This is a genomic window from Oerskovia douganii (genome assembly GCF_015142735.1).
GTDB classification, from domain to species: Bacteria; Actinomycetota; Actinomycetes; order Actinomycetales; family Cellulomonadaceae; genus Oerskovia; species Oerskovia douganii.
In genome coordinates this window covers 94586-151861 of sequence record NZ_JACSPN010000005.1, presented here as the reverse complement: position 1 = coordinate 151861, position 57276 = coordinate 94586, and the positions used below count along the sequence as shown (strand labels likewise).

At 74.0% G+C, this 57276-nt stretch carries 51 protein-coding genes and 2 pseudogenes (2 of these 53 only partly in view); 40 read left to right on the top strand and 13 right to left on the bottom strand.

What is annotated here, in order from left to right:
* Window positions 1-2673, bottom strand: partial view of a helix-turn-helix transcriptional regulator gene (locus H9623_RS06010; protein ID WP_193719145.1) — the 5' portion only. 294 nt of this gene lie to the left of the window's left edge; the window shows 2673 of its 2967 coding nt (coding positions 1-2673); it begins with the start codon at window positions 2671-2673; its stop codon lies off the left edge, out of view.
* A gap of 161 nt (window positions 2674-2834) precedes the next feature.
* Entirely contained in the window at window positions 2835-3005 is a 171-nt protein-coding gene (locus H9623_RS06005; RefSeq protein ID WP_193719144.1) for a hypothetical protein, read from the bottom strand.
* A gap of 250 nt (window positions 3006-3255) precedes the next feature.
* Between H9623_RS06005 and H9623_RS06000 the strand changes: the two genes are divergently transcribed.
* From H9623_RS06000 to H9623_RS05990, 3 genes are read left to right on the top strand one after another with little or no spacing between them, the layout of a single operon-like run.
* Entirely contained in the window at window positions 3256-3984 is a 729-nt protein-coding gene (locus H9623_RS06000) for a GDSL-type esterase/lipase family protein (RefSeq protein WP_227748239.1), read from the top strand.
* Window positions 3981-4670 carry a hypothetical protein gene (locus H9623_RS05995; protein ID WP_321575305.1) on the top strand — a complete coding sequence of 230 codons (690 nt, stop codon included), beginning with the start codon at window positions 3981-3983 and terminating at the stop codon, window positions 4668-4670. Before H9623_RS06000 ends, H9623_RS05995 begins: the two co-directional genes overlap by 4 nt.
* Window positions 4667-5068: a UBP-type zinc finger domain-containing protein gene (locus tag H9623_RS05990; protein ID WP_193719143.1), complete on the top strand. Its 402-nt coding sequence runs from the start codon at window positions 4667-4669 to the stop codon at window positions 5066-5068. The genes H9623_RS05995 and H9623_RS05990 overlap by 4 nt, the downstream gene beginning before the upstream one ends.
* A gap of 49 nt (window positions 5069-5117) precedes the next feature.
* Here the strand turns inward: H9623_RS05990 and H9623_RS05985 are convergent, their stop codons facing one another.
* Window positions 5118-6128 (bottom strand): LLM class flavin-dependent oxidoreductase, encoded by a 1011-nt coding sequence (locus H9623_RS05985; protein WP_321575304.1) that lies wholly within the window; start codon window positions 6126-6128, stop codon window positions 5118-5120.
* Window positions 6129-6165: 37 nt separating this feature from the next.
* Window positions 6166-6579: a hypothetical protein gene (locus H9623_RS05980; protein ID WP_193719142.1), complete on the bottom strand. Its 414-nt coding sequence runs from the start codon at window positions 6577-6579 to the stop codon at window positions 6166-6168.
* 95 nt (window positions 6580-6674) lie between these two features.
* On the opposite strand from H9623_RS05980, the gene H9623_RS05975 reads away from it, so the two are divergent.
* The 6 genes from H9623_RS05975 to H9623_RS05950 all read left to right on the top strand — a co-directional run bounded on the left by H9623_RS05975 (window position 6675) and on the right by H9623_RS05950 (window position 11952).
* Entirely contained in the window at window positions 6675-7835 is a 1161-nt protein-coding gene (locus tag H9623_RS05975) for a serine hydrolase domain-containing protein (protein ID WP_193719141.1), read from the top strand.
* A 114-nt stretch (window positions 7836-7949) separates the two neighbouring features.
* Window positions 7950-8306, top strand: a complete 357-nt coding sequence (locus H9623_RS05970) for an S-adenosylmethionine decarboxylase family protein (RefSeq protein WP_193719140.1) — start codon at window positions 7950-7952, stop codon at window positions 8304-8306.
* Window positions 8306-9043, top strand: a complete 738-nt coding sequence (locus tag H9623_RS05965) for a DUF4178 domain-containing protein (protein WP_193719139.1) — start codon at window positions 8306-8308, stop codon at window positions 9041-9043. Before H9623_RS05970 ends, H9623_RS05965 begins: the two co-directional genes overlap by 1 nt.
* Window positions 9044-9099: 56 nt before the next feature.
* Window positions 9100-9321: a DUF350 domain-containing protein gene (locus H9623_RS05960; protein ID WP_191790103.1), complete on the top strand. Its 222-nt coding sequence runs from the start codon at window positions 9100-9102 to the stop codon at window positions 9319-9321.
* Window positions 9322-9329: 8 nt separating this feature from the next.
* Window positions 9330-10985, top strand: a complete 1656-nt coding sequence (locus tag H9623_RS05955; protein ID WP_321575303.1) for a polyamine aminopropyltransferase — start codon at window positions 9330-9332, stop codon at window positions 10983-10985.
* 130 nt (window positions 10986-11115) lie between these two features.
* A complete protein-coding gene (locus H9623_RS05950) occupies window positions 11116-11952 on the top strand; it encodes a DedA family protein (protein ID WP_193719138.1) in 837 nt (278 codons plus the stop codon).
* Between the two features lie 13 nt (window positions 11953-11965).
* Here the strand turns inward: H9623_RS05950 and H9623_RS05945 are convergent, their stop codons facing one another.
* A complete protein-coding gene (locus tag H9623_RS05945) occupies window positions 11966-12160 on the bottom strand; it encodes a hypothetical protein (RefSeq protein ID WP_193719137.1) in 195 nt (64 codons plus the stop codon).
* A gap of 113 nt (window positions 12161-12273) precedes the next feature.
* Between H9623_RS05945 and H9623_RS05940 the strand changes: the two genes are divergently transcribed.
* Complete coding sequence (locus H9623_RS05940) at window positions 12274-13485, top strand: MalY/PatB family protein (protein WP_193719136.1); 1212 nt, start codon at window positions 12274-12276, stop codon at window positions 13483-13485.
* A gap of 39 nt (window positions 13486-13524) precedes the next feature.
* On the opposite strand, the gene H9623_RS05935 is transcribed toward H9623_RS05940, so the two are convergent.
* On the bottom strand, window positions 13525-14175 hold the full coding sequence (locus H9623_RS05935; RefSeq protein WP_193719135.1) for a TMEM175 family protein: 651 nt from the start codon (window positions 14173-14175) through the stop codon (window positions 13525-13527).
* A 273-nt stretch (window positions 14176-14448) separates the two neighbouring features.
* Between H9623_RS05935 and H9623_RS05930 the strand changes: the two genes are divergently transcribed.
* From H9623_RS05930 to H9623_RS05920, 3 genes are all read left to right on the top strand, one after another.
* Window positions 14449-16497: a penicillin-binding transpeptidase domain-containing protein gene (locus H9623_RS05930; RefSeq protein WP_321575302.1), complete on the top strand. Its 2049-nt coding sequence runs from the start codon at window positions 14449-14451 to the stop codon at window positions 16495-16497.
* 66 nt (window positions 16498-16563) lie between these two features.
* Window positions 16564-16950 (top strand): hypothetical protein, encoded by a 387-nt coding sequence (locus H9623_RS05925; RefSeq protein ID WP_193719134.1) that lies wholly within the window; start codon window positions 16564-16566, stop codon window positions 16948-16950.
* 482 nt (window positions 16951-17432) lie between these two features.
* Window positions 17433-18920 (top strand): dicarboxylate/amino acid:cation symporter, encoded by a 1488-nt coding sequence (locus H9623_RS05920; RefSeq protein WP_193719133.1) that lies wholly within the window; start codon window positions 17433-17435, stop codon window positions 18918-18920.
* Window positions 18921-18993: 73 nt separating this feature from the next.
* Here H9623_RS05920 and H9623_RS05915 read toward each other — a convergent pair whose 3' ends face one another.
* Entirely contained in the window at window positions 18994-19425 is a 432-nt protein-coding gene (locus H9623_RS05915) for an MmcQ/YjbR family DNA-binding protein (RefSeq protein ID WP_193719132.1), read from the bottom strand.
* A 47-nt stretch (window positions 19426-19472) separates the two neighbouring features.
* On the bottom strand, window positions 19473-20399 hold the full coding sequence (locus H9623_RS05910) for a quinone oxidoreductase family protein (RefSeq protein ID WP_193719131.1): 927 nt from the start codon (window positions 20397-20399) through the stop codon (window positions 19473-19475).
* Between the two features lie 514 nt (window positions 20400-20913).
* Between H9623_RS05910 and H9623_RS05905 the strand changes: the two genes are divergently transcribed.
* The 3 genes from H9623_RS05905 (at window position 20914) to H9623_RS05895 (ending at window position 22863) form a co-directional block, all read left to right on the top strand.
* Window positions 20914-21558: a dihydrofolate reductase family protein gene (locus H9623_RS05905; RefSeq protein WP_193719130.1), complete on the top strand. Its 645-nt coding sequence runs from the start codon at window positions 20914-20916 to the stop codon at window positions 21556-21558.
* A gap of 82 nt (window positions 21559-21640) precedes the next feature.
* On the top strand, window positions 21641-22498 hold the full coding sequence (locus H9623_RS05900; protein ID WP_193719129.1) for a DUF3626 domain-containing protein: 858 nt from the start codon (window positions 21641-21643) through the stop codon (window positions 22496-22498).
* Entirely contained in the window at window positions 22495-22863 is a 369-nt protein-coding gene (locus tag H9623_RS05895; RefSeq protein WP_407671848.1) for a TraR/DksA family transcriptional regulator, read from the top strand. The genes H9623_RS05900 and H9623_RS05895 overlap by 4 nt, the downstream gene beginning before the upstream one ends.
* A 52-nt stretch (window positions 22864-22915) precedes the next feature.
* Here the strand turns inward: H9623_RS05895 and H9623_RS05890 are convergent, their stop codons facing one another.
* Together H9623_RS05890 and H9623_RS05885 are read right to left on the bottom strand one after the other, a co-directional pair.
* A complete protein-coding gene (locus H9623_RS05890) occupies window positions 22916-23650 on the bottom strand; it encodes a glucose 1-dehydrogenase (protein ID WP_193719128.1) in 735 nt (244 codons plus the stop codon).
* Between the two features lie 108 nt (window positions 23651-23758).
* Window positions 23759-24394: a TetR/AcrR family transcriptional regulator gene (locus H9623_RS05885; protein ID WP_193719127.1), complete on the bottom strand. Its 636-nt coding sequence runs from the start codon at window positions 24392-24394 to the stop codon at window positions 23759-23761.
* Between the two features lie 252 nt (window positions 24395-24646).
* On the opposite strand from H9623_RS05885, the pseudogene H9623_RS05880 reads away from it, so the two are divergent.
* Window positions 24647-26047, top strand: a pseudogene (locus H9623_RS05880) (glutamate decarboxylase).
* Between the two features lie 112 nt (window positions 26048-26159).
* Here the strand turns inward: H9623_RS05880 and H9623_RS05875 are convergent.
* Window positions 26160-27398, bottom strand: a complete 1239-nt coding sequence (locus H9623_RS05875; RefSeq protein ID WP_193719126.1) for an amidohydrolase — start codon at window positions 27396-27398, stop codon at window positions 26160-26162.
* Window positions 27399-27604: 206 nt separating this feature from the next.
* Here H9623_RS05875 and H9623_RS05870 point away from each other — a divergent pair, with 206 nt between their 5' ends.
* The gene (locus H9623_RS05870) at window positions 27605-28246 is read left to right on the top strand and encodes a hypothetical protein (protein ID WP_193719125.1); all 642 of its coding nucleotides are present in this window, start codon (window positions 27605-27607) and stop codon (window positions 28244-28246) included.
* A gap of 95 nt (window positions 28247-28341) precedes the next feature.
* Entirely contained in the window at window positions 28342-29082 is a 741-nt protein-coding gene (locus tag H9623_RS05865; RefSeq protein WP_193719124.1) for a copper resistance CopC family protein, read from the top strand.
* Between the two features lie 356 nt (window positions 29083-29438).
* Here H9623_RS05865 and H9623_RS05860 read toward each other — a convergent pair whose 3' ends face one another.
* Window positions 29439-30512 carry a LacI family DNA-binding transcriptional regulator gene (locus H9623_RS05860; RefSeq protein ID WP_321575301.1) on the bottom strand — a complete coding sequence of 358 codons (1074 nt, stop codon included), beginning with the start codon at window positions 30510-30512 and terminating at the stop codon, window positions 29439-29441.
* Between the two features lie 316 nt (window positions 30513-30828).
* Between H9623_RS05860 and H9623_RS05855 the strand changes: the two genes are divergently transcribed.
* The 10 genes from H9623_RS05855 to H9623_RS05810 all read left to right on the top strand — a co-directional run bounded on the left by H9623_RS05855 (window position 30829) and on the right by H9623_RS05810 (window position 43769).
* The gene (locus tag H9623_RS05855) at window positions 30829-32139 is read left to right on the top strand and encodes an ABC transporter substrate-binding protein (RefSeq protein WP_193719123.1); all 1311 of its coding nucleotides are present in this window, start codon (window positions 30829-30831) and stop codon (window positions 32137-32139) included.
* Between the two features lie 204 nt (window positions 32140-32343).
* Window positions 32344-33297, top strand: a complete 954-nt coding sequence (locus H9623_RS05850) for a carbohydrate ABC transporter permease (protein WP_193719122.1) — start codon at window positions 32344-32346, stop codon at window positions 33295-33297.
* Window positions 33294-34313 carry a carbohydrate ABC transporter permease gene (locus H9623_RS05845; protein ID WP_321575300.1) on the top strand — a complete coding sequence of 340 codons (1020 nt, stop codon included), beginning with the start codon at window positions 33294-33296 and terminating at the stop codon, window positions 34311-34313. The genes H9623_RS05850 and H9623_RS05845 overlap by 4 nt, the downstream gene beginning before the upstream one ends.
* A gap of 56 nt (window positions 34314-34369) precedes the next feature.
* Entirely contained in the window at window positions 34370-36175 is a 1806-nt protein-coding gene (locus tag H9623_RS05840; protein ID WP_321575299.1) for a glycoside hydrolase family 35 protein, read from the top strand.
* A gap of 385 nt (window positions 36176-36560) precedes the next feature.
* Entirely contained in the window at window positions 36561-36728 is a 168-nt protein-coding gene (rpmG, locus tag H9623_RS05835; protein WP_056761099.1) for a 50S ribosomal protein L33, read from the top strand.
* Window positions 36729-36737: 9 nt separating this feature from the next.
* The gene (gene rpsN, locus H9623_RS05830) at window positions 36738-37043 is read left to right on the top strand and encodes a 30S ribosomal protein S14 (RefSeq protein ID WP_193719121.1); all 306 of its coding nucleotides are present in this window, start codon (window positions 36738-36740) and stop codon (window positions 37041-37043) included.
* A 23-nt stretch (window positions 37044-37066) separates the two neighbouring features.
* Window positions 37067-37366 carry a type B 50S ribosomal protein L31 gene (locus tag H9623_RS05825; RefSeq protein ID WP_193719120.1) on the top strand — a complete coding sequence of 100 codons (300 nt, stop codon included), beginning with the start codon at window positions 37067-37069 and terminating at the stop codon, window positions 37364-37366.
* 320 nt (window positions 37367-37686) lie between these two features.
* Window positions 37687-37968, top strand: a complete 282-nt coding sequence (locus H9623_RS05820) for an HU family DNA-binding protein (RefSeq protein ID WP_030150363.1) — start codon at window positions 37687-37689, stop codon at window positions 37966-37968.
* A 206-nt stretch (window positions 37969-38174) separates the two neighbouring features.
* Window positions 38175-39650: a YibE/F family protein gene (locus H9623_RS05815; protein ID WP_193719119.1), complete on the top strand. Its 1476-nt coding sequence runs from the start codon at window positions 38175-38177 to the stop codon at window positions 39648-39650.
* Between the two features lie 63 nt (window positions 39651-39713).
* Entirely contained in the window at window positions 39714-43769 is a 4056-nt protein-coding gene (locus H9623_RS05810) for an SCO7613 C-terminal domain-containing membrane protein (RefSeq protein ID WP_193719118.1), read from the top strand.
* A gap of 142 nt (window positions 43770-43911) precedes the next feature.
* On the opposite strand, the gene H9623_RS05805 is transcribed toward H9623_RS05810, so the two are convergent.
* Window positions 43912-44385, bottom strand: a complete 474-nt coding sequence (locus H9623_RS05805) for an Lrp/AsnC family transcriptional regulator (RefSeq protein ID WP_193719117.1) — start codon at window positions 44383-44385, stop codon at window positions 43912-43914.
* Between the two features lie 159 nt (window positions 44386-44544).
* Between H9623_RS05805 and pdhA the strand changes: the two genes are divergently transcribed.
* From pdhA to H9623_RS05750, 11 genes and pseudogenes are all read left to right on the top strand, one after another.
* A complete protein-coding gene (gene pdhA, locus H9623_RS05800; RefSeq protein WP_193719116.1) occupies window positions 44545-45753 on the top strand; it encodes a pyruvate dehydrogenase (acetyl-transferring) E1 component subunit alpha in 1209 nt (402 codons plus the stop codon).
* Window positions 45750-46781, top strand: coding sequence for an alpha-ketoacid dehydrogenase subunit beta (locus tag H9623_RS05795; RefSeq protein ID WP_193719115.1), 1032 nt, complete (start codon window positions 45750-45752; stop codon window positions 46779-46781). The genes pdhA and H9623_RS05795 overlap by 4 nt, the downstream gene beginning before the upstream one ends.
* Window positions 46781-48589, top strand: a complete 1809-nt coding sequence (locus H9623_RS05790; RefSeq protein WP_193719114.1) for a dihydrolipoamide acetyltransferase family protein — start codon at window positions 46781-46783, stop codon at window positions 48587-48589. Before H9623_RS05795 ends, H9623_RS05790 begins: the two co-directional genes overlap by 1 nt.
* 44 nt (window positions 48590-48633) lie before the next feature.
* Window positions 48634-50262 (top strand): carboxyl transferase domain-containing protein, encoded by a 1629-nt coding sequence (locus H9623_RS05785; protein ID WP_193719192.1) that lies wholly within the window; start codon window positions 48634-48636, stop codon window positions 50260-50262.
* A 5-nt stretch (window positions 50263-50267) separates the two neighbouring features.
* Window positions 50268-52568, top strand: a complete 2301-nt coding sequence (locus H9623_RS05780; RefSeq protein ID WP_193719113.1) for an acetyl/propionyl/methylcrotonyl-CoA carboxylase subunit alpha — start codon at window positions 50268-50270, stop codon at window positions 52566-52568.
* Complete coding sequence (locus H9623_RS05775; protein ID WP_193719112.1) at window positions 52565-53746, top strand: acyl-CoA dehydrogenase family protein; 1182 nt, start codon at window positions 52565-52567, stop codon at window positions 53744-53746. Before H9623_RS05780 ends, H9623_RS05775 begins: the two co-directional genes overlap by 4 nt.
* A 120-nt stretch (window positions 53747-53866) precedes the next feature.
* Window positions 53867-54355: pseudogene (locus H9623_RS05770) on the top strand (MaoC family dehydratase); the annotation flags it as partial.
* A 245-nt stretch (window positions 54356-54600) separates the two neighbouring features.
* A complete protein-coding gene (locus H9623_RS05765; protein WP_193719111.1) occupies window positions 54601-55473 on the top strand; it encodes an HpcH/HpaI aldolase/citrate lyase family protein in 873 nt (290 codons plus the stop codon).
* Window positions 55474-55592: 119 nt separating this feature from the next.
* The gene (locus H9623_RS05760) at window positions 55593-56270 is read left to right on the top strand and encodes a CoA transferase subunit A (RefSeq protein WP_407671851.1); all 678 of its coding nucleotides are present in this window, start codon (window positions 55593-55595) and stop codon (window positions 56268-56270) included.
* Between the two features lies 1 nt (window position 56271).
* Window positions 56272-56976 carry a 3-oxoacid CoA-transferase subunit B gene (locus H9623_RS05755; RefSeq protein WP_193719109.1) on the top strand — a complete coding sequence of 235 codons (705 nt, stop codon included), beginning with the start codon at window positions 56272-56274 and terminating at the stop codon, window positions 56974-56976.
* Window positions 56973-57276 carry the 5' end (the start) of an acetyl-CoA C-acyltransferase gene (locus tag H9623_RS05750; protein WP_193719108.1) on the top strand. The gene runs 857 nt beyond the window's last position, so 304 of the gene's 1161 nt are visible here — the first part of the coding sequence; it begins with the start codon at window positions 56973-56975; the stop codon falls past the right edge of the window. The genes H9623_RS05755 and H9623_RS05750 overlap by 4 nt, the downstream gene beginning before the upstream one ends.

Below are 57276 nucleotides of genomic sequence, written 5' to 3'. Positions count from 1 at the left end.
CTCCTCGAGCGCCTCGCCCGCCTGGGCCGCCGCCCCGTCGCGGTCGCCGACGGCGAGCAGCGACTGCGCCCAGCGCCACCGGGAGCGGGCGACCTCGTAGCGGTACCCGTAGTCGAAGGCGTTCGTGGCCTCTTCCCAGAGCGACGGGTCGTTGGTGCCCGTGAGGCGGCTGTGCTCGGCACGGGCGCGCACGAGCCACGCGACGCCCTCCGGGCCGAGCGGTCCGCCCCGCGGTCGCCCCCGCAGCGCGGTGGTCTCGGCCTCGGCGAGCAGCGCGTCGCCCTGGGCGACCAGGTCCCCGACGTCCGCGCCGACGAGGCGTCGCTCCTCCGTTGCGTCGGCCAGGGCGGTCAGTGCGAGCGCCGAGATCCAGATCCGGCCCAGGAAGTAGTCGCTCCAGGTGCGGCCCAGGTAGACGATGAGCTCCTGCGCGTAGGTCAGCGCCTCGTCGCGGTGTGCCGACCAGACCAGGGCGTCGACCATGCAACCGCCCGCGATGAGGGCGATCTGCCCGTCGCGCCGCCATTCCGGCCGCAGGGCGCGAGCGCGCTCGACCACGTCCTGGTCCCCGCGCGCGACGGCCGCGTAGAGCTGCGCGGCCGAGAGCGCGGCGACCGCGCTGGGGGGCATCTGGTCGGGCGACGCGGGGGGCGGGCGGAGGTCGCCCGTGGCATAGCGGACGAGCTCGCTGAAGAGGCGGAGCTCGACCCCGTAGCCGTTCCAGCCGAGCCCGGCCGCGACCGCGTGCTCGAGCCCCGTGTGCGCCTCGACGAGGGCCTGGGCCAGGTCGCCCGAGTAGTAGCGGTTGGCCGCGATGTTGTACCAGCAGCGCATCTCCGTGAGGAGGTCGCCCGCGGCCTGGGCGCGCTCGCGCGCGTTCGCGAGGAGGCCGGCCGCGCGGTCCGCGTCGTCGACCTCCAGCCCCGCGAGCGTCGTGAGGGCGTCGGCCTCGACGTCGGGGGCGTCGATCGCCCGGGCGACCGTGATGGCCTCTTCCGCGGTCTCCCGCGCGACGACGTCCATCTCCGCACGGTCGAGGTTCATCGCGGCGCGGGCACGGGTCGCGAGGGTCCAGGCGCGGTCGCGCGAGGGAGGCTCGGCGGGCAGCACCGCGAGCGCCGCGGCCGTGTGCTCGATGACCTCCTCGACCTGCTCGGTGCCCAGGAGGTGCAGGGACAGCACGTGGCGCAGCGACGCCTGGCGCAACGGGTCGTCCGCCGTGAGCTCGACGAGCTTGCGCGCGATCGCGACCGCGCGGTCCGGCTCGCCCGCGCGGCTCGCGGCGGCGGCCGCCGCGACGGCGACGTCGACGCGGTCCTCGCCCAGCAGCTCGGCCGCCTGCGGGACGGCGTCCCACAGCCGGAGGACCTGTTCGAGGTGCCGGAGCTCCTCGGCGGGTGCGAGCACCCTGCCTGCCCGGCGCGCGGCCTCGCGGGAGGCGACGAGCGCCGTCGTCGTCTCGTGCGCGGACAGCGCGTGGTGGGCGCGCTGCGCGGGGGAGCCCAGCGACGGGTCCTCGGTGAGGGCGGCCAGGTACGCGCGGTGCAGCGCGACCTGCTCGCCGGGCAGGAGGTCGGCCGCGATGGCCTCGGCCAGCAGGGCGTGGCGGAACGCGATCTTGCCGCCCTCGACCGTGAGCACGTGGTGGGCCACGGCCTCCCGGAGCGTCGCGTCGAACATCTGGTCGGAGGCCGCGCGGATCAGCGGTGCGCCCGGCGCCCGCAGCCCACCGAGGGAGAAGACGCCGAGGTCCTGCCCGACGACGGCTCGCAGCAGCGGCTCGGCGACGACCCGCCCGGCGAGCGAGGCGATGCGGGCGAGCTGCTGGACGTCGGGCTCGAGCTGTTCGAGTCGCGCGTGCAGGACGTCGGCGAGCGACCAGGGCAGCGCGTCGGCCTGCGGCCCGGCCTCGACGAGCTCCTCCGCGAAGTACGCGTTGCCCTCCGAGCGCTTCATGACCCGCTCGAAGTCGTTCTTGGGCAGCGACCGCCCCGCGACCGCGGCGGTGAACTGCTTGAGCTCGGCCGGGGTGAACGGGGCCAGGGCGAGGTGGTCGACGCGCGGGTGCCGCCGGAGCTCGGCGAGCACGGGGCGCAACGGGTGCCGGCGGTGGAGGTCGTCGGTGCGGTAGCTCGCGACGACGAGCAGGTGGTCGGCGCGCAGACGGGCGACGAGGAAGCGCAGGACGTCGCGGGTGGACGCGTCGGCCCAGTGGAGGTCCTCGATGACGAGGACGAGCGGGGCGCCGGGACGCCCGGGGGCCGTGAGCGCGGCGGTGATGCTCTCGAAGAGCTGGAGCCGGCCGGCCTGGTCCTCGCCGTTGCCGTCGAGGGCCGAGGGCCCGGCGTCGAGGAGCCGCCCCAGGGCGGGCCGGGCGTCGACGGTCTGGTCGACGACCTCGTGCGTGGAGCGGAGCTCGGAGAGGGCCTCGGTGAAGGGGAGGTAGGGCAGGCCGACGTCGCCGAGGTCCACGCAGTGGCTCACGACGACGGTCGCGCCCATGTCGCGCGCGAGCTCGCCGGCCCGGACCAGGAGGCGTGACTTGCCGACCCCGGCGTCGGCGCCGAGGAGGATCGCGCCGGGCTGCCCGGCCGCGGCGCGGCCCACCGCTGCGGCGATCACGTCGAGCTGGTGCTGTCGTGCGACGAAGTGGGCCTGGGAGGGGCGCGGCATGGTGCCCATCCTCGCAGCGGGGTGTGACGCCTGCCACGAAGTTTCCTGATACTCGCCGCCCGGTGTGACGAACCCCTCCTCCGGTCCGGCCGGGAACCGGGGTCCAGGTGGTGCCGAGGGCGGTGTGCGTCCTCGGCTCACCCGACCGGAGGAGGGTCCGGTCATCCGCTCTGACCGGTGCTGCGCGCGTGGGGACTGCGGGTCCTGTGCCCCATGCGGTGGCTCCGGATCCAGTGCATCAGGACGCCCTCGTGGTGGTCGAACTCGCTGCTGAGCTGCTGCTGGCGGTAGGCCATCTCGGCCTCGAACCCCAGCACGTACGTCTCGTTCATGGTCGTCCTCGCTGTCGCGTCGTCGTCGCGGACCTGGTGCCCGCTGTGATCCTCACTCTCGTGCTGAGCGGGCCGGTCGTGCATCGGTCGAGCGGGTAGTTTCTGGGCCTCCACCACCTCAGGCCCGACGGCGTATCCCGCCTGAGATGGTCTGAGGCGCCTTAGGGGTGAAGCCGCCCGGCGACGGGCCCCGGGGAGGGACGACGGGCGGGCCCTGCGTGCGGTGCGGGACAGCCCTACGATCGGCGACATGTCGATGCCAGGGCCGGACGTCCGGACGTGCTTCGTGGGGGACTCGTTCGTCGCGGGGACCGGTGACCCGACGGCCCTGGGGTGGGTCGGGCGCGTCACGGCGGCCGCGGTCGCGCGTGGGCATCGCCTGACGGCGTACAACCTGGGCGTCCGGGGGGACACGTCCGTGGACGTCGGCGACCGGCTGGCGCGCGAGCTGGCGCCACGGTTGCCGTCCGGGGTGCGCTCCGGGGTGGTGCTGTCGTTCGGGGTCAACGACACGGTCCTGGTGGAGGGACGGGTGCGCGTGACGCCCTCCGGGACCGTCGGTGCGTTCGACCGGTCGTGCGAGGCGGCCGGCGCGGCGTCGGTCCTGCTCGTCGGCCCGCCCGCGGTCGACGACGACGCGCAGAACCTGCGCCTGCTCGGCACGAGCGAGGCGTTGCGGGAGGCGGCGGAGCGACGGGGCGTCCCGTTCGTCGACACGTTCTCGGCCACCGTGCGGAGCCAGGTCTGGCGCCACGAGGTGCGGGACGGCGACGGGTACCACCCCGGTGCGGCGGGCTACGAGGTGCTGGCGGCGGTCGTCGTCGAGCCCTTCCTCGCGTGGCTGGACGAGCGGTTCCGCGACGCCCCGCCACCGGCCCGGCCCGGGCCTGCGGACGGTCGGCGTCCCACCCGTTGCCAACCTGGGGTGCCGGTCGCAGACTGGAATGGACCGGACCCCTTGATGGAGGTGCCCTCGTGACATCGACGTACGACGTGCTACCCATGCTAGGACGCGGCAAGCACCGCAACCCGAAGAAGGGCGCGTGCTTCATGGAGCTCGCGTCGTACCTGGCCGGCGAGCGCTGGAGCGATCATCCCCAGTGCACGCACCCGCTCGTCGCGATGCTCGCGCGGGCGGTCAACGACCTCACGAGCGATGCAGCCCGGCCGCGCCTGGCGATCCTCATCCCGTCCGTGATCGGGCTGCGGTCCGACGACCCGCGCTGGAGCGTGTGGATCTCGCTGCGCGCCGCGCAGACGGCGCTGCCCGTGTCGCCGAGCGACCGGCAGGACGTCCTCGCGGTCGCGATCATCGCGGGCGAGCGCATGCTCGACCAGCTCGAGGGGCGCGAGCCCGGCACCCGCACCCCGGCGTCGCAGGAGGCACTGGACAAGGTGCCGCGGACCGCGGCCTGGGCCGAGTCGTTCTGCAAGGGCTCGCGCCTGCGCCCGGCCCGGTTCGCCCGTGACGCTGCCCCGAGCATCGTCGCCGCCGCGGTCCAGGGGATCTCGGAGGCCGGTTCCCGGGACGCCGACGACGCGCTCCACGAGCTGCTCTCGTCGACGATCGAGGCAGCCCGCGGCTGGGCCGCTGCCGAGCCGGCCGAGCCGCTCGACCCGGCGGACTGGGAGCCGGTCGTGCGGAGCGTCGGGGCACAGGTTTGACGGCGGCCGACGACGGCGGCGCCCCCGGCCTCGAGGAGTCCCTCGACCTGGCGGTGCCGCCGAGCGGTCCCGGCTGCGCCGAGTGCGAGGTGTCCGAGGGCTGGTGGGTGCATCTGCGCAGGTGCGCGCAGTGCGGGCACGTGGGGTGCTGCGACACGTCGCCCTCCCAGCACGCCACGGCGCACTTCCGGGAGACCGGCCACCGGCTCATGCGCACCTACGAGCCGGGCGAGGACTGGTACTGGGACTACGTCTCGGAGCAGTCGTTCGAGGGGCCGGACCTCGCGCCGCCGATCGCGCACCCCGAGGACCAGACGACGCCCGGTCCCGCGCAGCGGGTCCCCCGAGAACTGGCGAGAGCTCATCCACTGAGGACGGCGCGGGCGAGCCGGGCCTGACGTCATCGCGACCGGCCCGGCCCCGTCCCCCGCGGGACGGGGCATCGGCTCATCGCGCAGCGGGGAGCACGACGCGGGCGAGCGCGTCGAGCGCCGCGAACGGGTCGTCGGGCCGGTCCGGGTCGGGGCTCGTGGGAACGACCACCACGCTGCTGACCCCGTTCGCCTCGAGCGCGGACATCCGCGCCCGGACGACGTCGGGGGGCCCGACGATCGCGAGCTGGTCGATCCACTCGTCGGGCATCGCGCGGGCGAAGGCCTCGGGGGTCGCGCTCACGTCGCGCAGCTCCCGGAACGCGGCCGCGAACGGGAGCGGGTCGATCTGCGCGGTCCAGTCCGCGGCGCCGAACGTGGCCAGTGCGGGCCGGACGATCTCGCGGGCTGCCGCGACGTCGTCGTGCACCACGGCGAGGCTGAACGCGACGAGCGTGTGCTCGGGCGGGGCGCTCGCCCCCGCCGCGGCCCGGCCTCGTCCGACGGCCTCGCGGACCGTCGCCAGGTACTCGGGGGTCACGGGCATGTCGAGGATCGTGCCGTCGGCGACGCGGCCCGCGACCTCCAAGGACCTGGGCCCGCGCACCCCGTTGAGGACGGGCGGCGCCACGGGCGGGGGGCTGTGCAGAGAGACGTCGTCGAGCTGTACGTAGCGTCCGTCGACGCTGAGACGCTCGCCGTGCAGGAGGGCACGGACCGCGCCCGTGGTCTCCTCGAGCAGGGTCAGCGGGCTCTTGGGCCACACGCCGATCTGCCGCATCCACCCGGGCATCCCGTGCCCGATCCCCAGCAGCAGCCTCCCGGGGTGGAGCTCGGCGAGCGTCCCCGCCTCGAGCGCGGTCATGGCCGGGCTGCGGACAGCGGCCGGCAGGATCCCGATGCCCACGCGGATCGCCTGCGTCCGGGCCAGGATCGTCGCGGCCTGCGCGATCCCGCCCCGGAAGAAGCAGTCCTCGACCACCCAGATCTCGTCGAGGCCGATCTCCTCGGCACGCAGCGCGAACGGCAGCAGGTCGGCGATCGGCAGGTCGCGCGGGACGATCACGCCGAGGCGGGGACGGGGCACGGTGGTTCTCCTTCGAATCGGTGGGGGAAGACAGGGGTCATCGTCGCTGGGCCACGATCCAGCCCTGCGAGTCGTCGCACCCGGCCGGGGCGACGGCGTCGGTCAGGCCACCCGGACCGATCTCCCCGCCACCGAGCGAGATCGGGTCGCCGTCGACGTACCGCCCGCCGTCCCAGACCAGGGTGTCGTCCTCCCACGCGGTGTCGGTCACGGGGAAGTAGGGGAAGTACCGCCCCGTCCCTTCCTGCCCGTCGACGTAGAGACAGCCGTCGACGATCCTCACGACGCCCTCGAGCAGCGCGGCGTCGCCGCCCGTCCCGACGGTGCGGTAGACCGCGGCCGGCCCCAGGGGCGCGGTGGGGGTGGGGGCGTCGTCGGGACCCGGGGCCGCGCAGGCGGCGCCGAGCCCACCGACGGCGGTGACGAGGGCGGCGACGAGGCGTGGGCGCACGGCCCCACCCTAGGCGTGCGGACGGCCGCCGCGCCCGGGCGACGCGACGGCTTTTCCCTGGCCTGCCCCGACCCGGCGGGCCTACCGTCGAGGGCATGACCCCTGCAGCAGAAGCCTTCGCCGCGCTCGACGACCACCTGCGGCAGGCCGCCGCGCGGGACGAGCTCTCGGGCGTCGTGCTCGTGTCCCAGGACGGCGGGACCCTCTTCGAGGGCGCCTACGGCGTGGCCTCGCGGCGCTGGGGCGTCCCCGTCAAGGCCTCGACGCGCTTCGACGTCGCCTCGGTGACCAAGCTCTTCACGTCGGTCGCGGTCCTCCAGCAGGTCGCCGCGGGGACCCTCGACCTGGACGCCTCGATCCACGACCACGTCGACCTCGACGGCACCCGGATCCCGCGCGAGGTCACGTTGCGCCACCTCCTCTCGCACACCTCGGGCATCGCGGACGACGCCGACGAGGAGGCGGGCGAGTCCTACGAGGCCCTGTGGGTCGAGAAGCCGAGCTACGCGGTCACGCAGACCGCGGACTTCCTGCCGCAGTTCGTCCACAAGACCCCGACGTTCCCTGTGGGCGAGGGGTGCCGCTACTGCAACGTGGGCTACGTCCTGGCAGGACTGGCCCTCGAGCACGCCACGGGCCTCACCTACCGCGACTACGTCCGCGAGCACGTCTTCGCGCGCGCGGGCATGACGTCGTCGGGCTTCTTCGACATGCGTGAGGCCGTGCCGGACGTCGCGGAGGGCTGGGAGCCCGTCCGCGCGGACGCGTCCGCCGTCCCGGCGGAGGCCACGCCCGACGGCGCCGCTCGCCCGGGCGAGCGCGGTGCACCCGGGATCGTGGGCTGGCGGCAGAACATCTACAGCTACCCGCCCATCGGGTCGCCCGACGGCGGCGCGCACACGACCGCGGCGGACCTCGTCCGGTTCCTCGACGCCGTGCGCGCGGGCGAGCTGCTGCCGCCCGACCTCACGTCCGCGTTCCTGACCCCGCAGGCCCTGCACCACGAGATCGAGGGCGCGGGGCCGGGGGAGGCCGCGGCCGTGCACTTCGCGTTCGGCCTCGAGATCGAGGTGACCGCGGACGGGAGCGTCCGGTCCCTGTCCAAGGACGGGATCAACACCGGGTCGAGCGCGATCGTGCGGCACTACCCGGGGCGGGACGGCGGACCGGGGACCACGGTCGCGGTCGTGTGCAACAGCGAGGACGGCGCCTGGGACCCGATCAAGCGCCTCGACGCGCTGATCACCGGGGCCTAGCGCGCACGGCGTCCAGGTCCCGGCTCGCTCGGCGTCCACCGGAAGGTCGCCATTTTTCCGGAACATCGGGCATCCGCTACGGTGACGCCGCCAGCCGCTGCCCAGGGAGAACACGTGCCGACCGACCCGGTCAACCGCAACCTCGTCTACGTCTTCGACGTCTCCGGCGGCGACCCCGCGCTCCTCGACGACGAGAAGACCGTCCGCACCTGCATCTCCCGGGTCGTCGACCGCGCGGGCCTGACCCCGCTGGGCGAGACGTCGCACCGCTTCGCCCCCCAGGGCTTCAGCATGGCGACCCTCCTGGCCGAGTCCCACCTCGCGGTCCACACGTGGCCCGAGGACGGCACCGCCTACCTGACCCTGACGACGTGCCGGGCGCCGTCGTCGGGCACGTTCGAGGAGGACACGCGCGCCCTGCTGCGCGAGACCTTCGCCGCCGCGGGCGTGAGCGTCCGGACGCTCCTCTGATGGCGCCACGGCCCAAGGCCCGCATGACGCTCGGCAAGCACCTGATCGGAGCGCCACCGTGGCGCTCGCTGCCGCAGGGCGTCGTCGTCTACGGCGAGAAGGACCCCGCCGACGGCGTGACCTACCACTGGGAGGAGTGGGAGGTCCTGGGGTACGAGAACCTCGACCTCTGGGTCGAGTACGACCACCACACCCGGGACGTCACGCTCTACCGCCCCGTCGAGTCCGAGGAGGCCCTCGACCCCACGAGGATGCGCGCAGGGCAGATCGTGACCGTCACGGTCGCCGGGAAGAAGCACCGCGCCAAGGTCTCGGAGGCCGGCGTCGGGACCATCGCGTCGCTCGACGGGTCGTTCACCTACGACCTGACCGTGGGGCAGCGCGTCGCCTACGCCGAGCTGCGCACCCAGGACACGGTGCTCTCGCTCGAGAAGTTCGACGACCGCGTCATCGACCTGTACCAGGGCACGGTCCTGGACGTCGCGGGCCAGAAGGCCCACTTCGGCAGGCGGATCGCACCGCGACGGGTCAAGGCCAACCCCGTCGTCGCGTTCGTGCTCGTCATGGTCGCGGGCATCGGCCTCTTCTCCGCGTGCGACGACGACCGTGACGACGACTGCACGCCCCGCACGGTCGAGCAGCGGTACGACGCGAGCGGCGCCCCCGTCCAGACCGAGAACGACACCTGCTACCGCCGTTCGGTCTACGGCGGCGGTGGCGGAGGCCTCGGCAAGTAGCCGGCGCCCCGCGCACGACCCCACCGAGTCCGCCCCCACCACACCCTGGAGCCATCATGAGCCTCGCCGAGCTGCGCCTCGACGCCTTCCTGTCCACGATCGTCTACTCGGTGCTGGGCATCGTCCTGCTGGTCCTGACGATCGTCGTCGTCAACTACCTCTTCAAGCTCAACCTGCACCGCGAGCTGGTCGACGAGCACAACACCGCGTTCGGGATCATGATCGCCGGGCTCGCCGTCGCGATCGGCATCATCATCGCGGGGACGATCCTCTCCTGAGCCAGGACGTGAGCCAGGACGTGAGCGCGGCCGCCGCCGCGGGCGCGACGCCGTCGGGCCCGTCGTCGTCGGCGTCGCCCGGGACGTCCGACGTGCCGCACCCCGGCCGCGCAATGGACCGGCCGACCGTGTTCGCGGCCGCGCTGCTCGTCGCGGTCGGCGGGATCATCTACGAGCTGATCCTCGGCACGGCCGCGTCCTACCTGTTCGGCGACTCGGTCGTCGCGTTCTCCGTCGCGACGGGCCTCACGCTGTTCGGCATGGGGATCGGGTCGCTGCTCGCGACGCGCCTGGCCACGAACCCGGGCCTGAACTTCGTGCGCAACGAGGTCGCGCTCGCCCTGCTGGGCGGCAGCTCGGTCCTCATCCTGTACGCGGCGTTCAGCCTGACCGAGGTGTACTGGCTCGTCTTCGTGCTGCTCTCGCTCGCGCTGGGCGTGGGGATCGGTGTCGAGATCCCGCTGCTCGTGGCGCTGCTCAAGGAGCACGGGCGCGACGAGTCGGTCGGGCTGCTGTCGAAGGTCCTCGCCGTCGACTACTTCGGGGCGCTCGCGGCCTCGCTGCTGTTCCCGTTCGTCATGCTGCCGTACCTGGGGCTCCTGCGGACCGCGTACGCGGTCGCGCTGCTCAACGTGCTGGTCGCGGTGTTCATGCTGCGGCGCATGGGCCGTCGCACGCGCTGGACGTGGTTCAGCTGGGCGACGGTCACGTTCCTGGTCGTGTGCTTCGCGGCGTCGAGCGCGATCGAGGGCGCGATCAACACGCGCCTCTACCAGGACCCGGTGCTCCACTACGAGTCGACGGCCTACCAGAAGCTCGTGCTCACGAGCTTCGGTGACGACGTCCGGCTCTACCTGAGCGACCAGCTCCAGTTCTCCTCGCTCGACGAGGCGAGGTACCACGAGACCCTCGCGCACGCGGCGCTCACGTCGGTCGCGGCGCCCGCGTCGGTCGCGATCCTCGGGGGAGGGGACGGGCTGCTCGCGCGCGAGGTCCTGCGCTACCCGGGCGTCCGGGAGGTCACGGTCGTGGACCTCGACCCGGCGGTGACCGAGCTCGCACGGACCAACCGTCTCGTGAGCGGCCTCAACGAGCACGCGTTCGACGACCCGCGCGTACGGGTCGTCAACACCGATGCGTTCCGCTTCGTGGACAGCACGGACGAGACGTTCGACGCGGTCCTGATCGACCTCGTCGACCCGTCGAACGAGCGCATCGCCAAGCTCTACTCGACCGAGTTCTACGCCATGGTCGCGAACCACCTGCGGCCCGGGGGCGTGTACGCGACGCAGGCGACGTCGTCGTACTTCACCCCGAACGCGTTCTGGCAGGTCGCGGCGACGGTGCGCGCGGGCTCGCCGGGCCGGACCGTGGTGCCGCTGTCGGTCAACGTCCCCTCGTTCGGGGAGTGGGGCTTCGTGCTGTCGCTCCCCCCGGCCCCGGGGGAGGACGGAGCGGTGGGCCTGCCCGACGGCGGAGCGCGCCTCTTCGGCGCCACGCCCCTCCCGGTGGGGCTGCGCTTCCACACGCTCGACTCCCTGCGGGCGACCGCGACGCTCGCGGGCGACCACCCCGGCCCCGAGGTCGACATGAAGCCCTCGACGCTGCTGTCGCCCGTGGTCTACCGGACCTACCAGCAGGACATGTCCCGCTGGCGGTACTGACGCCCGGAGCCCGTCGGACGGGTGCGCTCCGGGAGACCGGTCGCGCGGCGCGTGAACAGCACGTGAAGGTGCCCGGGGGAGACCCACCTGAGGTCGAAATGTCCGGCCTCGGGCGCATAGTGTCTGCTCCATGCCCTTCGTGAACCTCCCTGTCGACCTCGTGAACGTGGCCGCCTCGAGCGATCCCGACCTGGGGGGAGTCGCGGGCTGGGCCGTGTCGCTCATGGAGACGCTCGGCGTGTTCGGCGCGGGCCTCGCGATCGCGCTCGAGAACCTGTTCCCCCCGCTGCCGAGCGAGGTCATCCTGCCGCTCGCGGGCTTCACGGCGAGCCGCGGCAGCTTCAACGTCTTCGCCGCGATCCTCGCGACGACCATCGGGTCGCTCGTGGGCGCGATCGCGCTGTACTACGTGGGGGCGATGGTCGGGCGCGAGCGCACGCGCCGGATCATCGGCTGGCTGCCGCTCGTCAAGCTCGAGGACGTCGACCGCACCGAGGCCTGGTTCCACAAGCACGGCAGCATGGCGGTGTTCTTCGGCCGCATGATCCCGATCTTCCGCAGCCTCATCTCGCTGCCCGCCGGGGTGGACCGGATGCCGCTGCCCAAGTTCGTGCTCCTGACGACCGCGGGCAGCCTCATCTGGAACAGCATCTTCGTGGCCGCGGGGTACGTGCTGGGCGAGAGCTGGCACCTGGTCGAGGAGTACGCGGGCGTGCTGCAGAAGTTCGTGATCGGGGCCGTGGCGCTCGCCGTGGTCGCGTTCGTGGTCCATCGGGTCGCCCGGACGGTGCTCGCGGGCGCACCCCCGGCGCACGGTCGTCGCGCCCGCCCCGCCCTGCCCGACGACGGCGAGCCGGCCCCCGGCGAGGGTGCCACCGAGCGGACCAAGACCCCCACGACGACGCTCGCGCTGCCCAAGGGAGTGTTCGAGCGGTCCGGGGTGTCGGCCAGGCCCTCGGTCGACTGACGGGTCCGGAGCCCTACCGGTCGAGCGGCTGCTCGTCGAGCGGGCCGCGGGCCGGCGCCGACACGCGGGCCGCCACCTCGCGGGCACCACGCTCGGCGAGCACGCTCCGCAGGAGCCGGATCGTGAGCACCAGCGCCCAGATCACGAGGACGGCCACGGCGGCGACCACGGTGTAGTACAAGAAGATCAGACCCGACACGAGTTCCATCCGGACAACCTAGCGGTCCGACCGGTCACCGGCGAGGCCCTCGGGCGGGCGGTCAGCACGGCGGGACCGCCCGGCACCGGCCGCCACGACGCTCGCGTCGTAGGCTCGATCCCGTGACGACCTCCCCCTTCGCGACCGACAACCCCCTCGACGCCCTCACCCCGGACGCGCTCCGCCGTCGGACCAGCCTCAAGTGGCGCGCCTACGCGCCCGACGTGCTCCCCCTGTGGGTGGCCGAGATGGACGTCGAGCTCGCGCCGCCCGTGGTCGAGGCCGTGACCGAGGCGATGCGGTCGGGGGACACCGGGTACGACTACGGCGACACCTACGCCGAGGCGCTCGCCGCGTTCGCGAAGCGACGCTGGGACTGGGCGTTCGACCCGGCCGCCACGCGCATGGTGCCCGACGTGATGCTCGGGCTCATGGAGATCCTCAAGGTGCTCACGGGGCCGGGCGACGCGGTCGTGGTCAGCACCCCCGTCTACCCGCCCTTCTTCGGGTTCACGCAGAACGAGGGGCGTCGCATCGTCACCGCGCCGCTCACGGCCGACCTCCGCCTCGACCTCGACGCGCTCGACGCGGCGTTCGCCGACGCGACCGGCGCCCGGCTCAACGGGAGCGGCCCGGGCAGCGGTCGCCGCGCGGTGTACCTGCTGTGCAACCCGCACAACCCGACCGGCACGGTCCACACGCGCGAGGAGCTCGAAGGGCTCGCGGCGCTCGCGCGCCGCCACGGCGTGCGCATCGTGTCCGACGAGATCCACGCGCCCCTCACGGCGCCCGGCGTCGCGTACACGCCCATCGTGACCGTGGCAGGGGCCGAGGACGCCATCGCGGTCCTCTCCGCCTCCAAGGCGTGGAACCTCGCGGGCCTCAAGGCCGCCGTCGCCGTGGGCGGTCCCGAGGCGGCCGACGACCTGCGACGCATCCCCGAGGAAGTGGTCCACGGCGTCGGTCACGTCTCCGTGATCGCCCACGCCGCCGCGTTCACGCAGGGGGTGACCTGGCTCGACGCGGTCCTGCGCGGTGTCCGTCGCAACAAGCTGCTGCTGGCAGACCTCCTCGAGGAACACCTGCCGGAGGTCCGCTACCAGCCCGCGCCGGGCACCTACCTCGCCTGGCTCGACGCGTCCTCCGTCGCGGACGACCCCTACCGGTTCTTCCTCGACCGGGCCAAGGTCGCCCTCAACGACGGCCGGCACTTCGGGCCCGGCGGCGACGGGCACGTGCGCCTGAACCTGGCGACCAGCCAGGAGATCCTGACGGAGGCCGTCCGTCGCATGGGCGAGGCCGCACGGTCGGCCCCCGCGGCCCAGGACGGCTGACGGCGCCTCGCGCCCGCACTCCCGCGTACCCCTCGCCCCTCACCCGCCCTCGTCGGCGCCGCCGTCGCCGTGGGGGGGGGGGGGGGGGCGGGGGCGCCCGGCGAGCCGGGTCAGGGGGCCGGACAGGAAGAGCAGGAAGAGCCAGAACATCCCGACCCCCGGCGTGACCACCGCGAGCACCAGGATCAGGAGCAGCAGGAGCATCGCGACGAGCGCCCCCCGGACCTCGAGCGTGCCGCGGACCTCGGCCCGCTGGAGCTCGGGGTCGCGGACCGCGAGCCACTCGACGAGCGCCAGGCTGCCGGTCGTCACGATCATCACGGCGATGTACAGGGCGTTGACCGCGGGGTCGTCGGTGCCCTCGTCGGCCAGGAGCTGGGTCGTGAACGGGATGAGGACGATGCTCGCGAGCCACAGGAAGTTGGCCCAGAGGATCGCGGTCGAGTAGTCCCGCAGGTGCTCGAAGACCCGGTGGTGCCCCACCCAGAAGTTCGCGATCACGACGAAGCTGATCGCGAACGCGAGGAACGTCCCGGCGCTGTCCGTGAACAAGGACGCGACCGAGCGGTCCTCCCCGTCCGTGACGAGGTCGACCAACGGCAGCACGAGCAGCGTGATCGCGATCGCGACCGCGGCGTCGGTGAAGTTGACGAGGCGGTCGAGCCCTCGGTCCGTGCGGATGGTCGGCATGGGCGCCTCCTGCGGTGCCCCTCCACTCTAGGAAGGCCGACACGTTCCGGCGCGGCGGAGGTCCGGCCGTCGGTCGCGCCGCCGGTCGCGCCGCCGGTCGCGCCGCCGGTCGCGCCGGCGGAGAACGTGTGCCGGTCCGGAGGAGATGCGCGAGCCGTGGCCGCGCTCCCGCACGGGCGTGGGCTAGCCTCGCAGGCGGGCGAGGACGCCCGGGTCAACTCTTCCGCCGGCCGTCGGCGGACCGTCTGCCGCAGGGCACCGAGGGGGAAGCACGTGGGTCGCACGCAACAGGTCGGCAGGCGCGTCGGGGCGCGACGTCCCGGACGCCCGACGCGTTCACGGCGGGCGCTCGCGGCCGCACCGACCTCGCTGGTGGTGCTCGCCCTCACCCTGACGGCGTGCACCGAGGAGGCTCCCGGCCCCGAGGCGGCCGCGAAGGAGCTCGCGGCCGCGATCGCCGACGGCGACTTCGGCGGGGTCGCCTTCTCGCAGGCGAACATCGACGTCCCCGCCCACCGGGACGCGGTGCTCGAGCCCCTCGCCGCGATCGACCACACGGTCACGCTCGAAGGGGTCGAGGTCGCGACCGAGGGTGACGACGAGGGCAGGCGTGCGACGGCGACCCTCGCCTACACCTGGGACGTCACCGACACCACGCCGTGGGCCTACGAGACGTCCGTCGACCTGGTGCTCCAGGACCCGCAGGACGGCGACGGACCCCAGGAGTGGGCCGTCGTGTGGGAGCCGGACGTGCTCGTGCCGGACCTCCGGGACGGCGACCGGCTGGCCGTCACGCGCGTCCGCGCCGAGCGCGCGCAGATCCTCGGAGCGGACGGGGCCCCCATCGTCGAGCCGCGCCCCGTGCACCGGATCGGCGTCGACAAGATGAACCTCGACCCCGCACGGCAGGACGCCGTCGCGCGGGCCGTGGGTGCCGCCGTCGGGATCGATGTCGAGGCGTACGCGCAGAAGGTCGCGGGAGCGGGGGACAAGGCGTTCGTCGAGGCGATCGTGGTCCGCGCCGACGACACCGCGGGCATCGACCTCGCGGCCGTCCGGGCGATCGACGGCGTGTCGGTCGTCGACGGCGAGCTCGACCTCGCCCCGACGCGCACGTTCGCCCGGCCCATCCTCGGGCGCGTGGGCGACGCGACGGCCGAGGCCGTCGAGGAGTCCGGCGGTCAGGTCGTCGCAGGGGACACGATCGGCCTCTCGGGGCTCCAGCGCCAGTACGACGTCCAGCTCCGCGGGACGCCCGGGATCACGATCAGCGTCGTCGCCGACGGCAGCGCGGGGGAGGACACCGGGCAGGACCTGGACCTCGACGGTGCTCCCGACCCGGTCGAGGACGTGACCGACGTCTTCGCGGTCGAGCCCGTCGCGGGCGTACCGCTCGCCACGACCCTGCGCACCGACATGCAGGTCGCCGCCGAGGCCGTGCTGGCCGGCGTCCCGTCGGCGAGCGCGATCGTCGCGGTCCAGCCCTCCACCGGGGACGTGCTCGCCGCCGCGAGCGGCCCCGGGGGCGACGGGACGTCGACCGCCACGACCGGGAAGTATGCCCCGGGGTCCACGTTCAAGGTCGCGTCGACGCTCGCGATGCTCCGCGCCGGCGTGACCCCGGAGACGGTCGTGTCCTGCACGCCGACCATCACGGTCGACGGCCGTGAGTTCCAGAACGTCCCCGGGTTCCCGCAGGCCGCGATCGGCGAGGTGCCGTTCCGGACCGCCTTCGCCAACTCGTGCAACACCGCGATGATCGCGCAGCGCGAGGCCGTCTCGCAGCAGGCGCTGCACGACGCCGCGGCGGACCTCGGGCTGGGCGTCGAGTCGGCCCTCGGGGCGCCCGGCTACTTCGGGTCCGTCCCGGCCTCGGCCGAGGGCACCGAGCACGCCGCGTCGATGATCGGCCAGGGCAAGGTCGAGGCCTCGCCGCTCGGCATGGCCACGCTCGCGGCGAGCGTGGCCCAGGGCTCGCGGGTCTCGCCCGTCCTGGTCCGCCCCGAGGTCACGCCCGCCGCGGCCGAGGCCCCGGCGCCGTCGGGGCTCACGCCCGAGGAGGCCGGGACGCTGCGCAGCCTCATGCGCTCGGTCGTCACGGACGGCAGCGCCCGGCTGCTCCTCGACCTGCCCGGCGAGGTGGGGGCGAAGACCGGCACCGCCCAGTACGGCGACGGCAGCCTGGCGCACGCGTGGATGATCGCGATCCAGGGAGACCTGGCGGTCGCGGTGTTCGTCGAGACGGGCGACAGCGGGTCCGGCACGGCCGGGCCGCTCATGAAGGCGTTCCTCGACGCCCCCGACGCCGGGGTGGACGGGTGAGGGCGCTAGGCTGACGCACTGGATACCTCGCGGGGGTATCCGGTGCCGAGGCGGAGGAACCAGGACATGAGCGACGTGACGGCCCGCGAGGAGCGGGCGACCCGACGCCCCCGGCGGACCGTCCCCGGCCTGACGGTGTGCCGGCTGTGCGCGGGCGAGACCCTCGGCGCGTCCGACCCCCGCCCCGGCGGACAGCTCGCCCGCGTGGAGGCCGTCGCCGCGACCGGCGACGCCGCACTGACACTCGTCGACTGCCTCGACGCGTGCGAACGTGGTGACGTGGTCGTCGTTCGACCCGCCCCGGCCGCCCGTACCGAGCACGCACCCGTCTGGTTCGAGCGGTTGGCCGGCGACGCGCCGAGCGACTCGCTCCACCGCTGGGTCCGGGCCGGAGGCCCCGGCCGGTCCCCGGTCCCCGAGGACCTCGCACCGCTGCGCATCGACGCTCCCTGACAGGAGGCGTGGCGCGGGCCCCGGCAGAAGAGCCGTCGGGCAGGGCGCCGGGGAATAGACCGCGTGCCCGACGATGTTCCTTCCTCGGCTACCATCGGTAGCCGTGGGCGACGATCGCCTGCACCGCCGGTCCTCGGGCCGGCCCGAACGGGAGTCGAATCCTTGCTGAACCGGTGGTCCTTCACCGCGCGCCGTGACGTCGATCTGCGACGAGTCGCCAGCGCGCTCTGTTGTTGACCCACTGAGACGCCGGGCCCCCGGGCCCGCACCAGCAGTCCTCCCCACCCCCTGACGTCGGCACACCGCCGCGCCCCCGCACCGCGGGGCGTGCCATCGTGCGCCGTGACCCAGGTGCGCCGCCCGCGGGCGGCGCGCTCCGGCGTCGGGCCCCTCCCTCCGGGCCGGGACGACTGCGCTCCCTCCCCCTCGCGACCCTCGCGATCCCTGGGCACCCCACGTGCCCACGACGAGAAAGCAGAACCGTGCCCACCTCCTCCTCGCAGTCCGCGGCCACCACCGCGCCGGAGACCCCGACCCCGAAGACCAGGCGCCGGCTCAAGGCCCCGTCCTTCACCGTCCAGATCCTCGTCGCCCTCGGCCTGGGCGTCCTGCTCGGCTGGGTCGCCCTGTCGATGGGCCCCGCGTCCGGCGCGGGCACCCCCGACGAGGTCCCGAACTGGCTGACCACGACGCTCGACACGATCGGCTCGTCGTTCGTGACGCTGCTCAAGGCGATCGTGCCGCCGCTCGTGTTCACCGCGATCGTCGCGTCGATCGCGAACCTGCGGAACGTCACCAACGCGGCGCGTCTCGCGGGCCAGACGATCCTGTGGTTCGCCATCACGGCACTGATCTCCGTCGTGATCGGCATCGGCCTGGGCCTCGTGCTCCAGCCGGGCGCCAACACGACGCTGTCCACCGCGGACGGCAGCGAGCCCGGCCGGTCGGGCTCGTGGCTCGACTTCCTCAACGGGTTCATCCCGAGCAACTTCCTGGGCATCGGCGCGGGCACCCGCCTCGAGTCGGCAGAGGGCGCGGTCACGGGCGCCACGACCTCGATCTCGTTCAACGTGCTGCAGATCGTCGTCATCGCGCTGGTCGTCGGCATCGCGGCGCTCAAGTCGGGCAAGAAGGCCGACCCGTTCCTCGCGTTCAACCGCTCGGCGCTCTCGATCATCCAGACCGTCCTGTGGTGGATCATCCGCCTCGCGCCGCTGGGCACCCTGGGCCTCATCGGGTACGCGGTCGCGACCTACGGCTGGGACCTCCTGTCGCCGCTCGCGACGTTCGCCGCCGCGATCTACATCGGCCTCGCGCTCGTGCTGTTCGTCGTCTACCCCGTGATCCTGCGGACCAACGGCCTGAAGATCACGAGCTACTTCAAGGGCGCCTGGCCCGCGATCCAGCTCGCGTTCGTCTCCCGCTCCTCGATCGGCACCCTGCCCGTCACGCAGCGCGTGACCGAGCGGAACCTGGGCGTCCCGCGCGAGTACGCGTCGTTCGCGGTGCCGCTCGCCGCGACGACCAAGATGGACGGTTGCGCCTCGATCTACCCGGCGATCTCCGCGATCTTCATCGCCCAGCTCTTCGGGATCGACCTGTCCTTCACGGACTACCTGCTCATCGCGTTCGTGTCCGTCGTGGGATCCGCGGCGACCGCGGGCCTGACCGGCGCGATCGTGATGCTGACGCTCACGCTCTCGACGCTGGGCCTGCCCCTCGCGGGCGTGGGCCTGCTGCTCGCGATCGACCCGATCCTCGACATGGGCCGCACCGCGGTCAACGTCGCGGGCCAGGTGCTCGTGCCGACCGTCGTGGCCAAGCGCGAGGGTCTGCTCGACCTCGAGCAGTACGAGGGCGTCAACGTCGAGGACCTGTTCACGGACGACGAGGACGAGTCGGCCGACGAGACCGGGGCGGACGAGCCGTCGGCCCCGAGCGCGGACGAGGAGCTGGTCGGGGCGCGCTGACCCACCGTCCCCGCCCCTCCCGCCGAGTGCGGAGCACGTGTCGTCGATCGCCTCGACGACACGTGCTCCGCACTCAGCGTCCGGGGAGACGTTCCGCGGGCGAGCCCTCGGCGTCGAGCCTGGCCACGAGCCGGCGACCGGCCACCTCGCGGTAGGACATGTCGAGCAGCTCGGCCACCTCCTGCCAGTCGACCGGCGCCGCCGCGAGGTCGAGCCCGAGCCAGCCCGCCGGGCCGTAGTACGCCGGCAGGTAGAACCGCGGGTCCTGGGACAGCGCCGTGAGCTCCGCCGGGTCCACCTTGACGAGCACCGAGTCGGGGTACTGCCTCAGGGGTGTCCCGGGCGCCGCCTTGGTCATGCCGCTGAAGACCGCGAAGAGCAGCCGGGCGCGGAACGTCACGCGGCCGTGCGAGACCCGTTCCTCGGTCCCCGGGAACGCGAGCGCGAGGCGACGCACCTCGACGAGGTGGGCGGCGGCGTCGGGCAGGGCGGGGCGGGACGGCATGACACCCAGCGAACCACGCCCCGCCCACGCGCACCCGCCCGGGCGGGTCAGACCTCCAGGACGACCTTGCCGCGCACGTGCCCGCCCGCGACCAGCTCGACCGCCTGCGCGGCCTCGGCCAGCGGGAAGCGCGCCGAGATCTCCGCCGTGAGGAGCCCGGCCTCGGCGAGCGCGAGCACCTCGGCGAGCGCGCCCTTCTGGGACACCTTGCTCGCGATCCCGGCCGCGAGCGACTCCTCGGACTCGACCAGGGTCACGGCGCGCGGCGTGCCGTCGCGCTCGAGCCCGACGGCGCCCAGCAGCTCGACCGTCTGGCCGACGGTCTCCGCCGACCCGACCGTGTCGACGACGGCCGTCACGTCCGCGAGCCCGTCCGCCAGCGCACGGACCGCGTCCACGAGCCCGGGGCCGTAGGCCACGGGCGTCGCGCCCAGGTCCCGCACGTAGTCCAGGTTGCGCTCGGACGCCGTCCCGACGACGCGCGCACCGAGCGCCCTCGCGATCTGCACCGCGGCCGACCCGACGCCGCCCGACGCGCCGTGGACCAGCACCACGTCCTGGGCACCGACCCCGGCCTGGACCAGTGCGGAGAACGCTGCGGACGCCGCGACGGGCAGCACCGCAGCCTGGTCGAACGGCACGTTCGCGGGCTTGAGCCGTGCCTTGGCGGCCTTGACGAGCGACCGCTCGCGCTGCGCGCCGGTGCCGCTCCACACGACCTCGTCGCCCACCGAGAACCCGTCGACGCCCTCGCCGACGGCCTCCACGACCCCCGCCGCCTCGAACCCGAGCACCTGCGGGAGCTCGTCGTCGCCGCCGAACCGACCGGCCAGCTTCTTCACGTCGGCCGGGTTGACCCCGACCGCACGGTTCGCGACGACGAGCTCGCCCTCGCCGGGGGCCGGGACGGGCTCGTCGCCGGCACGCAGGACGTCGACCCCGCCGTGACGGTCGTAGAAGATCGCGGTGCTCATGGGTCTACCTCTTCGAGATGCGGGGGCGCTGGGGGGAAGATGTGCGGTTCACGCGAAACCGGCTTTCCACTCTTCCATCCCGGGCGAGTCCTGTCATGCGCGTCGTCGGACCGTGACCTGGGCCGGTCGTCGCCCGTGGACCGCTCCCCGGAACCCTCGCGGGGCGCGGACGTGCTCCGCGGACGAGGTCCGCGACGGCCCGGGCCAGGAGGACGAGGGGCGGGGCGCGCAGCGGCCGCGAGCCGCGCCACCCCGCGCGAAACGCCCCGTCCGTCACCCGACGTCAGCCCTCGGTCCGCAGTGCGCGCCCCCCGTCCACGGGCGGGCGGGCCGGGCGCGGAGGTGCGGGGCGCCGTCGGGCAGCCAGGCCACCCGAGGAGCGGCGCCCGGCGTGTCGGACGTCACGCAGCGATGAGTTTCGGTCCCCGCGCAGGTCCCAGCCCCGACGACACCGCGTGACACCGCATGACACCGCATGACACCGACGACGCCGCCGATGCAGGAGGACGACGACATGACCCAGCTCGTGAAGGTGCAGAACTTCAACGTCTCGAGCGACGGGATCGGAGCGGGCGAGGACCAGACCCTCGACAGACCGTTCGGCCATGTCGACCCGCAACGGCTGTTCGCCTGGGCGGGGGCCACCGCGAGCTGGCCCATGCGCACCGCTCCCGGCGGCAGCCGGGGGCTCGACGACTACCTGACGCGCGACTACCCGCACGGCATCGGTGCGGAGATCATGGGGCGCAACAAGTTCGGCCCGCAGCGCGGGCCGTGGCAGGACCACGAGTGGCAGGGCTGGTGGGGAGACGAGCCGCCGTTCCGCACCCCGGTCTTCGTCATGACCCATCACGTCCGCCCGTCGTTCACGCTGTCGGACACCACGTTCCATTTCGTCGACGGCGACCCCGCCTCGGTCCTGGACCTCGCCCTGGACGCCGCGCAGGGCCGCGACGTCCGGATCGGCGGCGGGGCCACCACGATCCGGCAGTTCCTCGACGCGGACCTGATCGACACCCTGCACGTCGCGGTCTCACCGCTCGAGCTCGGCTCGGGCGTCCGTCTGTGGGAGTCGCCCGACGAGCTGCTCGACCGGTTCCACCTGGACGTCGTCCCGAGCCCGAGCGGGGTGGTGCACCACCTGTTCTGGCGGCGCTGACCGCCTCCCCGGGCCACCCGACGTGAGGTCCGTGGCGCGCCGTGCGGGAGGCGGCCCGACCGCCCCGTGGTGCCATCGAGGGATGGACCCCCGTGCAGCCCTCGAGCACGTGGCCGCCCGTGCGCTCGACGGGCCGCCCGTCCACGAGGGTGCCCGGATCGCGCTGCACTTCCACCCCGACGCCGACCTGCGGGGCGAGCCGACCCTCGGGCGCATCCTCGACGACGGCGCGTACCTCTCGCAGTTCGCGACCGGGACGAGCAACGGCGGTCTCACCGCGGCGAGCCGCGGCGACCGGTGGCGCTGGGAGCAGCGCATCTTCGGCGGGCTGTACGACGACGTCCCGGTGCGCGAGCGTCCCGTCTACGGGGCCCTGACGCTCGACGACGACCCGTACGGGCCCGCCCCCCGGTTCGGGTCGGCGTGGTTCCGCCTGCGCCGCCAGACCCTGGACCGTGCGACGTTCGCCTACCCGGACAGCGTCCTCGAGCCCGAGGCGTTCGGCGTGGCGCAGCGGATGGGACTCGTCGAGCTGCTCCGGGCGAGGCCGGGGAGCGACCTGCTGGACCGTTACGTCGAGGCGCACGTGCACGGAGGGGTGGCCGTCCCGGGTGACGTCGAGGCCCTCGTGCTCGACCCGTCCTACCGGGAGGTGCTCGGCGAGGCGCTGCGGGGGACCGACCTGGCGGTCGAGTGGCACCCGGGGTACGTGGTCGACGTCGACACGATCGCCCGGCACGCCGACTACCGGGGTGCCGACGTCGTCGGGCTGGCGGCCCGGGTCGCGGAGGACGGGGTCCTCACGCCAGCGGTCCTCGGGCGTCGGCGAGGCGCACCGGGCATCGACCCCCAGATGCTCAAGCGCGTGTGGCACTGCCTGGCCCGGTTCGGGCGCGCGGCCGCCGCCGCGGTGCCCGACCCTGCCCCGGGGCCGTCGTGACGGGCGCTCCCGGGGTGGACGACGCCGTCGTGCGGGCGCGGTTGATGGCCCTGCGGGACGAGGCCCTGGCCCGGCAGGAGGCGCTGCGCGGCGAGGTCGCCGGGATCGTCGAGGCCTCCAAGGACTCGAACGCCGACGACGAGCACGACCCCGACGGCGCGACGATCGCGTTCGAGCGCGCGCAGGTCGGGGCGCTGCAACGGCTCGCGGCGCAGCAGGCGGCGGAGGCCGACGCCGCGCTCGCGCGGCTCGACGCCGGGACGTACGGGACGTGCGAGACGTGCGGGCGGCCCGTCGGGGAGGGGCGGCTCGAGGCGCGCCCGACGGCGCGGCAGTGCATCGTGTGCGCGTCGGCCGCGCGGTAGACGGGCCGAGGCGGACCCGGTGGGTCCGCCTCGGCACCGTGTCGCGGACGCCCTACTTGTGGGGCACGCCCGCGATGAGCCCACCGTCGACGATGAACTCCGAGCCGGTCGAGTAGCTCGACTCGTCGCTCGCGAGGAACAGCACGAGCTGCGAGACCTCCTCGGGCTCGGCCGCGCGGCCCAGCGGGATGTGGAGGTCGTCCGAGCTGATCGTGGCGGTCATGGGCGTCTTGATGAAGCCCGGGTGGACCGAGTTGACGCGCACGCCCGACGGTCCGAGGTCCAGGGCGACGGACTTGGTGAGCCCGCGGACACCGAACTTCGACGCGACGTAGCCGTGCAGGCCCGCGCTGCCGCGCATGCCCTCGACCGACGAGATGTTGATGATCGACCCGCGTCCGGCCTTCGCCATGATCGGCGAGACGGCGTGGATCCCCAGGAACGTGCCCGTGAGGTTGATGTCGATGATCTTGCGCCACATCTCGGGCGTGAACTCGGTGATGCCGGCGGCGTTCGCGATGCCCGCGTTGTTCACGAGGACGTCGATGCGCCCGAACGTCTCGAGCGTGAAGGCGACGGCCGCGGCCCAGTCCTCCTCCTTGGTCACGTCGAGGTGGACGTAGGCGGCGTTCTCGCCGAGCTCGGCGGCGAGCGCCTCGCCCTTGGCGTCGTCGAGGTCGGCGATGACGACCTTGCCGCCCTCGGCGACGAGCGCCTTGGCGTGGGTCACACCCATGCCTCCGGTTCCTCCGGTGACGATGGCGACCTTGTTGAAGACACGGCCCATGGTGGGGCCTCCTTTCGGTGTGCCCGGGGTCGGGGAACCCTCGTGGGGTGCCCGACGGCGGAGCGTGCGGTGGGTGGTGCCGCCCGCCTGGGCGGTGGGTGCGCCGGGTCAGTTGGGCGCGGTCCACCAGGGGGCGAGCGACGTGCGGGTGATCCGGGGGAAGAACCCCGGGTCGCGGGGGGCGGGGGTGGCGAGCCACGCCTCGAGGGCGCCGACCGAGCCGAGCGCGACGTAGCAGGCGTACGCGCGGGCGGCCTGCTCGACGTCCGTCTGCTCGGCGTCGCAGGGCAGCGGCATGAGGTGCGGGCGCTCCAGGAGGAAGGCGCGCAGGGTCTCGGAGAAGTGCTCGGCGAGGAGGCGGAACAGGGGGGCGCTGAGGCCGCCCTGGAGTGCGCGCTCGTAGATCGCCGTGTGTGCGTCGACGTGGCCGACGAGCGCCTGGGTGATGGTGTCGACGAGCTGGCGGGGGTCGGTCCTCGGGGGGGCGTCGGGCCCGGTCGCGGGTCCGGGCGGGAGGCCCTGGGCCGCGGTGTAGAAGTCGTCCCGGATCTCGTCGAGCTCGGTGCGCAGGATGCTCGTGAGGAGGTCGGCGGGGCTGCTCGCGTGGTCGTAGAAGGTCGCACGGTTGATCCCGGCGTGGGCGGAGACCTGCGAGACCGTGAGCTCGTCGATGTCCTGCTGGGCGGCGAGCTCGAGGACGGCTGCGCGGAGTGCTGAGCTGGTGCGCTCGGTACGGGGGTCCATGTCGCCTTTTCTGGTGCGTGGTGGGTGCTGCGGCCGCCTCTCCGGGCGGCGGAACGAAGTGACACTTCGACAGTACGCTCGTGCCAGAAGTTAGGCAACACGTGTCGCTTATCCTCCTCGGAGGGCCACCGAGCGCACGCCGGACCTCCCACCTACCGTGGAAGGAGCGGGCTGGGTCCGGCGGCACGACGGCGTCGGCCCGCCCGGTGGGCGTGCCGACCGACCCACCCCCGTCCTGCCAGAGGAACGAACATGTCCGGATCGAACCGTGGTGCAGAGTCCGAGGAGCGCGACGTCGTCGCCATGAACCCGTTGTTCTCCCGACCGGGGGAGGCGACCGAGCTTCCGCGCAACGTCCTGCCGCCGGGGGAGTCCTTCCCCGAGACGGCCTACCAGATCGTCCACGACGAGGCGATGCTCGACGGCAACGCACGGCTCAACCTCGCGACGTTCGTCGGGACGTGGATGGATCCCTACGCGCAGCGTCTCAACGCGGAGACCGCCGACAAGAACATGATCGACAAGGACGAGTACCCGGCCACCGCAGCGATCGAGACCCGGTGCTGGAAGATCCTCGGCGACCTGTGGAACGCGCCGGACCCGGCGAGGACGATCGGGACGTCCACCATCGGGTCGTCCGAGGCCGCCATGCTGGGCGGGCTCGCGCTCAAGCGCCGCTGGCAGCACGCGCGCCGGGCCGCGGGGAAGCCGACCGAGAAGCCCAACCTGGTCCTGTCGAGCGCCGTCCAGGTCTGCTGGGAGAAGTTCTGCAACTACTGGGACGTCGAGGCCCGCTACGTCCCCATCTCGCTCGAGCACAAGGTGCTCGACGGGTTCGAGCTCGAGAAGTAGGTGGACGAGAACACGATCGGCGTGGTCACGATCCTCGGGGTCACGTACACCGGGGCCTACGAGCCGGTCACGGAGATCGCAGCGGCTCTCGACCGCATCCAGGCCGCCACGGGGCTCGACGTCCCCATCCACGTCGACGGCGCGTCGGGGGCCATGATCGCGCCCTTCCTCCAGCCGGACCTCGTGTGGGACTTCCGGGTGGACCGGGTGGCGTCGATCAACACCTCGGCCCACAAGTACGGGCTCGTGTACCCCGGGCTCGGGTGGGTCGTCTGGCGGGACGAGGGCGTGCTACCGGAGGACCTCGTGTTCTCCGTGAGCTACCTGGGCGGCGACATGCCGACGTTCGCGCTCAACTTCTCCCGGCCGGGCTCGCAGGTGCTGCTCCAGTACTACCTGTTCCTGCGCCTCGGCCACGACGGCTACTACAAGGTGCAGAAGGCGTCGCAGGACGTCGCGCTGTACCTCTCGGGCGAGATCGCGAAGATGCCGCAGTTCGACCTGTGGAACGACGGGAGCGACATCCCGGTCTTCGCGTGGAGCCTCACGAAGGGATACACCGACAAGTGGACGCTCTACCACCTGTCCGAGCGGCTGCGGACCAAGGGGTGGCTCCTGCCGTCCTACCCCATGCCCGTGGACCTCGAGGACCTGACGGTCCAGCGCATCGTCGTCCGCAACGGTCTGAGCCGGGATCTCGCGGCCAGCCTGCTCGGCGACATCCGGACCGAGGTCGCGTTCCTCGACGCGCTCGAGTCACCCATGCCCGTCGAGGCCGTGAGCAAGGGCTTCCACCACTGACGGCTCTCCGGCTCGACGCCGGGCGTGCAGTCCGGGTCGTCCCCCAGGCACGGGGAACGACCCGGACTGCACGCTCGGCGACCGGGTACCGGCCCGCCCGACGTCCGGGAGGTCAGCCCGCGAAGCGCTCCCCGCGCTCGACGACCCGGCCCGCTCCGCGCCCACCGGCCGCCGCACGGTCCCACGTGTAGACCTCGGTGCCGGTCACGAACACGTTCTCGGCGCGCGACGTCACGTCGAGCGGGTCACCGGACCAGATCACGACGTCGCCGTCGAGCCCGGGGCGCAGCGAGCCGACGCGGTCGTCGAGCCCCAGGAACGCGGCGGGGTTGGTCGTGAGCGCCTGGATCGCGACGTCGCGGTCCAGCCCCTCCTTCACGGCGAGCGACGCCTGGTGCACCAGGAAGTTGATGGGCACCACGGGGTGGTCGGTCGTGATCGCGACGCGCACCCCGGCCCGCGCGAGAGCGCCCAGGCTCGCGATGTCGCGGTTGCGGAGCTCGATCTTGGAGCGCGACGTGAACAGCGGGCCGAAGATGACGGGCACGTCGCGCTCGGCGAGGACGTCGGCGACGGCGGCGCCGTCGGTCCCGTGGTTGATGACGAGCTGGTAGCCGAACTCGTCGGCGAGACGCAGCGCGGTCGCGATGTCGTCGGCGCGGTGCGTGTGCTGGTCCCAGTAGAGCTCGCCCGCGAGCACGCGGCCCAGCGTCTCCTTGGCGAGGTCGCGCTCGAACGGCTCGCCCTTGGCCTGCGCCGCGTCGCGCTTGGCGACGTAGTTCTGGGCGTCGACGAACGCCGTGCGGATGACGTTCGCGACGCCCAGGCGCGTCGAGGGGAGCTTCTTCTGGTCGCCGTAGACGCGCTTGGGGTTCTCGCCCAGCGCCGACTTCACCGACACGGCCTCGCGGATGACCTGCTCGTCGACGGTCCGCCCGCCCCAGGTCTTGATCGCGACGGTCTGGCCGCCGATCGGGTTGCCCGAGCCGGGCTTGATGACGGCCGACGTCACGCCGCCCACGAGCGCGTCACGGAAGCCCTCGTCCTCGATGTTGATGGCGTCCAGGGCGCGCAGCGCGGCGCCGTTGGGGTCGGTCATCTCGTTGGTGTCGTTGCCGGCCCAGCCCTCGGCCTCCTCCATGACGCCCATGTGGCCGTGCGACTCGACGAACCCGGGCAGGACCCAGCGCCCTCCGGCGTCGATCGTGCGGACGCCGGCGGGCACGACGACGTCCTGGCCGACGGCCGTGATGACACCGTCCTCGACGAGGACGGTCGCGTTCTCCAGGGGTGCGGAGGCGACGGGGACGACGTAGCCGTTCGTGATGGCGATGCTGTTGCGTGTGGTCATGCGCTCTATCCTCTCCCCGACCGGGCACGACGATCATCAGGGGGCGACATGAGCCGCGCCGCGCACCGTCCTCGTCGTCGGCGTGTGCTGGACGGCCTTCTGGGGACTCGTGGCCGGGGCGGTCGTCCGAGCGCGTTCGCGGGCCCGTCCGCCGGGTCCCGGAGGCCGGATCCGACGCCGCGTCATGTCCCGCTAGGGTGGTCCCCGTGCTCACCCAGGTCGCCGGTCCGCTGCGTGTCGCGCGCGCTGGCCTCGTCGCGGCACTGGTGCTCGCCCTGGCGTCGCTCGCGCACCGCGCCGCGGGCGGCACGCTCCCGCACCCGCTGATCCTCGTCGCCCTGGCCTCGTTCACGATGGCCGGCGCGACGTTCGCGGCCCGCTTCCGCCTCACGTTCCCGCGCCTCGTCGCGGTCCTCGGCACGGGGCAGGTCGCGCTGCATCACGGCCTGGGGTTCTCCGCGGGCGTCGCGTGCTCCCCGGTCCCGGGGGGTCATGCGGGGCACGCCGAGCCGGGGCGGGTCGCGTCGTGCGTGACGGTCGCGCCCCTGCCCGACGGCGTCGCGCACCTCCCGCACGACGCCACCACCGGGGTGTGGATGGTCCTGGCGCACGTGCTCGCGACCCTGGTCGTGGCCCTGGTCGTCGCGCACGGCGAGCGTGCGCTGGGCCTGCTGCTGGCGTGGCTCGCACCGCGTGGCGCCCTGGCCGACCTTCTTCCTGCGCTGCCGGTCGTGCACCGGCTCCCGGCTCCGCTCGCGGCGCCGTCCCGTGCCGCGACGGTCCACCTGCGGATCCCGACGACGCGTGGGCCGCCCGTGCCCGCCCGGCCCGTCGCCCTCCCTTCCTGACCCTGTCCGCGCTCGCGCGCGGGCCATCGACGAGGCCGGTCGCCACCGGGTACCCCTTGCGCGAGCCCACGCCGCGCCTCATCGAGAGCCAGATCATGTCTTCGCAGACCGACCACTCCTTCCCCTCCCACCAGGACGTCCGCACGGGCCCCGTCCGTCGGACCGAGGCGCAGCCGACCCCGCGCCCCCGCGCGGTGGCCCTCGCCCGCCCGTCCGCCCCCGCAGGACCCGTCCGGCTCCTCGTCGCCACGCTCGCGGCCCTGGCCACGCTCGCGGCGACCCTGCTGCTCGGCGTCGTCGGCGCCGTCCCGGCCCAGGCGCACGACCGCATCCTCAGCTCGGACCCGGCCGACGGTGCCCAGCTCGACGCGGCCCCTGCGGCCCTGACCATGACGTTCAGCACCGAGCCCCTCGCGGTCGAGCCGCAGGTCGTCGTGACCGACACGGCCGGGACCGTCGTCGCGCAGGGCGCCCCCACGATCGAGGGGACCTCCGCGACGTTCCCGTGGCCCGCCGAGCTGACCGGTGACACCTACACGGTCGCGTGGCGCGTCGTGTCCTCGGACGGGCACCCCATCGAGGGCACGTTCTCGTTCGCGGTCGCCGCGGCCCCCGAGCTCGTCGAGACACCGGCGACCGAGGAGACCGTGTCCGCGACGCCGTCGGGCAGCACAGACGAGGGCGACGAGACGACGGCGACCGACGTGGTGACCGACGAGGACACCGACGAGGGGCGCTCGATCGCGCCGCTGCTCGTCGGGATCGGCGTGCTCGCCGCGGCCGCCGTGGTCGTCGCGGTGCTGATCGTGCGTCGTCGCCGCCACGACCAGGTCTGATCCGGGTCCGAACCCGGTCTGACGACGCGGCGGAGCGCCTGCCGGCGCGGACGCCGGGACGGCCCGTGCGGTGCCTCTCGAGGGCTCCGCACGGGCCGTTCGCGTGCACCGACGGCGACCCGACGGCAGAATGTGACACGAGTCACGTCCTGGTGGTGTATCAGTCCTGCACCACCCCCCTCTGCTTCGGTGAACGCTCGGTCGTCGATGGGGGTCGTGACGGGCGTGAGGGTCGGAGGCGGCCCGTGGCGCGAGCCCCGCAGGGGGGTGCTCACGCGACGGGTCGCCTTCGGCGCGTCCGGGGTCGTCCGCTCCGCCGACGCAGGGAGCCCGCGGCCCCGCCGGCTCCCCGAGACTCAGCGCGGCGGTGCCGTGCTGAGGCGCACCGCGAGCTCGGGCAGCACGACCTCGGGCTCGTGCACGGTCGTCGGGTCCGCGATGAGCGCGATCACGTGCTCGACCGCGAGGCGACCGGTCAGGTGGAACGGCTGGCGGACCGTGGTGAGCGGGGGGGAGCAGTACGCCGCGAGCGCGATGTCGTCCATACCCACGACCGACACGTCCTCGGGCACCCGGCGGCCCATCTCGGTCAGGCCGCGGATCAGCCCGAACGCCATCTCGTCGCTCGCGACGAACACCGCGGTGACCTCGGGCAGACGGCCCAGGACCAGGCCGTTGCGATAGCCCGACTCGGGGCTCCAGTCGCCGTAGAGCACGGGCGGCTCGGTGCGCCCGGCGTCGTGCAGCGCCGCCTGCCACCCGGCCGTGCGGCCGTTCGCGTCGTTCCACGACGGGGGGCCCGCGAGGTGCCACACGGTCTCGTGGCCCAGCTCCAGGAGGTGCTCGGTCGCGGCGCGCCCCGCGGCGACCTGGTCCACCGCGACGACCTCGGTCGCCGACGACTGCATGCCGTCCACGACGACGGTCGGGGTGCCGTGGATGAGGTCGCCCAGCGAGTCGTCGTCACGCACCGGCACGGCGATGACCAGGCCGTCGACACCCTGGTCCAGGAGCCGGTCGACGGCCTGGGCGATCGAGGCGGGGGAGAGCGACGCGGTGCTGGCGGTGCTCACGAAGTAGCCGCCGTCGCGTGCCGCGCGCTGCATCCCGAGCATCATCGCGCTGCCCGAGTAGAAGTCCGTCTCGTGCGTGATGACCCCGATGGTCCTGCTGCGTCCGGTCACGAGCGCCCGCGCGAGGCTGTTGCGGCGGTACCCGGTCTGCTCGACCGCGGCGCGGACCCGGTTGCGGGTGGTCTCGTTGACGTTGGGGTGCCCCGACAGGACGCGCGAGACGGTCTGGGCGGAGACCCCGGCGACGCGCGCGACGTCGGCCATCGCGGGTCCGCGGCCTCGCGGGGGAGCGGCCGTGGTGGTGCTCGGCGCCGGCTCGGACCGCTCGGCCCCCTCGGACCGTGACGGTGGTTCCACGTGCTCTCCTTCGGGCGTGAGGGCCGGTCGCGGAGCGTCCGGCACCTCGGTGTGCGCTGCCACGGATGTGCACCGCAGCGTAGTGGACGCCAACACCGCAGGGCCTTCCGGGCTCCACGTCGCCGTCATCCAATTGTTACATATGTTGACCATAACAGTCAGATCGTGCAGCGAGAAGTGACGGAATCACGCAGACCGAGCATCCACGTGTTGCAAGGGTTGTGATCCATATCAACCCTGTGCCAGAGTGTGCCCCACGCAGACCGCGGCGCCGTCGCCGCTCCATCCTCAGCACAGTGTGGTCAGAAGGAGAGTCATGAAGTCATCGATCATCAAGGCAGCCGGGGTCGCGTCGATCCTCACCCTCACGGTGGGCGGCCTGACCGGCTGCGCGTCCGGCTCGACGTCCGGCGGCGGCTCATCCGAGGGAGACGGCAAGGTCAAGGAGGTCGAGGTCTGGACCTGGGCCGCCGGGTACGACGAGGCGGCCAAGGCGTTCAACGCCTCGCACGACGACATCCAGATCAAGTACACGCAGATCGAGCCGGGCAACAAGGGCGGCTACGACAAGGTCCGCAACTCGATCACCGCGGGCAACGCCCCGTGCCTCGCCCAGGTGGGCTACGAGACCCTCCCCAGCTTCGTCGCCGAGGGCAACGTCGTGGACGTGACCGAGTTCGCCTCGGCCGACAAGGGCCTCTACGCCCCCGCGGGCTGGGCCGGCGTCACGGTGGGCGACAAGGTCTACGGAGCCCCGCAGGACCAGGGCCCCATGGTGCTCTTCTACAACAAGACCGTCTTCGAGGCGAACGGCGTGGCCGTGCCGACCACGTGGGACGAGTACCAGGCTGCGGGCGAGCAGCTCAAGGCCGCGGGCGTCAAGCTCACGGGGACCTACGAGGACTACGACTACTCGGGCTTCGCGTGGCAGGCCGGCGCCCCCTGGTACGAGATCAAGGACGGTGCCTGGTCCATCACGCCCGACTCGCCCGAGAACCTCGACGTGGCCGACTACTGGCAGGGCCTGATCGACGCCGACCTGATCGGTGCGGGCATCTGGAGCGACGAGTGGTCCGCGGGCCTCGGCGACGGCTCGATCGCCACGATCGTGGGCGCGGCCTGGTTCTCCGGCATCCTCAAGGACTCCGCGGCGGCCTCGGCCGGCGACTGGGCCGTGGCCGAGCTCCCGCAGTGGGAGGCCGGGGACGCCAAGACCGGCAACGTGGGTGGCAGCCTCTCGGCGGTCCTCAAGGGCTGCGACGACCCCGAGGCCGCGTGGACCGTGGCCAACTGGCTCAGCACGGACCCGGAGTCGGTCGACGCGCTCATCGAGGGCGGCGGTGTCTACCCGGCCTCGCTCGCGGGCCTCGAGTCCGACCTCCTCACCTCGGGTGACGACTACTTCGGCGGCCAGGTCGTCGCCGACGTCTTCAAGACCGCCTCGGGACAGGTCAACGAGGACTGGGCCTGGGGCCCCGGCGTCTCGACGCTGGTCGGCACGCTCGCCACGGGCATGAAGCAGGCCTACGCCAAGGAGGGCGGCGCGACCGTCGCGACCGCGCTCACGGGCGCCCGCGAGGCGACCGAGTCCGAGCTCACGCAGCAGGGCATCGCCGTCAACGAGTGACCTGACGGCCCCGCACGACCCGCACGAACGGTGCGACACGGCCTCGACGGCCGGGTCGCGCCGGGCAGCACTCGGGCAGCACCCGAGCAGCACCCGAGCAGCACAGCAGCAGAAGGCCCGACGACGCCACGCACCCCCGAGCACCGGTGCACCTGTGCGCGTGACGTCGTCGGGCACCACGACGCATCCCCCTGAGGAACTCCCATGACCACGAGCCTGACGTCGGCGGCACCGCCGCCGGTGGAGACGAAGCGCGCGGCGAGCACGCCGCCCCAGAGGCGGCGCAGCCGGACCGGTCGCTACGCGATCTGGTTCGTCGGACCGTTCGTCCTGCTGTTCGTGGCCATGTACATCGCGCCGATCCTCTTCGCGGTCTACAAGAGCCTCTTCCGGATCCAGCGCGACGCGCTCGGCCTGGGCGGGACGCAGGAGATCTTCGACCCCCTGTTCAACTACGCGTACGCGCTGGGTGACGAGAAGTTCATCAGCTCGATCGGCCGCGTGCTCCTGTTCGGCGTGGTGCAGGTGCCCGTCATGCTGGCTCTCGCGCTCGGGATCGCGCTCCTCATCGACTCGGCCTCGGCGCGCGCCAAGGGCTTCTTCCGCCTGTCGAGCTTCGCGCCCTACGCCGTGCCGACCGTCGTCTCGGCGCTCATGTGGTCGTTCCTCTACTCGCCCACCAACGGCCCGATGGGGCAGCTCCTCGGGTGGCTCGGGATCGAGGCCAACTTCCTCAGCCAGGACCTCGCCCTGTGGGCCGTCGCGAACGTCGTGACCTGGGGCTGGACCGGCTACAACATGATCATCATCTACGCCGCCCTGCAGGGGGTCCCGGGGGACGTGCTCGAGGCCGCCAAGCTCGACGGTGCCTCGCCGTGGCGCACCGCGTGGAGCATCAAGGTCCCGCTCGTGCGGCCCGCGATCCTGCTCACCACGATCTTCTCCATCATCGGCTCGGCCCAGCTCTACAACGAGCCGTTCGTGCTCAAGCAGAGCACCGGGGCGATCGACGCGAGCTACACGCCGATCATGGCCGCGCAGGCCTCGCTCCAGGCCGCCAACTACCCGTACGCGGCGGCCCAGTCGGTGCTGCTCGCCGTCGGCGTGGCCGTCCTCTCCGTCCTCTTCTTCCGTCTGACGTCCAGGAGGTCCTCGTGACCACGAGCAGAACGCCCGTCGTGGCCGAGACCCCGGGCGACCGCCCGCGCCATGACCGCTCCGCCAGGGAGGGGGTCGCCCGGAAGCGCTCCGCCCGGAAGCGCTCCGCCCGGAAGGCGGCCGCCGGGACGAGGGGCGCCGGGAAGGGGCCGGCGGGCGGCCTGCGCGGCGACTCGATCGAGACCACGGCGACGAGCCGCATCGCGGTCACCGCGGTCCTCGCACTGACCGCCGTGTACTTCCTGTTCCCCCTGTGGTGGCTGTTCGTCGCCGCCACCAAGGACGCCGGATACACCTTCGCCGGCAGCCCCCTGTGGTTCTCGAACTTCGACCTGTTCGGCAACATCGGTGACCTCTTCGCGTACAAGGACGGCATCTTCGCCGTCTGGACGGCCAACTCGGCGCTCTACTCGATCGTCGGCGCCGGCCTCGGGACGCTCATCGCGGTCGCGACGGGCTACGCCCTGGCCAAGTACGAGTTCCGCGGCAAGGGCGTGCTGTTCGGCGTGGTCCTGGGGGCGGTCCTCATCCCCAAGGTCCTGTTCACGCTGCCGCTGTTCCTCATGTTCTCCGAGACCGGCATCGTCAACACGTACCTCGCGGTGCTCCTGCCCAGCATCGTCAGCCCGTTCGGCGTCTACCTCGGGCGCGTCTTCGCCGCGAGCTCGGTGCCCGACGAGGTCATCGAGGCCGCCCGCCTCGACGGCGCGAACGAGGGCCGGATCTTCTTCGGGGTCAGCCTCAAGATGATGGCCCCCGCGCTCGTCACCATCTTCCTGTTCCAGTTCGTCGAGATCTGGAACAACTTCCTGCTCCCCTCGCAGGTCCTCATCTCCGAGAACCTGCGCCCCGTCACGGTCGGGCTGGTGAGCTGGAACGCCCTGGTCCAGGCCGGCCAGATCGAGCGGCACATGGTCATCATCGGCGCGTTCGTGGCGGTCGTCCCGCTCATCGTCGCGTTCCTCTCCCTCCAGCGCTTCTGGCGCTCCGGACTCGCAGCGGGGGCCATCAAGTGAACCAGCAGCACCCAGCCGACCGGGCCCCGCGCCCGGCCGGCGGCCGGACCCTGCACGTGGACGGCACGAACCTCCTGCGGGACGGCGCCCCCCACCGCATGCTCTCGGGCTCGATCCACTACTTCCGGGTCCACCCGGACCTGTGGGAGGACCGCCTGCTGCGCCTGCGCGCCATGGGCCTCAACACGGTCGACACCTACGTCCCGTGGAACTGGCACGAGGCCGAGCGCGGCACGTTCGACTTCACGGGGTGGCGCGACGTCGAGCGGTTCGTGCGCCTCGCGGGCGACCTCGGGCTCGACGTCGTGGTGCGCCCCGGGCCGTACATCTGCGCCGAGTGGGACAACGGTGGCCTGCCGGCGTGGCTCACGGCGCTCCCGGGCATCCGGCTGCGCTGCAGCGACGAGACGTACCTCGCCGCGGTCGCCGCCTGGTTCGACGAGCTGGTGCCACGCCTCGCCGCGCTCCAGGCGGTCCGGGGTGGCCCCGTCGTGGCCGTGCAGGTCGAGAACGAGTACGGCAGCTTCGGGGACGACCACGCCTACGTGGCGTGGGTACGTGACGCGCTCGTCGACCGGGGCATCGACGAGCTCCTCTTCACGGCCGACGGCCCCACGGACCTCATGCTCGACGGCGGGACGCTTCCCGGCGTGCTGGCGGCGGCAACGTTCGGCAGCCGCCCCGGGCAGGCGCTCGACAAGCTCACCGCGCGTCGCGGCGAGCAGCCCTTCGTGTGCGCCGAGTTCTGGAACGGGTGGTTCGACCACTGGGGCGACCCGCACCACGTGCGCGGCGCCGACAGCGCGGCGGCCGACGTGCGCGAGCTCCTCGACCTCGGCGGCTCCGTGAGCCTCTACATGGCGCACGGCGGGACGAGCTTCGGGCTCACCGCAGGCGCCAACCACGACGGGACCCGCCTGCAGCCCACGGTCACGAGCTACGACTCCGACGCCGCGGTGGCCGAGGACGGGAGCGTGACCCCCAAGTTCTTCGCGCTGCGCAAGGTGCTCAACGAGGTCCGGGGCGACGTCGGGGACACCCAGGACGACCGGTGGATCCAGCCGCCCGCCCGGCTCGGCGCCCGGACGCTGCCCCCGGTCACGACCCGGCCGCTCCTGACGGTCCTGCGCGCCTCGGGCACCGAGGTCGGCTCGACCGCGCCGCTGACGTTCGAGCAGCTCGGCCAGAACGCCGGGCTCGTGCTCCACACCGCGACCCCGGTCCTGCCGGCCGGGGACACCACGCTCTCGATCCTCGGTCTGCACGACCGCGCGACGGTCTACGTCGACGGCCACGAGGTCGGCGTCCTGGAGCGCGAGACCTCCCACCTGGGCCTCACGGTCCGCGGGCACGGGGTCCCCGTGCGGCTCGAGATCCTGGTGGAGAATCTCGGCCGCATCAACTACGGTCCGCGGCTCGGTGAGCACAAGGGCATCCTGGGTGACGTCCTGGTCGAGCGGCGCATCGTGCACGGCTGGACCTCGCGCTCGCTGCCGCTCGACCTGCTGCCCGTCGACGGGCTGTGGGCAGCCGCCCCTGCCCCTGCCGCTGCCCCTGCCGCGGCGCCCGCCGCCGTCGGGCCGCAGGGCGTGGTCGCACGGGTGACGCTCGACGTCGACGTCCCGGCCGACGCCTTCCTCGCCCTGCCGGGCTGGCGCAAGGGGTTCGTCTGGGTCAACGACGTGCTGCTCGGTCGCTACTGGGAGCGCGGCCCCCAGCACACCCTCTACGTCCCCGCGCCGCTGCTGCACGCAGGGAGCAACACCGTCACGGTCCTCGAGCTCCACGCGGTCGGTCACGATCTCGAGCTGACGGCCTCGGCCGTCCTCGGCGAGCCCGAGGAGTACGTCGAAGAGCTGTGACGCCCGTCGGTCGGGGGGACGGCCAGGGCGAAGCCGCTCACGCTGCGCGGGCGTCGACGACGTCCAGGTACCAAGGGCGCGGTGCCGTTCACGGTCGTGGGTGACGGCACTCAGGGCCGGGGAGTCGCGGGGGGATCGCGTCGTCCGAAGGATCTGGAGGGCGTCGAAGGGGTTCCGGGAATATCCGAGGCCCCGCGAGCGCTCCACCCCCAAGAGAACGATTCTCATCAGTGACCCGCTCGACCGGTGCCCCGGGCGCCGACCGCGAGGAGCCACGCCTCTGGGTGCCGTCGGTGGGCAGGCATGTCAGGGTGGGAAGGAGTGCCCACGCCGCGACCGTCCGCCCCGGGCGGGGTCGTCGGAGACATCGAGGGAGACACATCAGATGGCAGCACGCACCGAGCTGCGTCCCGTGGTCAGGCTGCGCTCGACCGCCGGGACCGGCTACACCTACGTCACGCGCAAGAACCGGCGCAACGACCCGGACCGGCTGACCCTGCTCAAGTACGACCCGGTCGCCCGGGCGCACGTCGCGTTCCGCGAGGAACGGTAGGGGAGCCGCATGGCCAAGAAGTCCAAGATCGCGCGCAACGAGCAGCGCGAGGTGATCGTCGCCCGGTACGCCCAGCGCCGTGCCGAGCTCAAGAAGATCATCGCGTCGCCCCGCGCCACGGACGCCGAGAAGGACGCCGCCGCAGCCGAGCTGCGGGCGCAGCCCCGCGACGCGAGCGCGACCCGCCTGCGCAACCGGGACGTGGTCGACGGTCGTCCGCGCGCCTACAACCGCCGCTTCGGCCTCTCCCGCATCCGGTTGCGCGACATGGCGCACCGCGGGGAGCTGCCGGGCGTCACCAAGTCCAGCTGGTAGTCGAGACACGCAGAGGAGCACCCATGAAGAAGGACATCCACCCCGAGTACGGGCCGGTCGTGTTCCGCGACGTCTCGGCCGACTTCGCGTTCCTGACGCGGTCCACGCTCGCCGGGAACAACCCCGGCGGTCCGGGCCGCCCGGACAAGACGATCGTGTGGACGGACGGCAACACCTACCCGGTGGTCGACGTCGACATCTCGAGCGCGAGCCACCCGTTCTACACGGGCACCGCGCGCGTCGTGGACACCGCGGGACGCGTGGAGAAGTTCCGTCAGCGGTACGGGAGCAAGGGCGGTTCCGCCGCGAGCGACGGCCGCTGAGACGCGGGCGCCGCGAGGACGGCGCAGCATTCCACGAGCCGCTCACCCCTCGGGGTGGGCGGCTCGTCCGCGTCGTGCTCGGCCCTGCGGTCGCGTGCCGACGTGGCCCGTCGGCGGGGTCCGGAGCCGCCCAGTAGGTCACATTCGGGGCGGATCGGACAAGATTCCGCGCTCAGAGGAACGACTTCGGCGCGGAAACGCGCGCGGAACCCCGTAGATTCCTTAGTGTTGTCCACGAAGTCCCGCCTCAGGGCTGGCAAACTGAGACCTCAACGTCCCGTGGTGCCCACTGCGGGGCGTGAACCGATGAAGGGATCCGCATGTCGCTCAACAAGTCTGAGCTCGTCTCGGCCATCGCCGCAAAGTCCGACCTCACCAAGGCTCAGGCCGAGAACGCCCTCAACGCGTTCCAGGAAGTCCTCGTCGAGTCGCTCGGCAAGGGCGAGGCCGTCAAGGTCACCGGCCTCCTCTCCGTCGAGCGCGTCGAGCGTGCCGCTCGCACGGGCCGCAACCCCCGCACCGGCGAGGAGATCCAGATCCCCGCTGGCTTCGGTGTCAAGATCAGCGCCGGCAGCCTCCTCAAGAAGGCCGTCACCAAGTGATCTTCGCGGCACGCTGAGGCGTGCCGCACCGCGGGGCCAGGCTCCGCATCTCGCGCAGAGGCCCGGGTGCCCGACGACGTCGGTCGCCCGGGCCTCTGTCGTCTCCGGAGGTGGCGGTCGCAGCGCGTCGCACCCACCGATAACCGTTCTCATTCTCTAGAGTGGGCGGGTCCTGGGCGTGCGCCCACCGCGACCCGAAGGGCGTCATGAGCCTCCCGCAGCACCCGACCAGCAGCGCGCCCGGAGAGCGTGGGTCCCGCACGGGGACCGCACGCCACGGTGCCCGCAGCTCCCGCACGGCCGGCCCGCCCGAGCACGGGGCGCGTCCCGGGCCACCCGCGGGCCGACGGGACGCGGACCCCCACGGCCACTCCCACGGGGGCGGTCCGGCGCTGCCCGCGACGCGCAGGGTCCGGCTCGCCCTGGCCGCGATCCTCGTCCCGGCGCTGCTGCTGACGGTCGTCGGGCTCGTCGCGCTCTGGCCGCGCGCGGCCGACCTGCCCGACCAGATCCCGTTCACGGCCCAGGGCACCCACGTGGTGCACGGCGTCGTGACGGGCGCGGCCGAGGTCGAGACCGGGCTCGTGCCCGTCCGCCTCGACGACGGCACCGAGACCGAGGTCGTCGCCCCGCCCGAGTACGTCCAGCACGGCTTCGAGGCCGGCGACCGCCTGCGGATGCTCTACATCTCCCAGGCAGAGGGGGACGGCGGCTCACCGTACGCGTTCCTCGACTTCGAGCGCTCCGTGCCGATCGCCGCGCTCGCGGTCGCGTTCGCGCTGCTCGTGCTCGCCGTCGCCCGGCTGCGAGGGCTCGCCGCGCTCGCCGGGCTCGCGATCGCCCTCGTGACGATCGCCCAGTTCACGCTGCCTGCCCTCCTCGCGGGGCAGGACGTCCTGCCCGTGGCGCTCGTGACGTCGTCGGCCGTCATGTTCGTGGTGCTCTACGTCGCGCACGGGTTCACGGCCCGGACCTCGACCGCGATGGTCGGCACCCTCGTGGGCCTCGTCCTCACGGCCGCCCTCGCCTCCTGGGGGGCCTCGACGGCGCGCATCACCGGCCTCACGTCCGAGGAGGCGCTCTGGCTCCCGTCCTACGCGCCCGGGATCGACCTGCAGGGCATCGCGATCTGCGGGATCGTGCTCGCGGGCATGGGGGTGCTCAACGACGTGACGATCACCCAGGCCTCGACCGTGTGGGAGCTGCGCGCCCTCGCGCCCTGGGCGTCGCGGCGCGAGCTCTTCGCGCGGGCCATGCGGATCGGTCGCGACCACATCGCCTCGACCGTCTACACCATCGCGTTCGCGTACGTGGGAGCCGCCCTGCCCCTGCTCATGGCCGTCTGGCTGTCCGACCAGGCGCTCGGCACGAGCCTCACGTCGGGGGAGATCGCCGAGGAGGTCGTCCGGACCCTCGTCGGCTCGATCGGTCTGGTGCTCGCGATCCCGCTGACGACGGCCGTCGCGGTCGCGGCGGTGCCCTCCGGCCGGGCGCTGCCCGTCGACCAGACCGGGACCGGCGAGCCCGGACCCGACCGGCGGGCACCCCTCGACGGGCCGACGGTCCACGGCCCGGCTGCTGGACCGTCTCGCGACGCCGGATCGGACGCCCCCGAGGCGCGACGCGGGAGCGTGCACCGCGACGAGGACGGCGACCTGGTCCGGAGCGGGCCCTTCACCTGATCAGCACGGACACCCCACCGGACGGGCCCGGTGCCCGTGCGTGGAGTTCGCCATGATGTGCGCATGAGTGAACAGTGGGTCGAGGTCGCGACGACGCGGCTGCGCGACCAGCACGCGTGCCCGGCGTGCGGAGCACACCTGACGTCGGTCCGCTGCTCGGACTGCGGGCTGCTCCTGTCGGGCCCGTGGGCCGTCGAGGTGCTGCGTGCGTCGCGCGAGGCGGCGTTCGCGCTCGAACGGCGGTCGTCCGCCCTGCGGTCGCTGCGTGCGGTCGAGGCGGAGGCCGCGGGCCCCGACCCGGCGCCCCGCCCGCGGTCCGCGCCCGGTGCGGCCACCGCGCCCAGCGCGCTCCCCGGACCCCGACCCGAGCGCCCGGCCCCGCCGGTCGACCCCGGGGCGTCGCGCCCCACCGCACCTCGCCCCACCGCACCGCGCCCGGCGCCGACCGCGCACCCGCGTCGGCCGGCGCCGGGCGGGGCCCCCGTGGCACCCGCCCCGGCGCGGTCCGGGCTGGGCCTCCAGCCCATCCTCGCGAGCGCGGGGGCGGGGCTGCTCGCGGTCGCGACCATCGTCTTCGTCTTCTTCACGCTCGCCGACGACCTCGCGCTCCGCGCGCTCGTCACGGGCGTCGTCACGCTCCTCGCGCTCGCGACCGCGGGCTTCCTGCGGCGACGAGGGATGGGTGCGTCGGCCGAGTCGATCGGCGCGCTCGGCGTCGTGCTGCTGCTCGTCGACGTCGAGCTCGTCCTGAGCGCGAGGCTGCTCGGGGCAGCCGACCCCGCCGTCGTGCGCGGTGTCCTGCTGCTCCTGGTCGCGGGCGGTCTCCTCGCGGCGGGCCTCCGCGTCCGGATGCGGAGCTGGGTCGGCGCGGGGCTCGTCGTCGCCCCCGTCGTGCCCCTGGTCCTCGCCGGGGCGTTCGACGGGCTGACCGGGGCGACCCTCGCGGCGTACGTGGTCGCCCTGCTGGCCTCGTCGCTCGTGACGCTCCTCGACCTGCCCGTCCTGCGGGTCTCGCGCGAGCGGCTCGGGTCGGGTCTGGGCGTGGAGCGGGCACTGCTCGAGGTCGCACGCTTCCTCGCGTTCCCCACCGCGGTCGTCCTGGCGCTCCTCGTGCCACCGGTCCCGGGCATCCCGGGGTGGAGCGGTGCCGCGCTGCTCGTCCTGGCGGCCGCCGGCACGGCCGCGCTGCTCGCCTGGTTCACGTCGCAGCGCGGATGGTGGTGGGCCACGGGAGGGGCGACGGTCCTCGCGGGGGCGCTCCTCGGCGTCGGGTCCCATCCCGCGTGGCTGGGGACGGTGCCCGTGGCCGCGCTGCTGGCCGGCGTGGTGCTGGTGGGCGTCGCGACGCTCGCCAGGGCCTCCGGCCGGACCCTTCCCGCACTCGTGGCCGGGGGCGCGGCCGTGCTCGCCGCGGCCGCGCTGCCCGCCGTGTCGTTCGCGTTCGCGGGCCTGTTCGTGGCGGTCTCGACGATCCGCCCGACGAACCCTGCGTGGTCGTTCACGACCGACCGCCTGACCGAGAGCCCGACGTTCACCGACGCCACGTACACGGCTGGGCTCGTCGGCGTGGTGGCGGCGGTGCTCGCGCTCCTCGGGGTCGCGAGCCTGCGCCTCGGCGGCACCCCCGCACCCGTCGTGCCCGGGACCGCGGCGCCGGGCTCGCCGGAGGTCGCGGCGCCCGCACCCACCAGGGCCGGGCTGGCAGGGACCGCGGCGGGCACCGCGCCCTGGGTCGTCCTCCTCCTGCTGCTGGCGGTCGCCCTGCACCCGGCCTGGGCAGCGGTCACGACCTTCGTCGCGCTCGGCGGCCTGGCGCTCGCCCTGCTGCTCGCCGCGGGCCGCCTCGCGCGGGCGCGCAGGGGCGCGGGGTCCCCGGAGCCGTCGGCCCCGCGGACCCTCCGGTCGCCGGCGACGTGGGGTGCGGCCGCGCTCACGGGCGGTCTCGCCGCGACCGCGCTCACGGCCCTGGTGTCCTGGGCGGCGCGCCCGACCGTGGTCCTGGGCGGCGCCGTCGTGCTCGCGCTGGCGCTGTACGCCCGGCGCGCGGTCCCCGCCCCCGCGCGCCCGTTCCTCGTGGCCGCGGGGTACGCCTACGCGCTGCTCGTGCTCGGGACGACGCTCGACGGTGCGGGGCTCACCGGGATCGAGGCCGTCGCCGTCGTGTCGGTCACGGCCTCGGTCGTCGCGATCGTCGTGACGCGGGTCCGTGCCGTGGGCCAGCCGTCGTGGTGGGCCGTCCTCGTCACGACCTCGGTGCCGTTCCTCCTGGGGGTAGCGACGGTCCTCGAGGAGCGCAGCTGGTGGTCCGCCGCGGCGGCCGCCACGATGCTCGCGCTCGAGGCAGTGCTCGTCCTGACCCGGCGGGCCGAGATGGCCCGCCAGGTGCGCGTGGCCGCGGCGGGGCTCCTGCTCCCGACGGCGTCGGTCGTGCTGGTCTGCCTCGGCGCCGAGGTCGTGCCCGGCAGCGCGTCGCCCGTGGTGCTGCCGCTCGTCGCGATCCTGACCGCGGCCACGGTCGTCGGGGTCCCGGCCGCGCAGGCGCACCTGCGGGCGCGCGGGCTCCCCGGGCGGCACGTGCAGGACGCCGGCACCGCGGTCGAGGTCGGCGTGCTCGTCACGGCTTCGCTCACGGTCCTGCTCGCCCTGGTGCGCGTCGCTGCCGGCCCCGAGACCGCGGCGATCGTGTTCCTCGTCCTCGGGGCGGGGGCCGCGGTCGTCGCGGGGCGCCCGGCCCGTCGCTGGGCCTGGTGGGTCGCGGGCGGGATGTGGGTCTGCGCGCTCTGGTCGCTGCTGGTGCTGCTCGACGTCGGTCTCGTCGAGGCCTACACGGCGCCGCCCGCGCTCGCGGCCGTGGTCGTCGGTGGTCTCCTGGCACGGCGCACGCCCGCGGGCTGGCGCCTCGTGCTGTGCGGGCTCGGGCTGCTCGTGCTGCCCTCGCTGCTCGTGTCGATCCTCGTCCCGGGCGGGGACCCGTGGCGCGACCCTGCGCTCCTGCTGCTGGGCCTGGTCCTCGTCGCGGGCGGCGAGGCGGCCCGCCGGCTCGCGGCCCGCAGCGGTCGCGTCGACCCGGTCTGGGCGGCCGACGCCGCGGCGCACCTCGCGCTCGCCGCGATCCTGTCCTCGGTCGCGGGGCTGGTCGCGGCCCTCCGGTCGACCCAGGACGCGGCGGGGGCCGACCCCACGCAGGTCTACCTCGTCGCGCTCGCCTGGTCCGTCGCGGGGGCTGCGCTCGCGGCGCTCGCGGGGGACCGGCTCGTCGCGGCGGTCGCACCGTGGGGTGTGACGGCACGGCCCGACGGCGCCGCTCCCCGCCCGTTCGCACCGCCCCTGCGCAGGTGGTGGGCCGCGCCCGCGATGGTGCTCGGCGTCGTCGGGCCGGTCGGGGCCGTGGGTGAGAGCTGGACCGTGATCGCTCTCGCGTGGCTCGTGGAGGTCGCGCTCGTCCTGCTCGTGGTGCACACCGTGCGCCGGGCCGTGGCGTCGTCCGGGCCCGGCGAGCTCCGCTGGCCACCCACCTGGTTCGTGTGGCTGCTCGCGCTCACCGCCGCGATCGGGGCGTGGAGCCCGCGCGAGCTGCGGGTCGAGGTCTTCTCGCTGCCCCTCGGTGCCGGCCTGCTGGTCGCCGGGTACCTGGCGTTCGCGGCGACGTCGCGGGCGGCCGCCCGGTCCGGGGACGTCGGCGCCGGAGCGACGGGGACCGGGGGCGTGGCCGGGGACCGGGGCGTGAGCGCGCCGCGGCTCGCCGACTGGCCCGTCGGGTTCGTCGGCTCGTGGCGCACGTTCGCGGTGGGGATCCTGGCGGTGCTCGGGCCCTCGGTCCTCGCGACGTACACCGACGCGCGGACGTGGCGGGCCGTGCTCGTGATCGGGCTGGCGCTCGCGGCCGTGCTGGTCGGGACCCGGTTCCACCTCGCCGCGCCCTTCGTGCTGGGCGTCGTGGTGCTCCCGGTCGAGATCCTCGTGGTGTTCGTGAGCCAGCTCGGCACCGCCATCTCCGCGGGGCCGTGGATGCTCACGCTGACCGCCGCGGGCGGGTTGCTGCTCATCATCGCGGTGTACTACGAGCGCAAGATGTCGTCGTACGACGGGGCGGCGGCGTACCTGCGGGACCTGAGGTAGGGGGCCTGCGTCGGGGGCCGACGGGGAGCCGCTGCGCGAGACGGGTGGTTCGGTCCCAGACGGGTGCCTGGGACGACGGCGGGAGCGCCCGACTCGTGCCGGACCACCCGTCTCGTGACCGCGGTGCTCCCGGCGGCCCGCCCTAGAGCGTCTTGCGCGCCCGCTCGATCAAGGGCCGCACCCGGTAGGGGATGAGCTCGCCCATCGAGAGCGACGTCTCGGTGCGCTCGACCCCGTCGATCGCGAGGATCGCCGCGTCGATGCGGAACAGGTGGTCGGTCGTGCGGCACGCGACCAGGACCCGCAGGTCCGAGGTGCCCGAGCGGCCGTGCGCCTGGAGCACCTCGGGGATCTCCGCGAGCGTCGCCACGATGCGGCCCAGCTCCTTCTGCTTGACCTCGACCTCGATGAACGCCGTCAGGGGGTGGCCCAGGAACTCCGGGCTGATGCGCCGGTCGAAGTCCAGGAACGCTCCGGCCTCCTCGAGGTGGGCCATGCGCGCGTGCACCGTGTTGCGTGAGAGCCGCAGGCGCTCGGCCAGCGCGACGATCGTGCCGCGCGGGTCCTTCGCGAGCGCGACGAGGAGATCGAGGTCGACGGCATCGTAGCTGCGCACATTGTTCAGCCTAGCCGGACATCCGGGAGCAGAGCGCGCAAGGTTTCCGCGATGACTGGAGCCATGTGCGGGGCGGGGCTACGTTCGCGGTATCCGGTGCTCGACGGTGAGCCCCGGGGTGCTCGACGACGAGCACGGGAGCAGACGCGAGGTGACGCGATGACGCCCAGCACAGTCGACAGCCGTGTGGACGGCCGCGCCGGGACGCGGACGACGCAGGACGTCGTCCAGGTGCTCGACGAGGCCGGTGCACGCCACGGATCGGCCGCGCAGGACCGGTGGTTGGAAGGACTCGACGCAGACCCCGCGTCGGCCGTCCGCCTCTACGAGGACATGGTGGTGGTGCGTCGGATCGACGCCGAGGCCACAGCCCTCCAACGGCAGGGAGAGCTCGCGCTCTGGCCCCCGCTGCTGGGGCAGGAGGCCGCGCAGGTCGGCTCGGGCCGGGCGCTGCGTCCCGACGACTTCGTGTTCTCGAGCTATCGCGAGCACGCCGTGGCGTACACGCGAGGTGTCGCGCTCGTCGACCTCGTGCGGGTCTGGCGCGGCGTGACGGCGTCGGGGTGGGACCCGTACGCGGTCAACATGGCGACGCCGCAGGTCATCATCGGCGCCCAGACCCTGCACGCGACGGGCTACGCCATGGGCGTCCAGAACGACGGCGCCGACTCCGTCGCGGTCGCCTACCTGGGGGACGGCGCCATGAGCCAGGGCGACGTCAACGAGGCGTTCGTGTTCGCCGCGACCTACCGGGCGCCCGTGGTGTTCCTCTGCCAGAACAACCAGTGGGCGATCTCGGAGCCCGTGACGCTCCAGTCGCCCGTCCCGCTCGTGGACCGGGCCGGGGGCTTCGGGATCCCCGGCGTACGCGTCGACGGCAACGACGTCCTCGCGGTGCACGCGGTGACGCGCGAGGCCCTCGACCGCGCCCGCACGGGCGGCGGTCCCACGTTCGTCGAGGCCGTGACGTACCGCATGGGCCCGCACACCACGGCCGACGACCCCACGCGCTACCGGGACCCCGCCGAGCTCGAGACCTGGGCCGGGCGCGACCCGATCTCGCGCTACCGGGCCTACCTGACCGACCGTGGGCTGCTGGACGACGCCGAGGAGGAGCGGGTCCAGGGCGTCGCCGACCGGGCTGCGGCCGAGCTGCGCGCCGGGTGCACCGGGCTCCAGGACCCGCCCCCGCTCACGATCTTCGACCACGTGTACGCCGAGCCGCACGCGGCCCTCGCCGGGGAGCGCGCCGCGTACGCGCAGTACCTGGAGGGGTTCGCCGACGCCGACGCGGACAGGGTTGCCGGCACCGACGACGGTGCCGCGGGCACGACCGGCACGGTCGACGAGAAGGAAGGCTCCCGATGACCACCCTCACCCTCGCCAAGGCCCTCAACGCGGGGCTGCGCCGGTCGCTCGCGAACGACGACAAGGTCGTCGTCATGGGCGAGGACGTGGGCCGCCTCGGCGGTGTGTACCGCGTGACCGACGGGCTGCAGAAGGAGTTCGGCCCGCGTCGCGTGCTCGACACGCCGCTCGCCGAGTCGGGCATCCTCGGCACGGCCGTGGGCCTCGCGTACCGCGGCTACCGGCCCGTGTGCGAGATCCAGTTCGACGGGTTCGTGTACGTCGCGTTCGACCAGATCGTGTCGCAGCTCGCCAAGATGCACGCCCGCACGGGCGGTGCCGTGCGCCTGCCGATCACGATCCGCATCCCCGTGGGCGGGGGGCTCGGCGCGGCCGAGCACCACTCGGAGTCGCCCGAGGCGTACTTCGCGCACACCGCAGGCCTGCGCGTCGTGACGGTCGCCGACCCGCAGGACGCGTACACCGTGCTCCAGCAGGCCATCGCGTGCGACGACCCGGTCGTGTTCTTCGAGCCCAAGCGTCGCTACCACCTCAAGGGCGAGGTCAACGAAGCGGCCGACCTCCGCACGGCGCCGCCCATGGACGCGGCGCGCGTCGTCGTGCCCGGGACGGACGTCACGCTCGTGACGTTCGGGTCGCTCGTGACGACGGCGCGCGACGCGGCGGTCGCGGCCGCCGACGAGGGCGTGTCGGTCGAGGTCGTGGACCTGCGCTCGCTGTCGCCGATCGACCACGCGACCGTGGCGGCGTCGGTCCGCAAGACCGGGCACCTGGTCGTCGCGCACGAGGCCCCGCACCAGGCGGGCCTGGGGGCGGAGGTCGCTGCGGCCGCGACCGAGCGCTGCTTCGACCACCTCGAGGCCGCGCCCTTCCGGGTCACGGGGCACGACGTCCCGTACCCGCCCGCGAAGCTCGAGCAGCACCAGGTCCCCGACCTCGACCGGATCCTCGACGGCGTGGACCGCGTCCTGGGGCGCGGGGCGTACACGGCGGCGGGGTATGCGGCGTTCGAGGGGGTGGCACGGTGATGAGCACGCGCGAGTTCCGTCTCCCCGACCTCGGCGAGGGCCTCACCGAGTCCGACCTCGTGAGCTGGCACGTCGCTGCGGGCGACCGGGTCGAGCTCAACCAGGTCATCGCGGAGGTCGAGACCGCCAAGGCGCTCGTCGACCTCCCGTCGCCGTACGCGGGCGTCGTCACGGTCCTGCACGCCGAGCCGGGGCAGACGGTCAACGTCGGGGAGCCGCTCGTCACGTTCGAGGTCCCCGACGAGGCCGGGACGGTCCCGCCCGACGGCGCCGTGCCGACCGGGCGTCCGGCCGGCGGCGGGGAGGACGCCGCCGAGGAGGCACCCCAGCCGAACCTCGTCGGGTACGGCGCGCGACCTGAGCGTGCGGGCCGCCCGGCACGGCGGGCGCGTCGAGGTCCTGCGGGGGCTCCCGCCGAGATCGGGCTCGCCGACGCCGGGGACGACCCGCAGGCGACGACGAGCCCCGTCCCGGCCGGCGACGGTGGACCCGGGAGCGGCCAGGAGGTCCCGGCGGTCACCGCCCAGGACGGAGGCGCGGCCGCCCCGGCCGAGCGCCCCCGCTCGACGCCGCCCGTGCGCCGCCTCGCCAAGCAGCTCGGCGTCCACCTCGAACGGATCGTCGGGACCGGGGCTCGCGGCCTCGTGACCCGCGAGGACGTCCTCGCGGCCGTGAGCTGTGCGCAGGGCGTGGCGCGTGACGGGACGGGGCGCGAGCGCGACGGTGCCCACGGGCTCCCGGGCACCGCCTCGACCGGTCCGGTCGACGAGCAGGGCGGCGGCCACGGCGCCCCCGGTGCCCCCGGCGACCTCGACGACGACGAGTACCCGCCGAGCTCCTCGCGCCGCTCCGGGCCGACGGCCCTGCGCGACCTCCTCGGCCAGTCCGGGCTGGCCCGGGCCGCCGCGCGGCGCACCGGCGGGTTCCCGCCGCCCGAGCCGCGCACCGCGCACGACGCACCGGCGCGCGGGACGGGCGCGACGTCGTCGGGCCGGGCGGGCACCGGTGCCGGCCGCGGGCCGGGGGACCCCGCTGCCCGCGAGACGCGCACCCCCGTGCGCGGCGTGCGCAAGCACACGGCCGCCGCGATGGTCGCGAGCGCGTTCACCGCGCCCCACGCGACCGTGTTCCTCACGGTCGACGTCACGCCCGGCACCGAGCTCCTCGAACGGCTCCGCACCCACCCCCTCGCCCGCGGGACGCGCATCACGGTCCTGGCGCTCGTGGCGCGGGCGCTGTGCGTGGTGCTGCCCCGGCACCCGTCGCTCGCGAGCCGGTGGGAGGACCTGCCGGACGGGAGCGCCGAGATCGTCCACAGCCCGCGCGTGCACCTGGGGATAGCGGTCGCGACCGACCGCGGCCTCGTGGTGCCGCACGTGCCCGACGCGCACAGGCTCGGGCTCACGGGCCTCGCCGAGGCGCTCGCGGACCTCACCGCGACGGCTCGCAGCGGACGCACCGCGCCCGAGCGGCTCACGGGCGGGACCCTCACGATCACCAACGTCGGGGTGTTCGGCGTCGACGCCGGGACGCCGATCCTGGTCCCGGGCGAGGCCGCGATCCTGGGCGTCGGGGCCGTGCGCCGCCGCCCGTGGGAGCACGAGGGGCAGGTCGCGCTGCGCGACGTCGTGACGCTGAGCCTGTCGTTCGACCACCGCGTGGTCGACGGCGAGCAGGGGGCCCGCTTCCTCGCCGAGCTCGGGGCGCTGCTCGCCGACCCGGCGCTCGCGCTGCTGCTCGTGGGCGACCCCGCCGACGCTGCCGACCCCGTCGACCGGGGCGCGCCCTCGACGGGGGGCGCCTCGTGACCGCGACGCTGCCGACCACGCGCCCGCCGGGCGTGGGCGACGTCCTGGGGACGACGGTCGACCCGGCCTCCCCGACCGCCCGGGCCAACGACGCGGCGCAGCGCGCGCTGGTCGCCGGGCTGCGCGAACGCACGGCCCGGGCCGCGCTCGGCGGTCCCGAGCAGTCGCGCGCCCGGCACGTCGCGCGCGGCAAGCTGCTGCCGCGCGAGCGCGTCGAGCACCTGCTCGACGAGGGCAGCCCGTTCCTGGAGGTCGCGCCGCTCGCGGCCGAGGGGCTGGGAGGAGGCGAGTGGCCCGGCGCGGGGGTGATCGCGGGGATCGGCCTGGTCGAGGGGCGGCAGGTCCTGGTCGTGTGCAACGACGCGACCGTCAAGGGCGGCACCTACCACCCGCTCACGGTCAAGAAGCACCTGCGCGCCCAGGAGATCGCGCTCGAGAACCGGCTGCCGTGCATCTACCTGGTCGACTCGGGCGGCGCGTTCCTGCCGCTCCAGGCCGAGGTCTTCCCCGACCGCGACCACTTCGGCCGGATCTTCTACCACCAGGCCCGGCTCTCGGCCGCAGGCATCCCGCAGATCGCGGCCGTCCTGGGATCGTGCACCGCGGGCGGCGCGTACGTGCCCGCGATGAGCGACGAGACCGTGATCGTCCGCAACCAGGGCACGATCTTCCTGGGGGGCCCGCCGCTCGTGAAGGCCGCGATCGGCGAGGTCGTCACGGCCGAGGAGCTGGGCGGCGGCGACATGCACGCGCGGCGCTCGGGCGTCACGGACCACCTCGCCGACGACGACGAGCACGCGCTCGCGATCGTGCGCCGCATCGTCTCGACGCTCCCGCCCGACCCCGCGCCCGCGTGGGCCGTGCAGGCGAGCGCGCCGCCCGCGGTCGGGCAGGACGAGCCCGGCGGACCGGGCGAGAGCCTGTACCGCGCCGTCCCGGTCGACGTCCAGGCGCCCTACGACGCGCGCGAGATCGTCGCGCGGCTCGTCGACGGCAGCGTGTTCCACGAGTTCAAGCGCGAGTACGGCGACACCCTGGTCACGGGGTTCGCGCACCTGCACGGGCACCCCGTGGGGATCGTCGCGAACAACGGGGTGCTGTTCAGCCCGTCGGCCCTCAAGGGCGCGCACTTCGTCGAGCTGTGCGACCAGCGCGGCATCCCGCTCGTGTTCCTGCAGAACATCTCGGGGTTCATGGTCGGCACCGACGCCGAGGCCGGGGGCATCGCCAAGGACGGCGCCAAGATGGTCACGGCCGTCGCGACGACGCGCGTGCCCAGGCTGACCGTCGTGGTCGGCGGGTCGTTCGGGGCGGGCAACTACTCGATGTGCGGGCGCGCGTACTCGCCGCGCTTCCTGTGGTCCTGGCCCGCGAGCCGCATCTCGGTCATGGGCGGCCCGCAGGCCGCGTCGGTGCTCGCGACGGTCAAGGCCGACCAGCTCGCGGCGCGTGGCGAGCGGTGGGCGCCCGACGACGAGGCCGCCTTCCGCGAGGACATCCGCTCGCGCTACGAGGAGCAGGGCGACCCGTACTACGCCACGGCCCGGCTCTGGGACGACGGCGTCATCGACCCCGCCGACACGCGCCGCGTGCTCGGGCTCGCGCTCGACGTGTGCGCCCGCACGCCGCTGGCCCCGACCGAGGGCCCGCGGTTCGGGCTCTTCAGGATGTGAGGGCCATGCTCCCGCTGCGCACCCCCGACGTGTCGGCACCGGCGCGTGCCCCTCACGATCACGATCGTCCTGACGGCCCGCGGCGGCGTCCGTTCGGGACCGTGCTCGTCGCCAACCGCGGCGAGATCGCGTGCCGCATCATCGGCACGCTGCGGCGCCTCGGCATCCGCTCGGTCGCGGTCCACAGCGACGCCGACGCCGGCGCGCGCCACGTGTCCCTCGCCGACGTCGCGGTGCGGATCGGCCCGGCCCCCGCGGCCGAGTCGTACCTGAGCGTGCCCGCGATCATCGACGCGGCCCGCGCGACGGGCGCCGACGCGATCCACCCCGGCTACGGCTTCCTGTCGGAGAACCCCGGGCTCGCACGGGCCTGCGCGGACGCAGGCATCGTGTTCGTCGGGCCGGGCGTCGCTGCGCTCGAAGCGATGGCCGACAAGATCACGGCCAAGGAGATCGTCGCGGCGCGCGGGGTCCCGGTCGTGCCCGGCAGCACGGGGCGCGACCCCGCGACCGGCTCGGCGCTCGACGACGACGCCCTCGCCCGGGCGGCCCTCGACGTCGGTTTCCCCCTGCTGGTCAAGCCCTCCGGCGGCGGCGGCGGCAAGGGCATGCAGGTCGTGACCTCGGCCGAGGACCTCCCGGCCGCGCTCGCGAGCGCCCGACGCGTCGCGACCCGGTCGTTCGGCGACGGCACGCTGCTCGTCGAGCGCCTGGTCGCCCGGCCGCGCCACATCGAGGTGCAGGTGCTCGCGGACTCGCGCGGCGCCGTCGTGCACCTGGGGGAGCGGGAGTGCTCGCTCCAGCGCCGTCACCAGAAGGTGGTCGAGGAGGCGCCGTCGCCGCTGCTCGACGCCGCGACGCGCGCCCGCATCGGGGAGGCCGCGTGCGAGGTCGCGCGCAGCGTCGACTACGAGGGCGCCGGGACCGTCGAGTTCCTCGTCCCGGCCGCCGAGCCGAGCACGTTCTACTTCATCGAGATGAACACGCGCCTGCAGGTCGAGCACCCCGTGACGGAGATGGTCACGGGCCTGGACCTGGTCGAGGCCCAGCTCCGCGTCGCCGCGGGGGAGCCGCTGGGGTTCGCGCAGGAGGACGTGGTCCTGCGCGGCCACGCGATCGAGGCGCGGGTCTACGCCGAGTCCCCGGCCCGCGGGTTCCTGCCCGCGACGGGCGACGTCCTTGCGCTCACCGAGCCCGACGGCGCCGGGTGGCGCCTCGACAGCAGCCTCACCGAGGGCCTGCACGTCGGAGGAGAGTACGACCCGCTGCTCGCGAAGGCCGTCGCGCACGGCGCCGACCGGGCCCAGGCGCTCGACCGGCTCGACCGGCTGCTCGCCGAGACGCTCGTCCTGGGCGTCGACACCAACGTCGGCTTCCTGCGCGCGCTCCTCGCGGACCCCGACGTCCGGGCCGGGGACCTCGACACCGGGCTGATCGAGCGGTTCGTCGCGAGCGGGCGGGTGCCGTCCGACGCGGCGACCGAGGAGGACCTCGTGGCGGTCGCGCTGTTCTCGCTCGCGCGACGCCCCGCACGCGCGTCCGGCCCGTGGGCCGACGACGGCTGGCGGCTCAACGCCTCGCCGCGACCGCACCGGTTCGTGCTGCGCACCGCGGCCGACGAACCCCACGAGGTGACCGTGACGGGCGACGCGAGCGCCGCCGTCGTGCACGTGGACGGGGGACCGCGGCCGGGGGCGGCCCGGCGGGCCGCGCTGACCCCCGCCGTGGGCCACGCGTGGCGGTTCGTCGTGGACGGGACGGGCGAGACCGTGCACCTCGCGGCCGACCCCGACGGGAGCGTCTGGCTCGCGCGCGGCGGCCGGGTGGTCCAGGTCGCCGTCCCCACGCGCGCCGAGCGCCTCGACGTCGCAGCCCGGACCCGCCTCGAAGGTTCCGACCGCACCGCCGGCCCCACGAGCCCCGACGTCCGCGCAGGCATGCCCGGCACGGTCGTGACGGTCGCCGTCGAGGACGGCGAGACCGTCGCCGCGGGCGCCGTCCTCGTGGTCGTCGAGGCCATGAAGATGGAGCACGCCCTGACCGCCCCGCACGCGGGCGTCGTGCGGCTCACGACCCGCCCGGGCGACCTGGTGCGCCGCGACGAGGTCGTCGCGCGCGTCGATCCCTCGCCCGACGGCGCGACGCCCTTCGACCCCTCGCCCGACGGCGCCGCGCCCGTCACCGGGGACGCGTCCGCGGTGGTCGGTCCGCCCGGACAGTCCCCGCCCGAACAGTCCCCGGACGAGCACTCCCAGGCCGGCACCCCGGCCGTCCACGTCACCTCCCACACCCCAGGAGCGCCATGAACACCGAGCTCACCGACGAGCAGCGCAAGCTCAGCGACACCGTGCGCGAGTTCGCGGACACCGTCGTCGCGCCCGCCGCGTACCAGTACGACACCGAGCGCCGCCTGCCGCTCGACATCATCCGCGAGATGGGGGACCTGGGCCTGTTCGGGCTCCCCTTCCCGGTCGAGCACGGCGGCCAGGGCAAGGACTACCTGTCGCTGTGCCTCGCGGTCGAGGCCCTCGCGCGCGTCGACCAGAGCATCGCGGTCACGCTGGAGGCGGGCGTGGGGCTCGGGATCATGCCGATCGTGCGGCACGGGACCGCCGAGCAGCGCGAGCGATGGCTGCCGGACCTGGTCACGGGACGGGCGCTCGCGGCATTCGGGCTGACCGAGGCCGAGGCCGGCTCCGACGCGGGCGCGACGCGCACCACTGCCCGGCACGAGCCCGGACCGGACGGCGGCAGCGTGTGGGTCATCGACGGCAGCAAGCAGTTCATCACCAACTCCGGGACGCCCATCACGAGCGTGGTCACGGTCACCGCGGTCACGGGGCAGGAGACGCGGGCCGACGGGACGGTGAAGAAGGAGCTCTCGTCGATCCTGGTCCCGGCGGGCACCAAGGGGTTCACGGTCGGGCCGTCCTACGACAAGGTCGGGTGGCACACGTCGGACACGCACCCGCTGACGTTCGACGACGTCCGGGTCCCCGCGGAGAACCTCCTGGGCGAGCTGGGCCGCGGGTACGCGAACTTCCTGCACGCCCTCGACGAGGGACGCATCGCGTTCGCGGCGCTCGCCACGGGAGCCGCCCAGGGGTGCTTGGAGGAGGCGCTGCGGTACGCGCGCACGCGCAACGTGTTCGGCCGCGACATCGGGTCCCACCAGCACATCGCGTTCACGCTCTCGCGCATGGCGGCCCGCGTCCACCAGGCGCGGCTCTGCTACTACGACGCGGCGTCGAGGCTCGCGAACGACGTGCCGTTCAAGGTCGAGGCGTCGATCGCGAAGCTCGTGAGCAGCGAGGCCGCCATGGCGAACGCACGCGACGCCGCGCAGATCTTCGGCGGCTACGGCTTCCTCAACGAGAACCCGGTGGCCCGCCACTACCGGGACTCCAAGGTGCTCGAGATCGGGGAGGGGACCACGGAGGTGCAGCTCATGATCATCGCGCGCGGGCTGGGCCTCGAGGCGTGAGCTCTTCGCGGTGCCGAGAACGAGGTTGAGGTCGGCATACCGCCCAGAACGACCGCAACCCCGTTCTCGGCACGAGGGAACCGACGGCACGGGGGAACCGACAGAGGGAAGGAGAGCAGGATGCGGGAGATCACGCAGCGCGGGCTCTACTACGACGAGCTCGAGACCGGGGTGCGCTACGTCCACAGCCCGGGCCGCACGCTCACCGAGGCCGACAACGTCCTGTTCACGACGCTCACCATGAACACGCAGTCGCTCCACCTCGACGCGGCCTGGGCCGCGGGCCAGCCGTTCGGGCAGCGGCTGGTCAACTCGATGCTCACGCTCTCGACGCTCGTCGGGGCCTCGGTCGCGCAGCTCACGCAGGGCACGATCGTCGCCAACCTCGGGTTCGCCGAGGTCGCGTTCCCCCACCCGGTGTTCCACGGCGACACCCTGTACTCCTCGACCGTGGTCCTGGAGAAGCGGCCGTCCGGCTCACGGCCCGGGCAGGGGGTCGTGACGTTCGAGCACCGGGGGCACAACCAGGACGGCGTGCTCGTGGCGCGGGCCGTCCGGTCGACGCTGGTGTGGGCGCGGGCGGCGCACGAGGCGGCCGCCCGGGCGGCGCCCCCCGGGGCCGCGGCGGGCCCGGAGCCCCTGCCTCCCGCGGTGCCCGACGACGACACCCACCCCGTGTGCTCGTCGGGCGGGCACCCGCGGGGAGCGTTCGCGCACGAGGCCCCCGCCACCGCACCGCACGCGTCGGGCGAGGCGACCGTGCCGGGCTCGACCGCCGCGACCGCCCCGACCACCGCCACGGGCGGGCCGGGCGCGGAGGGGCGCTCCGGCGTCGGGCCGGGGGGCGGTGCCCCGTGACGACGTTCGACCTGGGGCCCGCGCTCCTCTTCTGCCCCGCCGACCGGCCCGACCGCTACCGCAAGGCCCTCGATCGCGCCGACGCCGTGATCCTCGACCTTGAGGACGCCGTCGCGCCCGACCGCAAGGCCGCTGCGCGCGACGCTCTGCTCGCCGAACCCCTCGACCCCGAGCGGACGATCGTGCGGGTCAACGCGGTCGGGACCCCGGAGCACGCCGCCGACCTGGTCGCGCTCGCGCGCACCGCCTACCGGACCGTCATGGTGCCCAAGGCCGACGAGCGGCTGCCGCTCGACCTGGGCGGGCTGCGCGTGGTCGCGCTGTGCGAGACCGCGGCGGGCGTGCTGGCCGCGCCCGAGCTGGCCCGACGCCCCGGCGTCGCCGCCCTCATGTGGGGGGCTGACGACCTGGTCGCGTCCCTCGGAGGGACGTCGAGCCGCTTCCCCGACGGGACGTACCGGGACGTCGCCCGCGCCGCACGGTCCGCGGTGCTGCTCGCCGCGGGAGCCGCTGGGGTCGCCGCGATCGACGCCGTGCACCTCGCGATCGAGGACCTCGACGGGCTGCGCGCCGAGGCCCTCGACGCCGCGGCCGTCGGGTTCGCCGCGACCGCGTGCATCCACCCCTCGCACGTGCCCGTGATCCGGTCCGCGTACGCGCCGCCCGCTGAGGCCGTCGCGGCGGCGCGCGCGCTGCTCGCCGCCGCCAGGGCGCACGAGGGCGTGTTCACGCACGACGGCGTCATGATCGACGGCCCCTCGCTCCGGCACGCCGAGGCCGTGCTGCGGCGTGCACGCGCGGCCGACGACGCAGGCCACGCGGGCGAGCCCGCCCCCGAGTCCCTCCGCACAGGAAGCAGGCAGACATGACGACCGACCGGTTCGGACAGGACGGCGGGGGACCGGCCGCCGCGGCGACCCCGCGCCCGCCCGGGGTCCAGCACCACCACGACGCCGCGAGTGCGCTCGACGGCCTGCTCCGCGACGGCATGACGATCGCGGTCGGCGGGTTCGGGCTGTGCGGCATCCCGTCGGACCTCATCGAGGCCGTGCGCGACTCGGGCGTGCGCGGGCTGACCGTGGTGTCCAACAACATGGGCGTCGACGGCAAGGGGCTCGGGCTGCTGCTCGAGAGCGACCAGGTCGACAAGGTCCTGTCGTCGTACGTGGGCGAGAACAAGCTGTTCGCGCAGCGGTACCTCGACGGCGACCTCGAGGTCGAGTTCGTGCCGCAGGGCACGCTCGCCGAACGGCTGCGCGCGGGCGGCGCGGGCATCCCCGCGTTCTACACCGCCACGGGCGTCGGGACCCCGGTCGCGGAGGGCAAGCTTGTCGAGGAGTTCGACGGGCGGCGCTACGTCCTGGAGCGCGGCATCGTCGCCGACCTCGCCCTGGTGCACGCGCACCGGGCCGACGCCTACGGCAACCTCACGTACCGGTTCACCGCCCGGAACTTCAACCCCCTCGTCGCGACGGCCGGTCGCGTCACGGTCGTCGAGGCCGAGATCCTGACCGCCGCCCCCCTCGACCCCGACGTCGTCGTCACGCCCGGGATCTTCGTCGACCGGGTCGTGCCCGCGCGGCCACGCGTCAAGGACGTCGAGCAGCGCACGGTGCGCCCGCGCGGCGCGGCCCCCGCCGCGGCGACCGCAGGACAGGAGGCCTGAGATGCCCTGGGACCGGGACCAGATGGCCGCGATCGCCGCGGCCGAGCTGCACGACGGCGACTACGTCAACCTCGGGATCGGCATCCCGACGCTCGTCGCGAACCACCTGCCGCCCGGCGTCTCGATCACGCTGCAGAGCGAGAACGGGATGCTGGGGATCGGCCCGTTCCCGGTCGAGGGCGAGGAGGACGCCGACCTGATCAACGCGGGCAAGCAGACCGTCACGGCCCTGCCGGGCGCGAGCTACTTCGACTCCGCGACGTCGTTCGCCATGATCCGGGGCGGGCACGTCGACATCGCGATCCTCGGAGCCCTGGAGGTCTCCGAGACGGGCGACCTGGCCAACTGGACCGTGCCGGGGAAGCTCGTCAAGGGCATGGGCGGGGCCATGGACCTCGTCGCGGGAACGCCCCGGATCGTGGTGCTCATGGACCACGTGGCACGCGACGGGTCGCCCAAGCTCCGGCGCACGTGCGGGCTGCCGCTCACGGGCGAGGGCGTCGTGGACCGGATCATCACCGACCGTGCGGTCTTCGACGTCGTCCCCGGCCTCGCCGGGACCGGCACCCCGCGCCGCCACCTCGTGCTCCGCGCGGTCGCCCCCGGCGTGACCCTCGACGAGGTGCGCGCCGCGACCGAGGCGGGCTACGCCGTCGGGCTGGAGGACGCCGGGGCTGCCGCCCCGGCAGGACAGGAGGAGTCATGACCGTCATCGCCGGATACGCGCGCACGCCCTTCGTGCGGTTCGACGGCGCCTTCGCGACCGTCCCCGCCGCGGTCCTCGGGGCCCACGCGCTGAGTGCGGCGCTCGCGGACGCGGGGATCGGGCCCGACGACGTGCAGATGGTCCTCGCCGGCCAGGTGCTCCAGGCCGGGGCGGGCCAGAACCCCGCACGGCAGGCCGCCGTCGGGGCGGGCGTGCCGTACACGGTGCCCGCGATGACGCTCAACGCCGTGTGCCTGTCCGGCATGGAGGCCGTGGTGCAGGCGCACCGGCTCGTCACCG

Coding starts and splice junctions, on each gene's coding strand:
- H9623_RS05810 (WP_193719118.1), top strand. CDS start 39,714: ATGAGTGAACAGTGGGTCGAGGTCGCGACGACGCGGCTGCGCGACCAG.
- rpsN (WP_193719121.1), top strand. CDS start 36,738: ATGGCCAAGAAGTCCAAGATCGCGCGCAACGAGCAGCGCGAGGTGATC.
- H9623_RS05925 (WP_193719134.1), top strand. CDS start 16,564: ATGAGCGACGTGACGGCCCGCGAGGAGCGGGCGACCCGACGCCCCCGG.
- H9623_RS05950 (WP_193719138.1), top strand. CDS start 11,116: ATGCCCTTCGTGAACCTCCCTGTCGACCTCGTGAACGTGGCCGCCTCG.
- H9623_RS05905 (WP_193719130.1), top strand. CDS start 20,914: ATGACCCAGCTCGTGAAGGTGCAGAACTTCAACGTCTCGAGCGACGGG.
- H9623_RS06005 (WP_193719144.1), bottom strand. CDS start 3,005: ATGAACGAGACGTACGTGCTGGGGTTCGAGGCCGAGATGGCCTACCGC.
- H9623_RS05935 (WP_193719135.1), bottom strand. CDS start 14,175: ATGCCGACCATCCGCACGGACCGAGGGCTCGACCGCCTCGTCAACTTC.
- H9623_RS05775 (WP_193719112.1), top strand. CDS start 52,565: ATGAACACCGAGCTCACCGACGAGCAGCGCAAGCTCAGCGACACCGTG.
- H9623_RS05790 (WP_193719114.1), top strand. CDS start 46,781: ATGAGCACGCGCGAGTTCCGTCTCCCCGACCTCGGCGAGGGCCTCACC.
- H9623_RS05965 (WP_193719139.1), top strand. CDS start 8,306: ATGGCGCCACGGCCCAAGGCCCGCATGACGCTCGGCAAGCACCTGATC.
- H9623_RS05915 (WP_193719132.1), bottom strand. CDS start 19,425: ATGCCGTCCCGCCCCGCCCTGCCCGACGCCGCCGCCCACCTCGTCGAG.
- H9623_RS05755 (WP_193719109.1), top strand. CDS start 56,272: ATGCCCTGGGACCGGGACCAGATGGCCGCGATCGCCGCGGCCGAGCTG.
- H9623_RS05780 (WP_193719113.1), top strand. CDS start 50,268: ATGCTCCCGCTGCGCACCCCCGACGTGTCGGCACCGGCGCGTGCCCCT.
- H9623_RS05875 (WP_193719126.1), bottom strand. CDS start 27,398: ATGACCACACGCAACAGCATCGCCATCACGAACGGCTACGTCGTCCCC.
- H9623_RS05945 (WP_193719137.1), bottom strand. CDS start 12,160: ATGGAACTCGTGTCGGGTCTGATCTTCTTGTACTACACCGTGGTCGCC.
- H9623_RS05910 (WP_193719131.1), bottom strand. CDS start 20,399: ATGAGCACCGCGATCTTCTACGACCGTCACGGCGGGGTCGACGTCCTG.
- H9623_RS05900 (WP_193719129.1), top strand. CDS start 21,641: ATGGACCCCCGTGCAGCCCTCGAGCACGTGGCCGCCCGTGCGCTCGAC.
- H9623_RS05975 (WP_193719141.1), top strand. CDS start 6,675: ATGACCCCTGCAGCAGAAGCCTTCGCCGCGCTCGACGACCACCTGCGG.
- H9623_RS05825 (WP_193719120.1), top strand. CDS start 37,067: ATGAAGAAGGACATCCACCCCGAGTACGGGCCGGTCGTGTTCCGCGAC.
- pdhA (WP_193719116.1), top strand. CDS start 44,545: ATGACGCCCAGCACAGTCGACAGCCGTGTGGACGGCCGCGCCGGGACG.
- H9623_RS05815 (WP_193719119.1), top strand. CDS start 38,175: ATGAGCCTCCCGCAGCACCCGACCAGCAGCGCGCCCGGAGAGCGTGGG.
- H9623_RS05820 (WP_030150363.1), top strand. CDS start 37,687: ATGTCGCTCAACAAGTCTGAGCTCGTCTCGGCCATCGCCGCAAAGTCC.
- H9623_RS05865 (WP_193719124.1), top strand. CDS start 28,342: ATGTCTTCGCAGACCGACCACTCCTTCCCCTCCCACCAGGACGTCCGC.
- H9623_RS05960 (WP_191790103.1), top strand. CDS start 9,100: ATGAGCCTCGCCGAGCTGCGCCTCGACGCCTTCCTGTCCACGATCGTC.
- H9623_RS05795 (WP_193719115.1), top strand. CDS start 45,750: ATGACCACCCTCACCCTCGCCAAGGCCCTCAACGCGGGGCTGCGCCGG.
- H9623_RS06000 (WP_227748239.1), top strand. CDS start 3,256: ATGTCGATGCCAGGGCCGGACGTCCGGACGTGCTTCGTGGGGGACTCG.
- H9623_RS05760 (WP_407671851.1), top strand. CDS start 55,593: ATGACGATCGCGGTCGGCGGGTTCGGGCTGTGCGGCATCCCGTCGGAC.
- H9623_RS05850 (WP_193719122.1), top strand. CDS start 32,344: ATGACCACGAGCCTGACGTCGGCGGCACCGCCGCCGGTGGAGACGAAG.
- H9623_RS05890 (WP_193719128.1), bottom strand. CDS start 23,650: ATGGGCCGTGTCTTCAACAAGGTCGCCATCGTCACCGGAGGAACCGGA.
- H9623_RS05885 (WP_193719127.1), bottom strand. CDS start 24,394: ATGGACCCCCGTACCGAGCGCACCAGCTCAGCACTCCGCGCAGCCGTC.
- H9623_RS05855 (WP_193719123.1), top strand. CDS start 30,829: ATGAAGTCATCGATCATCAAGGCAGCCGGGGTCGCGTCGATCCTCACC.
- rpmG (WP_056761099.1), top strand. CDS start 36,561: ATGGCAGCACGCACCGAGCTGCGTCCCGTGGTCAGGCTGCGCTCGACC.